Annotated in this window: 57 protein-coding genes, 2 pseudogenes and 1 riboswitch (2 of these 60 cut by a window edge); of the genes and pseudogenes, 15 read left to right on the top strand and 44 right to left on the bottom strand. The window is 55.9% G+C overall.

Annotated elements, in window-relative coordinates:
* Window positions 1-673 carry the 3' portion of a helical membrane plugin domain-containing protein gene (locus tag AC2VLR_RS02390; RefSeq protein ID WP_486880699.1) on the top strand. The gene continues 131 nt to the left of window position 1, outside the view, so 673 of the gene's 804 nt are visible here — the last part of the coding sequence; its start codon lies beyond the left edge, outside the window; its stop codon occupies window positions 671-673.
* A 166-nt stretch (window positions 674-839) separates the two neighbouring features.
* Window positions 840-2,174: a hypothetical protein gene (locus tag AC2VLR_RS02385; protein WP_486880698.1), complete on the top strand. Its 1,335-nt coding sequence runs from the start codon at window positions 840-842 to the stop codon at window positions 2,172-2,174.
* Between the two features lie 81 nt (window positions 2,175-2,255).
* Here the strand turns inward: AC2VLR_RS02385 and AC2VLR_RS02380 are convergent, their stop codons facing one another.
* The 12 genes and pseudogenes from AC2VLR_RS02380 to AC2VLR_RS02325 all read right to left on the bottom strand — a co-directional run bounded on the left by AC2VLR_RS02380 (window position 2,256) and on the right by AC2VLR_RS02325 (window position 12,545).
* Window positions 2,256-2,843 carry a GPR1/FUN34/YaaH family transporter gene (locus tag AC2VLR_RS02380; RefSeq protein ID WP_486880697.1) on the bottom strand — a complete coding sequence of 196 codons (588 nt, stop codon included), beginning with the start codon at window positions 2,841-2,843 and terminating at the stop codon, window positions 2,256-2,258.
* 325 nt (window positions 2,844-3,168) lie between these two features.
* A complete protein-coding gene (locus AC2VLR_RS02375) occupies window positions 3,169-3,459 on the bottom strand; it encodes an iron oxidase (RefSeq protein WP_215843125.1) in 291 nt (96 codons plus the stop codon).
* 156 nt (window positions 3,460-3,615) lie between these two features.
* Window positions 3,616-4,134, bottom strand: a complete 519-nt coding sequence (locus tag AC2VLR_RS02370; RefSeq protein ID WP_486880696.1) for a YiiX/YebB-like N1pC/P60 family cysteine hydrolase — start codon at window positions 4,132-4,134, stop codon at window positions 3,616-3,618.
* Window positions 4,113-4,586 carry a hypothetical protein gene (locus tag AC2VLR_RS02365; RefSeq protein ID WP_486880695.1) on the bottom strand — a complete coding sequence of 158 codons (474 nt, stop codon included), beginning with the start codon at window positions 4,584-4,586 and terminating at the stop codon, window positions 4,113-4,115. Before AC2VLR_RS02365 ends, AC2VLR_RS02370 begins: the two co-directional genes overlap by 22 nt.
* Window positions 4,587-4,640: 54 nt before the next feature.
* Window positions 4,641-5,174 carry an OmpA family protein gene (locus AC2VLR_RS02360; RefSeq protein ID WP_486880694.1) on the bottom strand — a complete coding sequence of 178 codons (534 nt, stop codon included), beginning with the start codon at window positions 5,172-5,174 and terminating at the stop codon, window positions 4,641-4,643.
* Between the two features lie 165 nt (window positions 5,175-5,339).
* Complete coding sequence (locus AC2VLR_RS02355; protein ID WP_486880693.1) at window positions 5,340-5,813, bottom strand: group I truncated hemoglobin; 474 nt, start codon at window positions 5,811-5,813, stop codon at window positions 5,340-5,342.
* A gap of 24 nt (window positions 5,814-5,837) precedes the next feature.
* A complete protein-coding gene (locus AC2VLR_RS02350; RefSeq protein WP_486880692.1) occupies window positions 5,838-6,929 on the bottom strand; it encodes a DUF3034 family protein in 1,092 nt (363 codons plus the stop codon).
* 326 nt (window positions 6,930-7,255) lie between these two features.
* The gene (locus tag AC2VLR_RS02345) at window positions 7,256-8,128 is read right to left on the bottom strand and encodes a phosphoribulokinase (RefSeq protein ID WP_486880691.1); all 873 of its coding nucleotides are present in this window, start codon (window positions 8,126-8,128) and stop codon (window positions 7,256-7,258) included.
* A 147-nt stretch (window positions 8,129-8,275) separates the two neighbouring features.
* Window positions 8,276-9,094: a methylenetetrahydrofolate reductase [NAD(P)H] gene (metF, locus tag AC2VLR_RS02340; RefSeq protein WP_486880690.1), complete on the bottom strand. Its 819-nt coding sequence runs from the start codon at window positions 9,092-9,094 to the stop codon at window positions 8,276-8,278.
* Window positions 9,094-10,500, bottom strand: a complete 1,407-nt coding sequence (gene ahcY / locus AC2VLR_RS02335) for an adenosylhomocysteinase (RefSeq protein ID WP_486880689.1) — start codon at window positions 10,498-10,500, stop codon at window positions 9,094-9,096. Before ahcY ends, metF begins: the two co-directional genes overlap by 1 nt.
* Window positions 10,501-10,521: 21 nt before the next feature.
* Window positions 10,522-10,606, bottom strand: a riboswitch (S-adenosyl-L-homocysteine riboswitch).
* Between the two features lie 38 nt (window positions 10,607-10,644).
* Window positions 10,645-11,813, bottom strand: a pseudogene (gene metK, locus AC2VLR_RS02330) (methionine adenosyltransferase).
* Between the two features lie 117 nt (window positions 11,814-11,930).
* A complete protein-coding gene (locus AC2VLR_RS02325; RefSeq protein WP_486880688.1) occupies window positions 11,931-12,545 on the bottom strand; it encodes an outer membrane beta-barrel protein in 615 nt (204 codons plus the stop codon).
* A gap of 122 nt (window positions 12,546-12,667) precedes the next feature.
* Here AC2VLR_RS02325 and AC2VLR_RS02320 point away from each other — a divergent pair, with 122 nt between their 5' ends.
* Window positions 12,668-13,609 carry a carbohydrate kinase family protein gene (locus AC2VLR_RS02320; RefSeq protein WP_486880687.1) on the top strand — a complete coding sequence of 314 codons (942 nt, stop codon included), beginning with the start codon at window positions 12,668-12,670 and terminating at the stop codon, window positions 13,607-13,609.
* A 10-nt stretch (window positions 13,610-13,619) separates the two neighbouring features.
* Here the strand turns inward: AC2VLR_RS02320 and AC2VLR_RS02315 are convergent, their stop codons facing one another.
* A complete protein-coding gene (locus AC2VLR_RS02315) occupies window positions 13,620-14,006 on the bottom strand; it encodes a rhodanese-like domain-containing protein (protein ID WP_215843136.1) in 387 nt (128 codons plus the stop codon).
* 223 nt (window positions 14,007-14,229) lie between these two features.
* On the opposite strand from AC2VLR_RS02315, the gene AC2VLR_RS02310 reads away from it, so the two are divergent.
* From AC2VLR_RS02310 to AC2VLR_RS02270, 9 genes are all read left to right on the top strand, one after another.
* Complete coding sequence (locus tag AC2VLR_RS02310; protein ID WP_486880686.1) at window positions 14,230-16,716, top strand: glycogen/starch/alpha-glucan phosphorylase; 2,487 nt, start codon at window positions 14,230-14,232, stop codon at window positions 16,714-16,716.
* Between the two features lie 64 nt (window positions 16,717-16,780).
* Window positions 16,781-18,310: a 2,3-bisphosphoglycerate-independent phosphoglycerate mutase gene (gene gpmI, locus AC2VLR_RS02305; RefSeq protein WP_486880685.1), complete on the top strand. Its 1,530-nt coding sequence runs from the start codon at window positions 16,781-16,783 to the stop codon at window positions 18,308-18,310.
* On the top strand, window positions 18,311-19,801 hold the full coding sequence (locus AC2VLR_RS02300) for a murein hydrolase activator EnvC family protein (protein WP_486880684.1): 1,491 nt from the start codon (window positions 18,311-18,313) through the stop codon (window positions 19,799-19,801). It abuts the gene before it with no gap.
* 58 nt (window positions 19,802-19,859) lie between these two features.
* Window positions 19,860-21,305, top strand: a complete 1,446-nt coding sequence (locus tag AC2VLR_RS02295; RefSeq protein WP_486880683.1) for a S41 family peptidase — start codon at window positions 19,860-19,862, stop codon at window positions 21,303-21,305.
* Between the two features lie 103 nt (window positions 21,306-21,408).
* Window positions 21,409-21,972 carry a DJ-1 family glyoxalase III gene (locus AC2VLR_RS02290; protein WP_486880682.1) on the top strand — a complete coding sequence of 188 codons (564 nt, stop codon included), beginning with the start codon at window positions 21,409-21,411 and terminating at the stop codon, window positions 21,970-21,972.
* A gap of 63 nt (window positions 21,973-22,035) precedes the next feature.
* Window positions 22,036-22,812: a peptidylprolyl isomerase gene (locus AC2VLR_RS02285; protein WP_486880681.1), complete on the top strand. Its 777-nt coding sequence runs from the start codon at window positions 22,036-22,038 to the stop codon at window positions 22,810-22,812.
* A gap of 167 nt (window positions 22,813-22,979) precedes the next feature.
* A complete protein-coding gene (clpS, locus tag AC2VLR_RS02280) occupies window positions 22,980-23,288 on the top strand; it encodes an ATP-dependent Clp protease adapter ClpS (RefSeq protein ID WP_486880680.1) in 309 nt (102 codons plus the stop codon).
* Window positions 23,289-23,293: 5 nt separating this feature from the next.
* On the top strand, window positions 23,294-25,552 hold the full coding sequence (gene clpA, locus AC2VLR_RS02275; protein ID WP_486880679.1) for an ATP-dependent Clp protease ATP-binding subunit ClpA: 2,259 nt from the start codon (window positions 23,294-23,296) through the stop codon (window positions 25,550-25,552).
* Between the two features lie 2 nt (window positions 25,553-25,554).
* The gene (locus AC2VLR_RS02270) at window positions 25,555-27,030 is read left to right on the top strand and encodes a protein adenylyltransferase SelO (RefSeq protein ID WP_486880678.1); all 1,476 of its coding nucleotides are present in this window, start codon (window positions 25,555-25,557) and stop codon (window positions 27,028-27,030) included.
* On the opposite strand, the gene AC2VLR_RS02265 is transcribed toward AC2VLR_RS02270, so the two are convergent.
* The 12 genes from AC2VLR_RS02265 to AC2VLR_RS02210 all read right to left on the bottom strand — a co-directional run bounded on the left by AC2VLR_RS02265 (window position 27,006) and on the right by AC2VLR_RS02210 (window position 36,761).
* Window positions 27,006-27,716: a type 1 glutamine amidotransferase gene (locus AC2VLR_RS02265; RefSeq protein WP_486880677.1), complete on the bottom strand. Its 711-nt coding sequence runs from the start codon at window positions 27,714-27,716 to the stop codon at window positions 27,006-27,008. The genes AC2VLR_RS02270 and AC2VLR_RS02265 overlap by 25 nt on opposite strands.
* Window positions 27,717-27,845: 129 nt before the next feature.
* Window positions 27,846-28,502 (bottom strand): peroxiredoxin, encoded by a 657-nt coding sequence (locus tag AC2VLR_RS02260; protein ID WP_215843147.1) that lies wholly within the window; start codon window positions 28,500-28,502, stop codon window positions 27,846-27,848.
* A 163-nt stretch (window positions 28,503-28,665) separates the two neighbouring features.
* On the bottom strand, window positions 28,666-29,049 hold the full coding sequence (locus AC2VLR_RS02255) for a hypothetical protein (RefSeq protein ID WP_486880676.1): 384 nt from the start codon (window positions 29,047-29,049) through the stop codon (window positions 28,666-28,668).
* 86 nt (window positions 29,050-29,135) lie between these two features.
* Window positions 29,136-29,657: an inorganic diphosphatase gene (gene ppa / locus AC2VLR_RS02250; protein ID WP_486880675.1), complete on the bottom strand. Its 522-nt coding sequence runs from the start codon at window positions 29,655-29,657 to the stop codon at window positions 29,136-29,138.
* An 18-nt stretch (window positions 29,658-29,675) separates the two neighbouring features.
* A complete protein-coding gene (kdsB, locus tag AC2VLR_RS02245; RefSeq protein ID WP_486880674.1) occupies window positions 29,676-30,434 on the bottom strand; it encodes a 3-deoxy-manno-octulosonate cytidylyltransferase in 759 nt (252 codons plus the stop codon).
* Window positions 30,431-30,613, bottom strand: coding sequence for a Trm112 family protein (locus AC2VLR_RS02240; protein WP_486880673.1), 183 nt, complete (start codon window positions 30,611-30,613; stop codon window positions 30,431-30,433). Before AC2VLR_RS02240 ends, kdsB begins: the two co-directional genes overlap by 4 nt.
* Window positions 30,603-31,613, bottom strand: coding sequence for a tetraacyldisaccharide 4'-kinase (gene lpxK, locus AC2VLR_RS02235; protein ID WP_486880672.1), 1,011 nt, complete (start codon window positions 31,611-31,613; stop codon window positions 30,603-30,605). Before lpxK ends, AC2VLR_RS02240 begins: the two co-directional genes overlap by 11 nt.
* On the bottom strand, window positions 31,610-32,755 hold the full coding sequence (locus tag AC2VLR_RS02230) for a hypothetical protein (RefSeq protein WP_486880671.1): 1,146 nt from the start codon (window positions 32,753-32,755) through the stop codon (window positions 31,610-31,612). The genes lpxK and AC2VLR_RS02230 overlap by 4 nt, the downstream gene beginning before the upstream one ends.
* Window positions 32,756-32,761: 6 nt before the next feature.
* Complete coding sequence (locus AC2VLR_RS02225) at window positions 32,762-33,433, bottom strand: lysophospholipid acyltransferase family protein (RefSeq protein ID WP_486880670.1); 672 nt, start codon at window positions 33,431-33,433, stop codon at window positions 32,762-32,764.
* 3 nt (window positions 33,434-33,436) lie between these two features.
* The gene (locus AC2VLR_RS02220; RefSeq protein WP_215843069.1) at window positions 33,437-33,841 is read right to left on the bottom strand and encodes an ExbD/TolR family protein; all 405 of its coding nucleotides are present in this window, start codon (window positions 33,839-33,841) and stop codon (window positions 33,437-33,439) included.
* Entirely contained in the window at window positions 33,838-34,458 is a 621-nt protein-coding gene (locus AC2VLR_RS02215) for a MotA/TolQ/ExbB proton channel family protein (protein WP_486880669.1), read from the bottom strand. The genes AC2VLR_RS02220 and AC2VLR_RS02215 overlap by 4 nt, the downstream gene beginning before the upstream one ends.
* 80 nt (window positions 34,459-34,538) lie before the next feature.
* A complete protein-coding gene (locus AC2VLR_RS02210) occupies window positions 34,539-36,761 on the bottom strand; it encodes a ComEC/Rec2 family competence protein (protein ID WP_486880668.1) in 2,223 nt (740 codons plus the stop codon).
* On the opposite strand from AC2VLR_RS02210, the gene AC2VLR_RS02205 reads away from it, so the two are divergent.
* Window positions 36,746-37,315 carry a DUF2062 domain-containing protein gene (locus AC2VLR_RS02205; RefSeq protein WP_486880667.1) on the top strand — a complete coding sequence of 190 codons (570 nt, stop codon included), beginning with the start codon at window positions 36,746-36,748 and terminating at the stop codon, window positions 37,313-37,315. The two genes, AC2VLR_RS02210 and AC2VLR_RS02205, sit on opposite strands and share 16 nt — an antisense overlap.
* 6 nt (window positions 37,316-37,321) lie before the next feature.
* Here AC2VLR_RS02205 and AC2VLR_RS02200 read toward each other — a convergent pair whose 3' ends face one another.
* The 12 genes and pseudogenes from AC2VLR_RS02200 to alaC form a co-directional block, all read right to left on the bottom strand.
* On the bottom strand, window positions 37,322-38,011 hold the full coding sequence (locus AC2VLR_RS02200; protein WP_486880666.1) for an ABC transporter ATP-binding protein: 690 nt from the start codon (window positions 38,009-38,011) through the stop codon (window positions 37,322-37,324).
* Window positions 38,004-39,248: a lipoprotein-releasing ABC transporter permease subunit gene (locus AC2VLR_RS02195; RefSeq protein ID WP_486880665.1), complete on the bottom strand. Its 1,245-nt coding sequence runs from the start codon at window positions 39,246-39,248 to the stop codon at window positions 38,004-38,006. The genes AC2VLR_RS02200 and AC2VLR_RS02195 overlap by 8 nt, the downstream gene beginning before the upstream one ends.
* Window positions 39,249-39,250: 2 nt before the next feature.
* Complete coding sequence (lysS, locus tag AC2VLR_RS02190) at window positions 39,251-40,732, bottom strand: lysine--tRNA ligase (protein WP_486880664.1); 1,482 nt, start codon at window positions 40,730-40,732, stop codon at window positions 39,251-39,253.
* Between the two features lie 36 nt (window positions 40,733-40,768).
* Window positions 40,769-41,867, bottom strand: a protein-coding gene (gene prfB, locus AC2VLR_RS02185) for a peptide chain release factor 2 (protein ID WP_486880663.1) whose coding sequence is annotated in 2 segments (ribosomal slippage) — window positions 40,769-41,791 and window positions 41,793-41,867 — 1,098 coding nt in all. Because the reading frame shifts where the segments join, the coding sequence is not laid out codon by codon here.
* Window positions 41,868-41,996: 129 nt separating this feature from the next.
* Window positions 41,997-42,110, bottom strand: a pseudogene (locus tag AC2VLR_RS02180) (VapC toxin family PIN domain ribonuclease); the annotation flags it as partial.
* Window positions 42,111-42,331: 221 nt separating this feature from the next.
* Window positions 42,332-42,622 (bottom strand): nucleotidyltransferase family protein, encoded by a 291-nt coding sequence (locus tag AC2VLR_RS02175; RefSeq protein WP_486880662.1) that lies wholly within the window; start codon window positions 42,620-42,622, stop codon window positions 42,332-42,334.
* A 260-nt stretch (window positions 42,623-42,882) separates the two neighbouring features.
* Window positions 42,883-44,022, bottom strand: a complete 1,140-nt coding sequence (locus AC2VLR_RS02170; RefSeq protein ID WP_486880661.1) for a DHHA1 domain-containing protein — start codon at window positions 44,020-44,022, stop codon at window positions 42,883-42,885.
* A complete protein-coding gene (locus AC2VLR_RS02165) occupies window positions 43,983-44,648 on the bottom strand; it encodes a DHH family phosphoesterase (RefSeq protein WP_486880660.1) in 666 nt (221 codons plus the stop codon). Before AC2VLR_RS02165 ends, AC2VLR_RS02170 begins: the two co-directional genes overlap by 40 nt.
* Complete coding sequence (locus AC2VLR_RS02160; protein ID WP_486880659.1) at window positions 44,649-45,608, bottom strand: hypothetical protein; 960 nt, start codon at window positions 45,606-45,608, stop codon at window positions 44,649-44,651.
* Window positions 45,608-46,738 (bottom strand): threonine synthase, encoded by a 1,131-nt coding sequence (gene thrC, locus AC2VLR_RS02155; protein WP_486880658.1) that lies wholly within the window; start codon window positions 46,736-46,738, stop codon window positions 45,608-45,610. The genes AC2VLR_RS02160 and thrC overlap by 1 nt, the downstream gene beginning before the upstream one ends.
* A 37-nt stretch (window positions 46,739-46,775) precedes the next feature.
* Window positions 46,776-48,098 carry a homoserine dehydrogenase gene (locus AC2VLR_RS02150; RefSeq protein WP_216360840.1) on the bottom strand — a complete coding sequence of 441 codons (1,323 nt, stop codon included), beginning with the start codon at window positions 48,096-48,098 and terminating at the stop codon, window positions 46,776-46,778.
* Window positions 48,098-49,279 carry an alanine transaminase gene (gene alaC, locus AC2VLR_RS02145; RefSeq protein ID WP_215842678.1) on the bottom strand — a complete coding sequence of 394 codons (1,182 nt, stop codon included), beginning with the start codon at window positions 49,277-49,279 and terminating at the stop codon, window positions 48,098-48,100. The genes AC2VLR_RS02150 and alaC overlap by 1 nt, the downstream gene beginning before the upstream one ends.
* A gap of 95 nt (window positions 49,280-49,374) precedes the next feature.
* Here alaC and AC2VLR_RS02140 point away from each other — a divergent pair, with 95 nt between their 5' ends.
* Complete coding sequence (locus tag AC2VLR_RS02140) at window positions 49,375-49,749, top strand: Mth938-like domain-containing protein (RefSeq protein WP_486880657.1); 375 nt, start codon at window positions 49,375-49,377, stop codon at window positions 49,747-49,749.
* A 22-nt stretch (window positions 49,750-49,771) separates the two neighbouring features.
* Here the strand turns inward: AC2VLR_RS02140 and rpoS are convergent, their stop codons facing one another.
* The 6 genes from rpoS to AC2VLR_RS02110 all read right to left on the bottom strand — a co-directional run bounded on the left by rpoS (window position 49,772) and on the right by AC2VLR_RS02110 (window position 55,713).
* On the bottom strand, window positions 49,772-50,704 hold the full coding sequence (gene rpoS / locus AC2VLR_RS02135) for an RNA polymerase sigma factor RpoS (protein ID WP_486880656.1): 933 nt from the start codon (window positions 50,702-50,704) through the stop codon (window positions 49,772-49,774).
* A 2-nt stretch (window positions 50,705-50,706) separates the two neighbouring features.
* Window positions 50,707-51,363, bottom strand: a complete 657-nt coding sequence (locus AC2VLR_RS02130; RefSeq protein ID WP_486880655.1) for a protein-L-isoaspartate(D-aspartate) O-methyltransferase — start codon at window positions 51,361-51,363, stop codon at window positions 50,707-50,709.
* Window positions 51,364-51,377: 14 nt separating this feature from the next.
* Window positions 51,378-52,136: a 5'/3'-nucleotidase SurE gene (gene surE, locus AC2VLR_RS02125; protein ID WP_215842674.1), complete on the bottom strand. Its 759-nt coding sequence runs from the start codon at window positions 52,134-52,136 to the stop codon at window positions 51,378-51,380.
* A gap of 120 nt (window positions 52,137-52,256) precedes the next feature.
* Complete coding sequence (locus AC2VLR_RS02120) at window positions 52,257-52,790, bottom strand: DUF4124 domain-containing protein (protein WP_486880654.1); 534 nt, start codon at window positions 52,788-52,790, stop codon at window positions 52,257-52,259.
* Window positions 52,791-52,954: 164 nt separating this feature from the next.
* Window positions 52,955-54,370, bottom strand: coding sequence for a glutamate--ammonia ligase (glnA, locus tag AC2VLR_RS02115; RefSeq protein WP_215842672.1), 1,416 nt, complete (start codon window positions 54,368-54,370; stop codon window positions 52,955-52,957).
* A gap of 182 nt (window positions 54,371-54,552) precedes the next feature.
* Complete coding sequence (locus tag AC2VLR_RS02110; RefSeq protein WP_486880653.1) at window positions 54,553-55,713, bottom strand: cation diffusion facilitator family transporter; 1,161 nt, start codon at window positions 55,711-55,713, stop codon at window positions 54,553-54,555.
* A gap of 270 nt (window positions 55,714-55,983) precedes the next feature.
* Between AC2VLR_RS02110 and AC2VLR_RS02105 the strand changes: the two genes are divergently transcribed.
* A complete protein-coding gene (locus AC2VLR_RS02105) occupies window positions 55,984-56,718 on the top strand; it encodes an SDR family NAD(P)-dependent oxidoreductase (RefSeq protein ID WP_486880652.1) in 735 nt (244 codons plus the stop codon).
* A gap of 1 nt (window position 56,719) precedes the next feature.
* Here AC2VLR_RS02105 and AC2VLR_RS02100 read toward each other — a convergent pair whose 3' ends face one another.
* Window positions 56,720-57,143: the 3' portion of an SDR family NAD(P)-dependent oxidoreductase gene (locus AC2VLR_RS02100; protein ID WP_486880651.1), read on the bottom strand. 338 nt of this gene lie beyond the right edge of the window; only the last 424 of its 762 coding nucleotides appear in the window; the start codon falls outside the window, past its right edge; it ends in the stop codon at window positions 56,720-56,722.

The following is a 57,143-nucleotide window of genomic DNA, read 5'->3' as shown; positions in this document are numbered from 1 at the left end:
CTCCATGAGTGATGAAATGGTAGGTCGTCTGGCCGGTCTGGCCAGCGATGGTTTGGATCTGGTGGATCAGGTGACCCGCAGTCAGGTAGCGCGGGCCCTACCGGCCATCAGCTCTCTGGTGGAAAACGGGGATCTGGAGCGGATTGTGCAATTGGCCCGTCTCAGTGGTGCCGCTGCCGATTCCATGAGTGATGAAATGGTTGGGCGTCTGGCGGGTCTGGCCAGTGATGGCATGGACTTGCTGGATCGGGTGAATCGCAGTCAGGTGGTCAATGCCCTGCCGGCCATCTCGGCACTGGTTGAGAACGGGGATCTGGAGCGCATAGTGCATCTGGCGCGTATGGCCGGAGCGGCCGGTGACTCCATGAGTGATGAAATGGTGTCCCGTCTCGCTTCTCTGGCCACTGATGCCATGTGTCTCCTGGACCGGGCAACACGAACCGGGGTCATGGACCGGCTGCTCGGCGTCGCTGAGAAAATGGACCAGGATCATATTCTCACCGATTTCCTGCACTGCCTCAGTGGTGCCACCGAAGAGGCCGCCAGCGCTCCCGCCCCCAAGGGCGGCATTGGCGGTCTGTGGGAGATGATGAAAAAGCCCGAAACCCAGCAAACCATCCAGTTCCTCATGCTGGTCGGCAAACATTTCCGTTCCTGCCGACTCAAACACTGATAAAGCAATCTTTTTAAAGCGTTCTACTCGCCCCGCTTGCAGCCCCTGATGTTGAGGGGCTTTTTTATACAAAGAAAAGAATTTCCTGAATCAACTATAATTCAGTGTATTTGTTTGTGTTCACCAGTAAAAACGTCTTACCAGAATACAATACCAGGAGCGTAAAATGATTCATCCTGAAGCCTCTGTCCATACTGGCATCATGACCATAGAGCACGAGCCCGTCGTTTTTCACTGCAATCATTACAACCGTTTCCTGCAGCTTGCCATTGAAGACTGTCATTACATTGATTACCGCCCTATTCTGATTGATGCTGCTATTGAGGTCAGTTTTCGGCAACTACAGCATGTTTTTCGAGAAAACCCTCAATGGACCATCAGAGAACGGCTAGCTTTCGCGGAAGCCAATTATCGATTCTGCGGATTTGGTGATCTTCCACTCAGCAATCTCCCGGATATTCTGGAGCCCGAGTTCACACTCGTCGAGACACACTCTCATTATGGGGCGGCCTTAAGACTCAATTATGGGAAAAGGCGCTGGCCAGGTGAGCATTTTGATCTCGGCTATGCCATCGGTGCATTGTCCGCTGCCTATGAATTACCAATCATGGGGCATATCGGCAAAACCGCACTATCGATGGGCGCAGAGACAACCCATTTGCACCTACGTATTCGAACCGATAGCATTCCATTTCCACTGAATGTATCCGATATTGCTTCAGCTTCCCTGCCGGCAGGAGCCGATCAAGTACCGGCCCGCCATATCGGCCTGCATATCGATGAAGCGGCCATCATGGCTGCCGTGGGCACCCTGCCACTGGTAGGCGATGCGGAGGGATTGATTCCCGCTTTCGGGGTCTACCTGACCCGGCACTATGCTGATTATTACAACCTGGTTTCCTTTCGTTTTGAACACGCCCTCAAAGAAGCCCTGAGTACCCATCGCTACCTGGGAGAGATGCTCTGGTACGAGTATCCCACCCTGTTTTACTACAAGGAAAAGTTCCAGGATTTGCAGGGGCAGGCCCTCGCCAGCACCTTGCTGATTGAAGCCGGTCACATTTGCGGCTTCAACACCATGGGCGGCATCATGCGTTCTGATCCCTGGTATCAGTTGATTGTGCCGCAATTACAATGCCGGGAAGACTGGTTGTCCGGTATTATCGCCTGTATCAATGCGCTGGGTTGGGGCGTATGGCGCATTCAGGAAATCGTGCCCAACGAACGTCTGGTATTGCGGGCCTGGTACCCTTATGAATCCCTCGGTCATTTGCGTGCCTATGGAATGGCCGATCACCCCATCGATTACCTGATGACCGGAATCGGAGCATCCTTGATGAATCTGCTGTATACGGCGGACATTACCAGTAAACCCGAACTGACCCTGGAGTTTTATTACCAGGTCAATCGTTCCAAGGCGGGGTTCTGGGCGCGGCAAACCCGTTGCCTGGCCATGGGCGATCCCTATTCCGAAGTGGTTGTGGAACGCAATATTTTGTAGCACGCCACCCAAGCAGAAAGGCGGGAGCTTAACACCCCCGCCTTTCTGCAAAGAAAATCCGGCAAGTTGCAAATTTGCCTGTCAGGCCTTTTTAGGAGCGAGACTTCCTACGGGCAAAACAGCCTTACCCATAACCGGGTTAATGACATGGACTGCGGCAAGATAAAACCCGATGACCGCCACAATCATAAACAATAAACCGGCAATGTGAGATATAGAAATAGCCATCAGTATAAATGCAGCACAGAGAATACCAAACAGCAAGACCAAGCCAATATTGGCACGCGAAGATGCTACGAAGATTATGAATGTAATCAGAGCCATCAACCAGAACCAAACTTCCAGAACCTGTGGAGCACTTTTCATACTTACGGCCAGACCACCGCTGATTGCAGCAATAGCAAATGCCAGAAAAAATGATCCATAGGTAAAGAAAACCGTAGCAATATAAGAATTAGGCATTTGATAAGTGAAACCACCCGCCACAAACATCTCAACAGCTCCAAATGCAAAGCTCAAAGCCAACAAAGTACCTAATCCAGCAAGCGGCACGATTCCATAAAATACAGCGCCCACGATAAACAAGGGAACAGCAAAGCCAAACAACCCAATAGCAATCGGATCTTTCATAATTATAACCTCCAAAGTGGTACACAGATCACCTGTCATTATTTACTCCAGGCATCTCAAAATTGGAGGCAATAATAGTGCCACTATTATTTTTTCACCTCACCACTATAATCAGATATCGCAACAAACTATTAAATTATAAATTAGTTAAATAAATCAATTATTAATTAACTGGTTTTAATGAATTTTTTATTGCCTAAACAGACAAAAATTATATTCACAGCATAATCGCTCTATGAAATGTCATACGAACGCCTGACTACCGTTAATTTCCGTTAGAAAATAACAACAACGCCATGACATGCCATGACGGCATGTCATGTGTTAGAGTTACCAACCATTGATTGAAGAGACTGATCTGGATTTACCCGGAAATGGGCGTGTAGGCAAAACAGTAACCATGGGGGCTGATCTTTCCAGCGACCACTTTGCAGGTACCATCGACTTTAGGGGATGCTCCGGGTACAAAATGCATACAGTTACTGCACATATCTTTCCCGCTGGGATGATCTTGATAACTCACGGAGCTTTTACTTTGCAAACTATCCGCAGTTCCCGCATGGGCCATTGAGGAAAACACCAAAGGCGCGACAGCAACAGTGGCGGCTATTTTTCCGGTGGATTTCAACCATTCACGACGATTCATGGATTTCATAAAGCATTCTCCTAGGTAATAAACATAGAGGCTTTGCAGGCCCATTAGGGTATACGGAAAATCTGTCCGGATAGATGCAAAAAATTGCTGCGAGAAACAACTGACAATGGGTGTTTAAACAAAAACAGCCCCGCTAAGCCGATATTTTAGATGAAATCACTCATTACCTAGGGCAGCAAGATGATGGAATACCGGTTTCATGCCAATCAAATCACGCGGAAAAATCACTTTTCTCTTGCCGACAAGGGGGATAGATAAACTGCAGAGTTCAGTCGAGAGCAGGTTGATGTGAATCTGCAAAAAAGCCTTGTAGACAAACTCCGTACAATACAATGTACGGTCATCCTCCAGGTCATAGAGATCATCAAAAGGAATCTGCGCTTTTACTTGTTGCTGACACCAGCGAAACAGGTTTTGACACTGAGGTTCCACGAGGGAGATTGGCACATATCCCACGCTCACTGCCCGTTCTGCTGCAGAAAATTCTGTCAATCTTCCCACCCGCACACCTCCATGGGTACGTTCCGTTGACGGCACACTTTCAAATAAAGTACCGCCGACCATGAGCCCCACATGCGTCCAGGGCCCACGGTCCTTGAGGCGCACCAGACGCGCCTCCACTCCCAGCCCCTCGCGAACCAGAAGGTAGGCGGTCAGTCCACACTCACGAACCATTTTCCATCCCGTCGCAGCATTTGCAGGGTCGTATCTCGTGGGGCCCCTTTTTTAGGAATCAACTGAATAACAATCGTCGCATGCTCTACGCCATTGACCAATGTATGCTCATTTTTGACTATCTTGGCTTCTTTCAATCCTCCATCAGCTTGCAGACGTTGATATGTAGCCATCACATAGCCATTGACCTTCGCTTCTTCAAGACGCAGCGCATAAGGCTGTGCGGGTTTATTGATTTCCGGTCCCCAATAAACCAGCTTGTCGACTTGCTGAATATCTCCTTTCGCCATGCCATGCACAAAATGCATGGCTACATTTTCCGGACCCGAACTGTTGAACAGTCCACAGGCAGCAATACCTGCCGTCATGCCTGCCAAGGTGATGAATTTCAGGATGCTCCGCACGCTATATTTCTCCTTCAGCCATATTTTCAACCCAAAAACAACAGGCAATACCTGAAGCCGTATTGCCTGTATCAGTCTCCTGAACTTTAATGGAACAGCATATTATTGTACGGTTTTGCGTACCTTGATACTGGAATTGATTTCTACGCGTTGATTCAGGAAACGGCCCTTGGCGGTGGCATTGCTGGCCACTGGATCCAGATAGGAATGTCCTTTGGTTACGATCCGCGCGGCATTTACCCCGTGGGCTTCCAGATAACCAGCAACACTTTGTGCCCGTTGCTCGGACAGTTTCTGATTATAGGCAAAACTACCGGTTTTACTGCAGTAACCATTCACATCCAGCACCGCATCCGCATGTTTGTGCGCAAAATCAGCTACCTGATCCAATACCGCAATATCGTGACTGATCAGTTGGGAAGAATTGGTCTGAAAATTGATTCCGGTGATGGTAATGGGTTTGCTTTCCAGAACCGTATGTTGAACGGGCGCAATCGGTGCCGGAGCAGGTTTGGCTGCGGGGGCCGCCGGGGCTGCCGGCGGCATGCCCGGTGCACAGGCAAAAGGATTGGTGCCACACCCGGCGGCAGCCAATACAACCGCTACAGCCAGGGTTTGTTGGTATATTTTTTTCATAATACGTCTCCTTAGTAGCTACTTTTTGGGCAGATGAACTGCATTTACAACAACGGATACCGGCTTTCATAAAATAGGCCCCATCCGGGATGGAGCCTGAAGTTCCCGATTTTGCTAGCGGGAGGAGGAGACTACAATTAACATTTTTATCGAGTCATCCGCTGGTCAACCCAAGGGGCCGTTGGCGGTCACAATTTGCGGTTCCATGGAAGCCAGGATGGCAATCAGGTAATTCTGGGCAGCCATGGGAATCTTGCGGGTTTGCATGGCATCCATCATGTCCTGGGCCAGATAGTTGAATGCAGCGGTGGTCACACCCATACCTTCATGGGCCTTACGCATGCTCAGTCCGGTGTACTTGCAGGGACCACCCACGGCCATACACACCTGTTGCACCAACTCATATTTGAGATGAGGAATATTCGTATGGGCAAAGTAGTAATTGATGTGCGGATCGGCAGCCACGTTACCGACAAAGGTATTGATGAGCGCCGTGATACCCGCTTTACCGCCATACTGGGCATAATAATCCTGCGCCGATGCCGTCGAAATCCCCATCAGGGAAACTGCCGTCAAACCTGCTGCCAGGGCAACACCCTTACTGATAGCCGACAGACGGGAAGAAGTACGTGCAAACATATTAAACTCCTCGTATAGGTAAGATCAGAAGCTGGTGGTCAGAGACAGATATAAACCGTTCTGGCTTTTCATGGTCGCGATAGTCCCCAAATCCACATAAGCGGCTGTCAGCGAAAGTTGCTTATAGGGGAACCAGGCTACATACACGTCTTTCCAGGCACTGGTTTTGGAAACCGCATCCGCCAAAGGGGCCAAAGAGGATGTCTTGGATGCAATCAACTGATTCTGCGGCATATCCCGATATTCCGCACCTAACACTACATGGCGATTCAGGAAAACCCCTACAGATGCCGCAGGCAGTACCTTATAGCCCATGCCTGTAGGACCGCCGAAGCCCAGCAAACCTTGCTGATTGGCGTTCGTCACATCAATATTGACGTCAGCCAGTGTCGTCAACCCAAACAAGCCGTTGATCCACACCTTGGTCGCAGACAAATAATAACTGACACCATTCCGCTTCACACCCAATGTAGCCGCCAGATTTGCGGGCATTTCATTGTGATGGAAATCTACGCCAACGGATACTTGTGGTTCCCACCAATTCTGATCATAAATGATATTACCAAACAGTCTGGCCTTAAGACCCACTATATCTTGGTTCAATTCATAACTGTTACCGAAGAACGCCGGGGTTCCTGATGTGGTAAGCCCTGCCTTATCCAGAATCACAGATGCCGGTGCTGCTCTCTCGGCCGCTGTTTCAGCGCCTTTATAAGCAAAGTCATTAATCTCACTATCCAGCGTTCCACCCGTATTCCCCAACCCGAAACTCTGCCGGGCAAAAGAAATCTCAATTCGATTGAATAGTCCGACCGAGGCGCCGTAGGCATCCATATTGTAGTTGTTCAGCAATACATGAGAATAAAAGGCCGTGGCGCCAATTTGCTGATTGGTACCGTATCCAGAAATCACTGCCCAGGGGTTGATACCACCACCGGCAGCACCGTCCACTGCCGTTACGGCACCCGTACCCAGAATGCGTCCCTGCCCGAACAGGCAGGAAGACCCAATAGCGGCACTGGCAGCCACAGGGACCAAAGCCCCCAGCGCACAAGCCATAGCCACGATAACTGCTTTAGTAGCGGGTGACTTCGCAGACTTACCCATCATTTTCATACCTCCTCCTAGCCGTTAAGCGGTTCTTGAATGTCAAAAGCACTCAAAACTGTTTAAGCAAGAAAGGGGCCAGCCCGGGGACTATCTGCAAAAATAACCACAACACAGTCTATCCAGTTGTTTTTAGGCTACATTACAAACCAAGGTGTTCACTACCCATCGGGGATTCTGGCAATGGTCACCCATGACACGTCATGACATCCGCTGTCACAAGTCATGACAGATTTTTCTGATCGGACATTTTTTACAGCGAAAATCAGACATAAAAAATCCGGTATCGGCCAGGCCGATACCGGATTCACAAACTTCTTACCTTCAGTGCTGGATCAGAGGGCTTCCTGTTTTTCTTCCAGCATCTGCTCTATGCGAGGTCCGAGGATGATTTCCATGGCAAAGCCCATTTTGGTGCCAGGAATTACCAGCGTATTAGAACGCGACATGAAACTACCGGGAATCATTTGCAGCAAGGTCGGAAAATGCTCAATTTTATGATCCCGGAAACGGATGACCACCATGCTTTCATCGGGGGTCGGAATATCCCGGGCAATAAACGGATTGGAAGTATCCACCAGCGGTACGCGCTGGAAGTTGATATGTGCCCGAGAAAACTGGGGAGTAATATGATTGATATAATCGGGCATACGGCGCAGGATGGTATCTACAATGGCTTCGGCAGAATAACCCCGCTGAGCGTTATCGCGATGGATTTTCTGGATCCATTCGAGATTCACGACCGGGACCACACCTACCAGTAAATCCACATAATTCGCCACATCTACATCTTCAGTTTTGACGCCGCCATGCAGGCCTTCGTAAAAAAGCAGGTCCGTACCAGTGGGCATATCCTGCCAGGGCGTGAAGGTACCGGGCGCGCTTCCCCGCAACTCGGCTTCGACATCATCATGCACATAATAACGCATCTGTCCGTGGCCGGTTTCACCATAGCTGCGGAAGAGCCGTTCCAGGGCCTCGAAATCATTACCTTCCGGTCCAAAATGACTGATGGTTTTTCCTTCAGCAGCCGCCTTGGCAATGGCTTCACGCATTTCCGCCCGGTTATAACGATGAAAACTATCCCCTTCAATAATGACCGGGTTCACTTTCAGACGCCGGAAAATGTCATGAAAGGCGTGCTTGACGGTGGTGGTGCCCGCTCCCGAAGAACCGGTGACCGCAACTACGGGATATTTTTTAGACATGCTGTGAACCTCATAGTGTGAAAAATACTGGCGCTGACCTACGTATTCCAAGGCCGCCTTTGGGTCAGTGTAACAAAGAAGGTAGGACGGTCAATATGAAACGCACAAAAAGCGTCCGTATTCCCCCAAAAAGCGCAGCAACTTCAATTAAAACCCGAGATTCTGCCAGATGGCAGCGGTCGCCTCATGCTGGTTCAGCGTATAAAAATGCAGGCTGGGAGCCCCCTGAGACAGTAGCGATTCACATTGTCTACTGAGCAGTTCAATACCGAACTCGGTCTGCGACTGCAGGTCATCACCACAAGCCTCCATACGCCGACGCAAATACTGGGGTAATTCGGCGCCACACATGGCCGAAAAGCGGGTAATCTGCTCAAAGTTGGTGATGGGCATGACTCCTACCACGATCGGCACATCCACGCCGCGTTTATGCAAATCTTCCTGGAGCTGCCAATAGGCGTCAGGATTATAAAAATACTGGGTGATGATGCTGTCGGCACCCGCCTGCACTTTTTCCACCAGATGTTGTAGATCATCCGGGGCAGAAACAGCGCGGGGATGGATTTCCGGATAGCCCGCCACATAAATCTCAAAACCGCCAAACTGATGAATAAAATTCACCAGATCAGCGGCATATTCAAAATGCCCGGGATTGGACATCCCTTCGGGGAGATCACCGCGCAGGGCTACAATCTTTTGAACACCCTGGGCACGGTAAGCTTCCAGGATTTCCCGAATGCCCTCTTCCGTAGAGCCAATACAGGACAGATGAGGAACCGCCTCCAGATCATATTCCTGACGAATCATGGCGACCGTGGCAAAGGTTCGCTCCCGAGTGGAACCTCCCGCGCCGTAAGTCACCGAAGCATATTCCGGCTTCAATGCTTTCAGGACGCGGATGGTTTCCCGCAGGCGTTCCTCACCTGCGGCATTTTTGGGCGGAAAAAACTCGACAGAGTGGGCCATCAGTAACGATATGCGTCGTTCTTGAAGGGACCCTGGACGTCTACGCCCAGATAATCCGCCTGAGCAGGAGTCAAGCGGGTCAGCACCCCGGCAAAACCTTCCACCATGTATCTGGCCACTTCTTCATCCAGGGTTTTCGGCAACACGGTAACCGTAATCCGGGAGGCCTTCTGATCGGCAGGCAGGTCGGCAAAACGCTCACCGTAAAGATGAATCTGGGCCAACACCTGGTCGGCAAAAGAACCATCCATGATGCGGCTGGGGTGCCCGGTGGCATTACCCAGATTGACCAGTCGCCCTTCGGACAGAAGAATCAGATAATCATCGCTGTCGGCGTTAAAGTCCTGGCCCGCCGCTGCATCGCGATAGACCTTGTGCACCTGAGCCTTGACCTCATCCCAGGCCCAGTTGGCACGCATGAAAGCCGTGTCAATTTCATTGTCAAAGTGGCCGATATTACACACCACCGCGCCCTTCTTGAGCGCCTTCAACATGCCCGCATCGCAGACATTGTAATTACCTGTGGCCGTCACCAGCAGATCGGTTTGCCCTAGCAGTTCCCGATCAATACAAGTATCGGTACCGTCATTGATGCCCTGCTTGTAGGGTGAAACCACTTCAAAACCATCCATACAGGCCTGCATGGCGCAAATAGGATCTACCTCGGTGACTCGCACAATCATCCCTTCCTGACGCAAGGAAGCGGCCGACCCCTTGCCCACATCTCCATAGCCCAGTACCAGGGCGCGTTTACCCGACAACAAGTGGTCGGTAGCGCGTTTGATGGCATCATTGAGGGAGTGACGACAGCCGTACTTATTGTCATTTTTACTTTTGGTCACCGAGTCATTGACGTTGATGGCCGGCACCTTGAGCTTGCCTTCCTTGGCCATTTCCCAGAGGCGGTGGACACCCGTGGTGGTCTCCTCGGAAACCCCGTGAATTTTTTCGAGCAGCTCGGGATATTTCTCGTGGAGCAAGCCGGTCAGGTCGCCACCGTCATCGAGAATCATGTTGGGCCGCCAGGCATCAGGGCCGGTAATGGTCTGTTCCACGCACCACCAGTATTCCTCCTCACTTTCGCCCTTCCAGGCAAAAACCGGAATGCCGGCGGCGGCTATCGCTGCAGCTGCCTGGTCCTGGGTGGAGAAAATATTGCAGGACGACCAGCGCACTTCGGCGCCCAATGCTACCAGGGTTTCGATGAGCACCGCCGTTTGTATGGTCATGTGGATGCATCCGGCAATACGCGCACCTTTGAGTGGCTGTTGCGCCTGATACTTGCGGCGAATGGCCATCAGGGCCGGCATTTCGGTTTCAGCAATGCGGACTTCCTTACGTCCCCAGGCGGCCAGGGACATATCCGCTACTTTGTAATCTTCAGCAGTTTTCAGCACAGCATTCATGCAGGTCATTTCCTTTTATCATGAAAGCGAGCGCGGTTTACGGACGGAGGGCGGGTCGAGCCTGACCGCCAGAAAGATATTGGCGACTGCAGCGCTCCTCGACCCGATCTTGCAGCGGAGACTCGCTCCACACAGCAATAACTTTTACCGCAATCCGGCAGCATCCCGCAAGGCCGCAGCCTTATCCGTACGCTCCCAGGTAAATTCCGGTTCTTCACGACCGAAATGTCCATAAGCAGCGGTTTTTCCATAAATCGGGCGCAGCAGATCGAGCATCTGAATAATACCCTTGGGGCGCAGGTCAAAATGTTCACGCACCAGAGCAGCTATGCGGTCATCATCAATTTTGCCGGTACCAAAGGTGTCCACCATCAGGCTGACGGGCTGGGACACACCGATGGCATAAGCTACCTGCACTTCACAACGGCGGGCCAGACCGGCAGCGACAATATTTTTGGCCACGTAACGGCCGGCATAGGAAGAGGAGCGATCGACCTTGGAAGGATCTTTCCCGGAAAAGGCACCGCCGCCATGACTTCCCTGACCACCGTAGGTATCGACAATGATTTTCCGACCGGTAAGACCACAATCGCCTACCGGGCCGCCAATCACAAAGCGGCCGGTGGGATTGATCAGGTACTTGGTATCCTTGTGCAGCATTTCCGGAGGCAATACCGGCTTGATGATGTCTTCCCGCACGGCTTCGACCAGATCGGCATGGGAAATGTCCGGGCTGTGCTGGGTGGAAAGCACGACCGCATCAATCGCTACCGGACGGCCATCTCGTAACGCACTGTAACCTGACTTTTGGCGTCGGGACGCAACCAGGGCAGGCGGCCATCCTTGCGCACCAGGGCCTGTCGCTCGGTAAGACGATGGGCAAAATAAATGGGGGTAGGCATCAGCACATCGGTTTCATCACAGGCGAAGCCGAACATCAAGCCCTGGTCGCCAGCCCCCTGATCCAGATCGAGGCCAGCGCCTTCATCCACGCCTTGGGCAATATCTGGAGACTGCTTATCGAGGGTCTGGACCACAGCACAGGAAGCCCAGTCAAAACCCATTTCCGATGAATCATAGCCGATGCGGCGGACAGTCTGCCGGGCCACGTCGGCATAATCGACGGTGGCACTTGTGGTAATTTCGCCAGCCAGCACGATCAATCCAGTGGTGATCAGGGTTTCTGCGGCAACCCGACCACGGGGATCCTGAGCGAGAATGGCATCAAGGATGGCATCGGAAATCTGGTCTGCGACCTTGTCGGGATGACCTTCGGAAACAGATTCAGAAGTAAAAAGATGGCTTTTGGACATGCGTTCAGGCTCCTTGCTGGCGTGGCCGATGAGTCGGGGACAGACCGCACTATAGCAAAGGATATGCTGACAAGCGAAGTGAAAGACACTCACTCCACAGACAAAAACGACTCAAGCTCAGGGTCGGGAGGGGCCTATGACCGGGAAAGGCGCTTTTTTGCTGCCACCCCAAAAATAGGAAATGCCGCCCGTGACCTGGATATTATTAAGATTGGCAGCGTTAGGCGTCGGGCTATCGAACAGAAGCTGATCCTGGACATCCAGACGCAGGCCAATGTGATCACTCAAAGAATATTGATACCCCAGACCGAAAACCCCCATCAGCGAGGTCCCGCGCCCCAGATCCTGATTGAACAGGTTGCTGGAAGCCCCGAGACCCAGAGAGAGATAGGGGGTGTTGGGGCTATTGAAAGCATAGACATTGCCCAGCAGCGCGCCACTGAACTGATTCGCGTCGGTAGTCCCGGAATGTGGAGCAATATTCTGTAAATGGGCAAAGGCGGCAGCCACTTGCGCCTCCACACCCAGATGTCCATCCAGACGCTGCCCCAGGCGCAAGCCCAGCACTGGACCGCTGTCATGCTGAGCAAGACCGCTGGCACTGCTGAAAAACGTATTCCCGCCAAACAGGTTCACATAGGTCTGGTCATGGGCAGCCGGTTCCGCAGCTCCTGCCGGAACGGCAAGAGCCAGCATCGCAAGCGCCAGCAAAGTACCCAGAACCCTGATCATGACCAGCCCCACCTCGGACAGAACAACACAATTCTCAAAAACCTGTTATGATAATAGTCTGTTTTCAGCAAAAATACCACATCTAACCCAGCAATTTGATAAAAATCCAACAAGGAGTTGTCATGTCCACATTGATCTGCGGATCACTGGCCTTTGATACCATCATGGTGTTTCAGGATCGTTTCAAGGCCCACATCCTCCCGGAACAGGTACACATGCTGAATGTGTCCTTTACGGTACCCGAGATGCGTCGAGACTTTGGCGGTTGCGCGGGGAACATTGCCTACAACCTCAAACTCCTGGGCGGCAATCCCATCATTGCGGGCACCGCCGGACAGGACTTCACGCCCTACCTGGAGCACCTTAAAAAACAAGGCCTGGACACCAGCCTGATTCGTATTCTCCCGGATCATTATACCGCCCAGGCCTTCATCACCACCGATCTGGATGACAACCAGATCACCGCCTTTCATCCCGGAGCCATGTTCATGGCCCAGGAAAATCATCTGGAAGGTCATATCCCCGCTGACACTCATTGGGCCATTGTCTCTCCCGATGGCTTGGGCGCCATGATCCAGCATCTGGAAGATCTCACCCGCGCCGGGATCCCTACCCTCTTTGATCCCGGTCAGGGCCTACCCCTTTTTGATGCCCAAACCCTGACCCGGCTGATCGACCTCGCCGATTACCTGACCGTCAACGACTACGAGTATCAGATGGTGCAGGCGCGCACCGGTCTCAAGCCGGATGAACTGAAACAGCGCCTGAAAGCCTTGATTGTGACCAAGGGTGATCAGGGTTCCGTGATTTACCATGATGGCCAGGAAATCCAGATTCCGGCCGCCAAACCCAAGGCGGTCATCGACCCGACGGGCTGTGGTGATGCCTATCGGGCCGGATTGCTGTATGGCCTGGAGCGCGGACGGGACTGGGAAACCTGCGGGAAAATTGCCTCCCTGATGGGCGCCTACAAAATCGAAACAGCCGGCACCCAGAATCATCGCTTTACCTGGACAGAATTTCAGGCGCGCTATCAGGAAAATTTCGGCAGCAAACTCGATTGATCAGGCGCTTTCAGGTCACGATGGGCTTGTCTTCCGCATCCCAGACGTTTATCCCTCCGCCTAGATTGTAAACCTCGTTAAAGCCCATTTCCTGCAGAGTGACAGCAGATAGCGCCGAGCGCGTTCCGCTGTCACAGTACAACACCACCACCTGATCCCGGGCCTGGGAAAGCACCGGATGACAATGACCGTAGTCCGGGTCCGCCAATGCCTCCAGATAACCCCGGGGGACATGAATAGCCTCGGGCAGATGTCCCTCGATAAAAGCGTGAGCCTCGCGCACATCCACAAGGACAATATCATCCCGGGTCCGTAACCAGTCTTCCAGAGTGTCCACGTCAATTTCGCGAATCTGACTCCGCGCATGACGTATAAAATCCGCCAGTGATTTCGCCATAACTCCTCCATCATGTTCCGTTCATGAGCACCCTCACAACCGTGCCGGTACCCGGGTTCCGAGTTTATCACCGCTCCTCGGCCGCTGACACGCACGACCCGGCAGTCATCCCAAAACACACCGTTTTTACTGAAAAAATCAAGAAATAATAATCTCTTTCCTTTGCCCATAATATTATTCTATGATGAAAGCACTCACCGTCGTCTTTAAGAGGAGCCTCACCATGCCTGCCAGACGTTCCCGCAAAAATGCCTGTGAATTACCCCCTCTCGGAATGGACGAAACCAGCCTGTGTTCTGATACCCGCCACTACCTTTTACACACCCTGGGCGCCGAAGAGGAACACGCCTCAAAAAACACTATCTACACAGCGCTTTCCATGAGTTTGCGTGACCGCTTGGTAGAGCGCTGGAAAAAAACACAAAAAAAAGTAACTGAAGAAAAAGGCAAGCGTACCTTTTACCTGTCCCTGGAATTTCTGCTCGGTCGTACCATGGGTAACACCCTGCTCAACCTTGGCCTGGAAGAAGCGGCCGAGAAGGCCATTGCACAGGAACATCGCACCCTCACGGACATCATTGAGGCGGAACCAGATGCCGGCCTCGGCAATGGCGGCCTCGGCCGACTGGCGGCCTGCTTTCTGGACAGTTGTGCTTCCCTCGGCCTGCCCGTCACCGGCTACGGCATTCGCTACAGTTACGGCATGTTCCGTCAGGAAGTCCGGGGCGGCGAACAGGTGGAAGAACCTGATCACTGGCTGAAAAATGGTTATCCCTGGGAACTGAAACGCCCGGAACGGGTGCGGCATATTCATTTTTTCGGGCGCAGCGATGTCTATACCGACGCCCGGGGCAAATTACAGCATCGCTGGGTCGATACCCACGATGTACTTGCCGTTCCCTATGACATTCCCATCCCCGGTTATCGCAATGAGGTCGTCAATACCCTGCGTCTGTGGCGCGCGGCTTCCACCGACATTTTCGATCTCGGCGAATTCAATGCAGGGGCCTATCCTGAAGCAGTCGCGGCCAAAAATAATGCCGAGCATATCAGCATGGTGCTTTACCCCAATGACAGCAGCGAGAACGGTAAGGAACTGCGCCTGCGTCAGCAGTACTTCCTGGCCTCTGCCAGTCTTCAGGATGTAGTTGCCGACTGGGTCGCCATCCACGGTGAGGATTTCCATCACTTCGCCAAACACCATTGCTTTCAGCTCAACGACACTCACCCGAGTTGTGCGGTACCGGAACTGATGCGCCTGCTGATGGACGAACATGGTCTGGACTGGGACAGCGCCTGGAACATCACCAGCCATACCATGGCCTATACCAACCATACCCTCCTTCCCGAAGCCCTGGAGCGCTGGCCGGTACGCCTGTTTCGATTGCTGCTGCCGCGCCTGCTGGAAATCATTTTTGAGATCAACGGCCGTTTCCTCCAGGAAGTCGCCCGCAAGGCACCCGGCGATACCGCCCTGCTGCAGCGCCTGTCCATCATTGAAGAAGGCGGCGAACAGATGGTACGCATGGCGCACCTGGCTGTGGTCGGCAGCTTCTCCATCAACGGCGTTGCTGCACTGCACACTGAGTTACTCTGTGAGGAATTGTTTGCCGATTTTCATCGCCTCTGGCCCAAAAAGTTCAACAACAAAACCAATGGCGTCACCCCGCGCCGCTGGTTGCAATGGGCCAATCCCGCCCTGCGGGAGCTGCTGACCGAGCACATTGGTCCCGAATGGAAAAACGATCTGGATCATCTGCAGAAGCTCGCTCCCTTTGCCGAAGACCCGGCATTCCGCAAACGCTGGGATAGCGTTCGCCAAATCAACAAGGAACGCCTGGCCCGCCTGGTGCAGGAACATACCGGTGTGCAATTCATTCCGGGCGCCATCGTCGACACCCAGGTCAAACGTATTCACGAATACAAGCGCCAACTCCTGAATGCCCTCCACGTCATCCATCTTTACGACCGCATCAAACGCGGAGAAAGCGCTGAGGTCACCCCCCGCAATGTGCTTTTTGCAGGCAAAGCCGCGCCGGGTTATTTCATGGCCAAGCGCATCATCAAGCTCATCAACAACATCGCCAACGTCGTCAATCATGATACGGATACGGCCGATCGTCTGCGGGTCTGCTTTCTGCCCGACTACCGGGTTTCCCTCATGGAAAAAATCTGTGCGGCCACGGATTTATCCGAGCAGATATCGACGGCGGGCAAGGAAGCCTCCGGAACCGGCAACATGAAGTTCATGATGAACGGTGCCCTGACCATCGGGACTCTGGATGGCGCCAACATCGAAATTCGCGAAGCAGTCGGCCCCGAACATTTTTTCCTCTTCGGCCTGAACGCTCAAGAAGTCAGCCAATTACGCCACCACTATCAGCCCGAAATTTATCTGCAGGCCGATCATGATCTGCAAAGAGTGATGGACCTTTTATATAGTGGCTTTTTCAATGCCTTTGAACCGGGCATTTTCGATCCCATCATTCATACTTTGAACAATCCCCATGATCCCTGGATGGTACTGGCCGATTTCACCAGTTATAAACTCAAGCAACAGGAAGCGGCGGCCCTGTGGCGGGATCAAAGCGAATGGCAGCGTCTGAGCATTCTGAATACGGCCGCCAGCGGTGTGTTTTCCAGTGATCGTACCATCCGGGAATACAATACCGAAATCTGGCACCTCCAGCCTCTGGTGATGGCCCCATGACAGAATCCGGCCAATCTGTTTTAATATACCTTGATAGTAATCATTTCCTGTACAGAGAACATTGATGGCTCATACACCGCGCCCCGTACTTCTGTTGATTCTGGATGGCTGGGGCTATCGCGAAGACCCGGAAAACAACGCCATTGCCCTGGCACATACCCCCAACTGGGATGGGTGGTGGCGTAGTCATCCCCATCAACTTCTCAATGCTTCCGGGGCCTCCGTAGGCCTGCCGGGTGGTCAGATGGGCAACAGCGAAGTCGGGCATATCAATATCGGTGCCGGGCGCGTGGTCTATCAGGAATATGAACGCATCAACCGGGGAATACTGGATGGCAGTTTTTACAAGAACAGCGCCCTCTGTGCCGCAGTAGATGCGGCCCAGGCTCAGGGTGGAGCCGTGCACATATTGGGGCTACTCTCGGCAGGTGGGGTACACTCCCATGAAGAACATCTGTTCGCTGCCCTGCGCCTGGCGCGGCAACGGGGCGCAGAGCGCGTCTATGTACACGCCTTTCTGGATGGACGGGACACCTTGCCACGCTGTGCCGCTGCCTCTCTGGAAAATCTCGATGCCCAGATCACTGCCCACGGTGGCCAACTGGCATCCCTGATCGGTCGTTTTTATGCCATGGACCGCGATCATCGCTGGGATCGGGTGCAGCAAGCCTATGATTTATTGACCATAGGGACCGGAACAGCCTACGCTACCAGTCAGGAGGCCCTGGCCGCCGCCTATGCGCGCGGTGAAAGTGATGAATTTGTCTCCCCCTCTTCGATCGGCAGCGCGCCTGCCTGCATTCAGGATCATGATGCGGTGCTGTTCATGAACTTTCGTTCGGACCGTGCCCGGCAGATAACCCGCCCCTTCATCGAGCCTGATTTTGATGGTTTTCCCCGCCAGGTCACGCCCAAACTGGCTGACTTCGTGACCCTCACCGAGTATAGCGAGCATTTTGATGTGCACGTCGCCTTCCCGCCGACCCGCCTCAAAAACACTCTGGGAGAATGGCTGGCCAAACATGGTTTACATCAGTTGCGCATTGCCGAAACGGAAAAATATGCCCATGTCACCTTCTTTATGAATGGGGGTGATGAAACTGTTTTTCCCGGCGAAGACCGCATCCTCATCCCTTCCCCCAAAGTCACCACCTATGACCTGCAACCGGAGATGAGTGTTCAGGCCCTCACCGATGCCTTGGTGGAGCAGGTGGAAAGTCGTCAATATGACGCCATCATCTGCAATATCGCCAACCCCGATATGGTGGGTCACAGTGGCAAGCTCAGCGCCGCCATTGCCGCTGTGGAAGCTGTCGATCAGAGCCTTGGCCGGATTGTCAGCGCTGTCCGTCATGTGGGAGGAGAAGTACTGATCACTGCCGATCACGGTAACGTCGAGCAGATGCTGGATACCGAAAGCGGCCAGGCGCATACCTCCCATACCTGCAACCCGGTGCCTCTCCTCTACATCGGCCGCCCCGCCGAAATCCGCCCGGGCGGTGCCCTGGAAGATCTTGCTCCCACCCTGCTGCAACTCATCGGCCTGCCTATCCCCCCGGAAATGGGTGGAAAAAATCTGGTGCAGACCCTCTAAATGACCTCGCGGCTTTTGCTTCACTCGGTGACCCTGCTGGTGATGACGGGATTACTCCCCGTGGCAGCTGAGGCCAGTTCACTTCAGGAAAAAATCCAGAATAACCGTGAAAAGCTGGAACACCTGCATGAAAATCTGGGCCAGGTTCAGGCCCATCTGAGCGCCGGACAGAAGACCCAGGCGGAGCTTCGTCAGGAAATCAAGGCGCTGGATCAAAAAATTGCCGCAACCCGCAAAAAAATGGCGGGTATTCAGGCTCAACAACAGCAGACCCAAGACAAGCTGAATACTTTGAAACAAAAAATCAGCGCGTTGCAACATGAGTTGATTCAGCAAAAAGCGATTTTGAGCAAGCAGTTGCAAGGGGCTTACATGCTTGGCGGCAGCACCCCCCTCGCCGTGTGGCTGCAAACCGAAAAACCCGGAGAACTGGGGCGAATGAGCGTTTTTTATGCCTCTCTGGCCAAGGCACGGGCTGCGCTCATTGTTAAAACTCAAAACACTGCGGCACAAATTGTTCAGACCCGCCATCAGGTAGAACAGCGCGAAGCGGGTCTGGTCAAACTCGCCGCACAAATCCAAGCCCAGGAAAACACCCTGAACCAGCAGCGCCAGCAACATGCCACTCTGGAAAATCAACTGACGGACCGGATCGCCAGGGATAAGGCTAAAATTGCCGAGTTACAGGCCAATGCCAACATACTTAATGGCCTGGTAAGTCGGCTGGTGGTCCAGTTCCGGCATCAGGAAGCGGTTGCCGAGGCCCAGCGCAAGGCAGCTGCTGAAGCGGCAGCACGGGCGGCTGCCGCCAGAGCCCGGGCAGCTGCCGCAGCACGCGCTGCTGAGCAGCGTCGACTGGCGGCTGAGCGCTTGGCAGAACAACGCGCGGCCGCACAAAAAGCCCAGGAAGAAAAGCGCGCCGAGCAGGTCCAGCGGGCGGCAGAAAATGCCGCCCCTCCGACCACGGTAGTGCATCCGCCCCAGATCAGTACCGTGCCACAAGCACCGGCTCCTGTCCCCACAGTGCCGCCAACTCCGCCGGTACCGAGCCCTGCACCAAGCCCCGCCCCCAGTGCGAGCCTGCGTCCGCCGAGCACCCCGATCATCGGTCATGGCCGCTATCCAGCCCCCGTCAACGGCCCCATTACCGCGCGCTACGGGAGCCCGCGCGTGACCGGGGGACTGGACTGGCAGGGCATTACTTTTCAGGCTGCACAAGGCACGCCGGTTCGTGCCATCGCCCCGGGCATGGTACTGTATGCCGGGCCGCTCAGAGGTTACGGACAGATTGTGATCGTCCAGATTGGTCATAGTTTGCTCAGTATTTATGGGCACCTGGGTTCTACCGATGCCCACGTCGGCGAACAAATTGCGGCGGGGCATCAGGTCGGTACGGTAGGCAGTGGCGGCGAGCTGGGCAATGACGGGCTGTACTTCGAGATCCGCAATGCCGGCCACCCCGTCAACCCCCTGGACTACATTCACAATTGATTCCGTCCTGGCCACGCCGTTTCGGAAATCGACAGCCTGCTTTCTGGAGACAATCATCATGATCCCGCTGCGCCGCATTTTATCCCGCCCCTCTGGTCACCGGCTCAGTTTCAGCGTCCTGTTGGTACTGGGTTGTACCTATGCGGGAAATGCTCTGGCTGCTACGGAACAGAGCCCGATCCCCCTGCAACAAATCCAGACCCTCAGTCAGGTATTTGAAATCGTCAAATCCAATTACGTGGACCCTACTTCCGACAAAAAACTGATGGACGGTGCCATCAGCGGTATGGTCAGTGCCCTGGATCCGCACTCAGCATACCTGACACCCAAGGAATTCAAGGAGATGCAGGTAGTCACTGATGGCAAATTCGGGGGCCTCGGGATTGAAGTCACGGGAGATCACGGGGTGCTCAAGGTCGTAGCCCCCATTGATGGTACTCCGGCTGCCAAGGCCGGCATAGAACCCGGCGATCTGATTATCAAAATCGATGGCAAGGCACTGCAAGGCATTGGCCTGCAGAAAACCGTCGATATGATGCGGGGCAAACCGGGCACCCAGGTGGCCCTGACCATTCTGCGCCCGCACCAGAACCAGCCTCTCCATCTGACTCTCACCCGGGCCGTCATCAAGGTGCAAAGTGTCCGTTCCGCCATGCTGGCACCGGGCTATGGCTATATTCGCATCAGTCAGTTCCAGGAAAATACCGGCCGGGAAACCCGCAAGGCCGTGGAAAAACTCGAGAAGGAAGCCCAGGGGCATCTGAAGGGTCTGATTCTGGATTTACGCAACAATCCGGGGGGCGTCTTGGGTGCCGGTGTCGAAACCGCCGATACCTTCCTGAACAAGGGCCTGATTGTCTACACCAAGGGCCGAACCCCCGACAGTGATATGCGCTTTAGCGCCCATGGTCCCGATTATCTGCACGGCGCGCCCATGATCGTGCTCATCAACGGCGGCTCGGCCTCTGCCGCCGAAATTGTGACCGGCGCGCTCAAGGACGATCATCGCGCCCTCATCATGGGTCAACGTAGTTTTGGCAAGGGTTCCGTGCAAACCGTCATTCCCCTGAGCAATGGCGGGGCACTGAAACTTACGACGGCCCTTTATTACACACCTGCAGGCTGCTCCATTCAGAGTCAGGGAATTGTACCCAATGTGGAAATTCAGCCGGCCAATCCGCAATTACGGGCGATGGATGAAGACCTCCTCAAGGAATCCGAATTAAAAGGGGTACTCACGGCTCCAGATGCCTGCAGCCAGGTAAAACCTCAATACATTATCAGCACAGCACCTGCCAAACCGGCTCTTGCCACGGCCCAGACCAGCAGCGCCGCAAGCCAAGAGGATGCCATGGCAGCGTCCAGCATTCTCAAACCGAATCTGGAAAAAGATACAGTATTGCGTGAGGCATTGCGCATTCTCGAAAACAAAGCGGTTCCGGTGGATGTGCGTGACCATAATGTCCAGGAAGTCATTCCCCTGGCCTTGGCAGCGGGTCAGTAGTGCCGGGGATAAATCTCGTGAAAAATGGGTCAAAGTTTTCGGAAATTTTGCAATGGAAACGGTGGCAGATGTTCTGCACAGACACTCACGGGGTAATCCGCTAATGTCTTCAGTCAAGCAGGTACTCATCCCCGTTGCTGCGGGTTTTGAAGACATGGAAGTGGTAATTTGTAGCGATATTCTGCGCCGCGCTGGCTGTCAGGTGGTGCTTGTCGGCCTCGCTCCTGGGCCGGTCACCGGCGGGCGGGGGCTGTCCCTGCTCCCGGATCAGATCTGGGAGCATATCCACGAAACAGATTACGATTTGATTCTCTTGCCCGGGGGCATGGGGGGTGTGGAAAATCTGGAAAAGCATGCACCCTTGTTAGCCTCACTGCAACAAAGAACCCGGCGGGGCGGTCTGATTGCTGCTCTTTGTGCTGCACCGGGCCTCCTGGCCCGCCAGCAGCTGCTGGACAACCGGCATGTGACGGCCTATCCCGGCGTGTTGGATCCGCTCAGCCGCCAGTATCACTACGAAACTTCCGCCGTAGTCGTCGATGGTCCCCTGATTACTTCTCGTGGACCCGGTACGGCTATGGATTTTGCTCTTACCCTGGTGGAGCTTCTTCTGGGCCCTGAAAAACGTCAGGAAACAGAAATTCCACTGCAACGCAGTTCCTCCTAAGACTTCCCCTTTGTCTGTGACTATGGATAATAGGGGAGCATCACTTAACCTGAAGGAATATTTATGAAACTTCGCGCGGTCATTCTTGCTGCCACTGTCAGCGCCTTTGCAATACCTGCTTTTGCTGCTCCTGTCGCTACGGTCAATGGTACCCCCATCGACAATAGTGAAGTCCAGGCCATCATGTCCATGAGTCCGGCCCTGGCCAAAGAGCCCAATGCCCGCGAGCAGGTCGTGCAGAATCTGGTCAACATGGAAGTGCTGTCCCAGTATGCCACCAAACACAATCTGAACCAGTCTGCCGATGTCAAGGAACGTCTGGCCATGGCCAAGCGCCAGATCCTCGCCGATGCGGCTGTGGACCAATATGTGCAGGAGCATCCGGTTCCTCAGTCTGACATCCAGGCGGCTTACAACAAATTTGTCGCGGCCATGGGTAAAAAAGAATATGAGGTTCGCCACATCCTGGTGAAAACCAAGCCCGAGGCCGAAAAAATTCTGGCCGAGCTCAAGTCCGGCAAGAAATTTTCCACGCTGGCGGAAAAAGATTCCATCGACAAGGCCAGCGCTGCCCATGGTGGCGAGCTCGGCTGGATTGTTCCCGGCATGGTGGTACCGCCCTTTGCCCAGGCCATTGAAACAGCCCCCATTGACAAGCCTGTAGGCCCTGTTCAGACCCAGTTCGGCTATCATATCATTGAGGTGCAGGCGACGCGTGCGCTGACACCGCCGCCTCTCAGTGCCATGCAAGACCGCATCAAGGCGCAGCTTTCCCAGCAGGAAGCCGCCAAGTTCGTGTCCAACTTGCGTAGCCAGGCTAAAATCGACATCACCAAGTAAGTCCATTCATCTCCATCCAGCGCCGGGCCCAGCCCGGCGCTTTTTTTGTCTGGATATGTCCCCATATGCTGAAGAGTCCGGGCGCTTTCATCAGCTGCTTGCGCCTTGCCAGCAGTCGGGGCAAACGCCACAATGGGAACAACACAGCAATCAGGGAGCCAGGAAAAATGAGTAAAACGCAGCACCGCCGCAGTACCATTCTGGAACGTGAACCGAAAACGGAAGAACCCAGAATGTACAAGGTGTTGCTGATGAACGACGATTTCACCCCCATGGATTATGTGGTTCATATTCTGGAAACCTATTTTCACAAGCCTCACGCCGAAGCGGTGGCAGTCATGATGTCTGTGCACCATCAAGGTAAGGGGCTCTGCGGGGTGTTTCCTTACGATCTGGCCGAAACCAAGGTCGCCCTGGTAACGGCAGATGCCCGACAGCACCAACATCCGCTCCGCTGTATCATGGAAAAGGAGTAATACCGATGATCGACAAGTCTCTGGAAAAATCCATCAATCAGGCATTTCAGATTGCCCGCCAGTATGGACATGAATACGCATCGGTAGAACATTTGCTCCTGGCCCTGCTCGATAATCCGGAGGGGCAGGAGGTTCTGCAGGCCTGTGGCGGCAACACCGACCATCTGTCCATGGAATTGCAGAACTTTCTCGAGCGCAAGGTGCCCGCCATGGGTCCCGCCGGGACCGTCAACACCCAACCCTCGGTTGGCTTTCAGCGCGTCATTCAGCGCGCGCTCTATCACGTCCAGTCTGCGGGCAAAGAAGCCGTATCCGGTGCCAATGTCATTGTCGCCATGTTTGCTGAACGTGAGTCTCATGCGGTGTACTTCCTGCAGAAAGAACATGTGACCCGATTGGACGTTGTCAACTATCTGGCGCACGGCCTGCGCAAGGATGAAGCCATGGACGAGGAAGAAGAGGAAATCGAAGGCAACACCGAAAAAAAGGGAAACAGCAAGGATCCCCTGCAAGCCTATGCCCGCAACCTGAATGCCATGGCCAGAGCCGGACGTCTTGACCCGCTGATCGGGCGCCAGGATGAAGTCATCCGGGCTTTGCAGGTGCTGGCGCGGCGCCGCAAAAATAATCCTTTGTTTGTCGGCGAACCCGGAGTCGGCAAAACCGCCATTGTCGAGGGTATCGCCCGCGCCATTGTCGCCGGAAAAGTTCCGGAGTTGCTGGAAGACGTGACCATTTACGCCCTTGATCTCGGCGCCCTGATAGCTGGTTCACGCTATCGTGGCGACTTTGAGGAGCGCCTCAAGGCCGTATTGAAAGCCCTGCGCAAGCAGCCGGGCAGCATTCTTTTCATCGACGAAATCCATACCCTGATTGGTGCCGGAGCTGCTTCCGGGGGAGCCATGGATGCCTCCAATCTGCTCAAACCGGCGCTGGCCTCTGGTGAGCTCAAATGTATCGGTGCTACCACTTACCAGGAGTTCCGCCAGCATTTCGAGAAAGACCGCGCCCTCACCCGGCGCTTTCAGAAAATTGATGTCCCAGAACCTTCCCAGGAAGAATCCTTACAGATTCTGCGCGGCCTGAAAAGCCAGTTTGAACAGCATCACCATTTGCGCTACACCGACACCGCCCTGCGCGCGGCCGTGGAACTTTCGGTTAAGCACATTCATGACCGCCACCTGCCGGACAAGGCCATTGATCTCATTGATGAAGTGGGCGCAGCCCAGGCCCTGCTACCGCCCTCCAAACGGAAAAAAAGTATCGGTATTCATGATATTGAAGAAATGGTAGCGCGGGTGGCGCGGATTCCCGGTAAAAATGTCTCCCTGGACGACCGGCAGGCTCTAAAAAACCTGGAAAGAGATCTGGGGCTGGTGATTTATGGTCAGGAAAAAGCCATTCAGGAACTGTCCTCCGCCATCAAAATGGCCCGGGCCGGACTCCGCCATCATGAAAAGCCGGTGGGTACTTTCCTGTTTTCCGGGCCCACCGGTGTCGGTAAAACCGAACTCAGCCGGCAATTGGCCAGCTTGCTGGGGATTCCCCTGCTCCGTTTTGACATGAGCGAATACATGGAACGCCACACCGTATCCCGCCTGATTGGCGCTCCTCCCGGCTATGTAGGACATGATCAGGCCGGGCAACTGACCGAGGCCGTCAGCCGTAATCCCCATTCGGTGCTGCTCCTCGATGAAATCGAAAAGGCCCATCCGGATATTTTCAATGTCCTGCTGCAGGTCATGGATCACGGCAAGCTCACCGATGCCGGGGGGCGTTCCGTGGATTTCCGCCACGTTGTCCTCATCATGACCACCAATGCCGGTGCGGAATCCCGGAACAAGGCCAGCATTGGCTTCATGAAGCCCGCCGAAAAGGAAGGCGGTCAGGAAATGGAAACCATCCGCCGGATGTTCTCACCGGAGTTCCGCAATCGTCTGGATGCCGTGGTGCCCTTCTGCGCCCTGTCCCGGGAAAACATCCTCCATGTGGTCGACAAGTTCATCATGGAACTGGATGAACAGTTACTCGGCAAGGGCTACAGCCTCGAAATCAGTCCGGAGCTCCGCCAGTGGCTGGCTGACAAGGGCTATGATCCGCAGATGGGCGCCCGGCCCATGGCCCGGGTCATTCAGGAACACCTGAAGAAACCCCTGGCGGAACATATTCTTTTCGGGGACCTGCCGAAAGGCACAAGGATCAGGGCGACCCTGGAAGAGGATGAAGTCAAACTGCAGCTCCCCGAAGCAGTGTCTGCAGAATAAGTATGGACAGTTGCGGGTTTCATTTTGATAACAGCTACGTCCGCGAGCTGGAGGGCTTTTTCGCCCCCTGGCAAGCGGCAACCGTGCCCTCCCCCCGCTTATTAAAGCTCAATCATCCCCTGGCCACAGCGCTGGGACTGGATATTGCTGCCTTGGAGACAGAGCGGGGTGCGGCCATTTTTTCCGGCAACACCCTTCCCGAAGGCGCTGAGCCCCTGGCCCAGGCCTATGCGGGCCATCAATTCGGTCACCTGTCTCCGCAACTGGGGGATGGTCGGGCCTTGCTGCTAGGCGAAATTCTGGCTCCCGACGGAAAGCGCTGGGACCTGCAGCTCAAGGGTTCGGGACGTACACCCTTCTCCCGGGGAGGAGATGGCAAGGCAGCCCTCGGGCCCGTGCTACGTGAATATCTGCTGGGAGAAGCCATGCATGCCCTCGGTATCCCCACCACCCGCGCCCTGGCTGCGGTCAGTACCGGGGAGACCATTCACCGCGACATGCCCCAGCCTGGGGCCATTTTGACCCGGGTAGCCGCCAGTCATATTCGTGTCGGTACTTTTCAGTTTTTTGCCCTGCGCGATGATCGGGACAAGGTCCGCAAACTGGCCGACTATACCCTTGCCCGTCACTACCCAGACGCTCAGCATGCCGCCAATCCCTATCTCGCACTTTTTCAGGCGGTAGCGGAGCGCCAGGCGGCACTACTGGCCCGCTGGATGCTGGCAGGTTTCATCCATGGCGTGATGAATACGGATAACATGAGCATTGCCGGGGAAACCATCGATTATGGTCCCTGCGCATTTATGGACCGTTATGATCCCGCCACCGTATTCAGTTCCATTGACAGTCAGGGACGTTACGCCTACGGCAATCAACCGCTGATTGCACAATGGAACCTGACTCGCTTTGCCGAAACCCTGGTGGAACTGGTGGATACTGACAGTGAAGCAGCCATTGCCCTGCTGACCGAAGCCATCAACCAGTTTCCCCGGCAATATACGACTTACTGGTTAGAGGGTATGCGCGCCAAACTGGGATTGGTTACTGAGGAAGATCAGGATCAGGAACTGGCCCAGCAATGGCTGACGACCCTGGAAGGAAACTCGGTGGATTTCACCCGGGCTTTCCGTAGTCTCTCGGCAGTCGTTCTGGGCAATCCTGCGGCCCTGCGCAGTCAGTTAGATGTACCCGCTGCGGCTGACCTCTGGCTGCAACGCTGGCAGGAAAGACTATCCAGGGAGCCCATGCCTGCCACCGAGCGCGCCACGCGCATGGATCAGGTGAATCCTGTATATATTCCACGCAATCATAAAGTCGAGGAGGCCCTGCAAGCCGCCACCCAGCAGGGCGACCTGGAACCCTTTCAACGGCTTCTGGACGTGCTTGCCGAGCCCTTCAATGAACGCCCGGGCCTCGAAAGCTATGCCCAGCCCGCTCCCGAAAGCTTCGGGGTTTACAAGACCTTCTGTGGTACCTGAGTACTGAGAAAATCCAGCACACGCTGCACCTGGGCATGGATATCTGCATAGGCGTCAGCCGCTGCCTCCAGCATCTCTGCCGGGCTTTGAATACCCGGTTGATCCGGGATGATTTCGTCGGCAGCATGCTGGATCAGGGCGGCAATGCTAGTGGCCGTACTTTCCAGATGAAATTGCAAGCCGATCACCTGACTACCGATCTGAAAGGCCTGATTTTCACAGGCAGCACTACGGGCCAACCGAGTTGCTCCGACAGGCAAGTCAAAAGTCTCCCCATGCCAATGAAAAGCCAGAAATTGTCCGGGAAACTGAAAATGATCTGCATCGGTCATTTCTGCCTGCACGGGAAACCAGCCGATTTCTTTCTGCCTGGCCGGATACACTTGCGCCCCGCAGACATGAGCAATCAGTTGGGCACCCAGACAAATGCCGAGAATTGACAGATCGGCCTGGATGGCTTCGGCAATGAAACGCTTTTCTGCAGACAACCAGGGATGTTCCGCTTCATCGTGGATGCTCATGGGACCGCCGAGAATAATGAGCAGATCAAAAGCTGAGGCTTCTTCTGGTAACCGCTCATCGGCATGAAAGCGCGTCCAGGTCACCAGAGCCTTGCGATCCTGTAACCAGGTTTCCATACTCCCCAATCCTTCAAAAGGCACATGCTGTAAAACATGAACACGCATGATGGAATCCTCCCTCTGCTGACAAATCCAAACTGAATGACATGACCCTGCTGTCAGAATACTCCCCAAAAAGCACGCCCGTCAGTCTTTGCAGATCTGACGGGCGTGGCTCAACGATCCATCAATTCCTTATTTTTTGGGGGCTTTGGCCATCCGCAAGTAAGGCAGTTTGATATCGATGTTGCCAAACTTTTCCTTGGCCTGATCATCATTCAGGGACAGAGCGACGATCACATCCTGACCGGGAACCCAGTTGGCGGGAGTAGCAATCGGCACGCCATCCGTCGCCTGAATGGCATCCAGAGCACGCAGAATTTCCGCGAAATTGCGGCCTACAGACATGGGGTACAACATGGTAAGACGCACTTTCTTGTCGGGACCGATAATGAACACGGAACGCACCGTCGCCGTATTGGCCGCAGTCCGGTTATCGGGAAGATAAGCATCGGCCGGCAACATGTCATACAGCTTGGAAACATGCAGGGAAGTATCGTCAATAATCGGGAAATCCGCCGGAGCACCCGCGAAGGCTTCAATATCCCGCTTCCATTTTTTGTGTTCTTCCACGGTATCCACAGAAACGCCCATCACCTTGGTGTTGCGCTTGGCAAATTCGGGAGCCAGCTGGGCTACCGCACCAAATTCCGTTGTGCAAACCGGGGTAAAATCGCGGGGGTGGGAGAAGAGAATGGCATAGCTATCTCCAATCCATTCATGGAGATTGAGCTTTCCGGCGGTGGAATCTACGGTAAAGTCTGGAGCAACATCATTAATACGAATGGTCATCTGAGTCATCCTCTATCTATTCAGGTTAAGGTCAGGCACTACGCATCTTCACTACAAAATGACTATACCAAAGCTGATTTAGAATATCAACAGATATTTTCTTTTTAAAAAATAGACTAATTTTAAATAGTAGCTCACAGGTGTTCGTTCTTATTGACCAGCTTCAGGGAGAGCGCCAGTAGGGCGCCAACAACAAGGCTTCGGGCACCAGGGTTTTGATGGCTGCAGGAATTTCCAGAGTCAGCCCGGGGCGCGGGCGAATACTCACCCAGAGCAGATTGGTACGCAGGTTCAGGTCAGCGAAAACCACCCAGCTGTCATAATGTTTGAGTACGGCATTGATAATACGCAAGGTATGCTGCTGACGCAGGCCGCTTTTATCCCGTAATCCGGGGAACAGCATGCGGAAGTCGGCGAGCAGGTGACCGTTTTCATCACGACTGGGAACCCGACGCCAGAGGGGTTCGTCGGGATGAAAAACAGCCTGAGAGGCTTTCTTCAGATGGGTGGGCTCAGAATGCTGCCGTATCGATGGTGCTGCAGACATGGGGATCTCCTGCATGTGCAAGTCACCCCCACAGTCTGCCTGCTCAGCTGCGGGGCGGCAAGCCCCGAATGCTGTCCAGATGCAGCCTAGCCGTGACGTTTGACGTCCGCTTCGATGATTTTGCGGGCTTCAGCGAGATTGGCCCAGTCTTTCATCTTCACCCACTTACCTGGCTCAAGATCCTTGTAATGCTCAAAAAAGTGGCGGATCTGCTGGCGGATGTGTTCCGGCAAATCCTCGACATCGCGAATCTCGGCATAGCCTGCTGCGACTTTGTCGTGGGGAACGGCGACGATTTTCGCATCAATTCCATGCTCATCTTCCATCATCAGGACACCGACGGGACGGGCACGAATGACCGTACCGGGAGCCACCGGCTGGGGAGACCAGACCAGACAATCGGTGGGATCACCATCATCGGAGAGGGTGTTGGGAATAAATCCGTAGTTGAGGGGATAATGCATGGCGGTGAACAGGAAACGGTCGACAAATACCGCACCGGCTTCCTTGTCCATCTCATATTTGACGGAAGAACCCTGGGGCACTTCGATCACCACATTGATATCGTCCGGTAAGGATTTACCTGCCGGTATTTTTTTCAGGTCCATAGATCACTCCTTGATGGTTCAGGGAAAAAGACGACGTATCCGCTCCAGATCGGCCAGCGTGTCCACGCCGGCCGGGGGCACTTCCGCAGCGCAATATACCGCAATTTGCACGCCCCGCTCCAATGCGCGCATTTGCTCCAGCGATTCGATCTGTTCCAGAGGACTGGCTGGCCAGCGGGCATAATCCTGCAGAAACTGGTGACGATAGGCATAAAGTCCGAGATGACGCCACCAGTGGCCGCCATCCGGCAAAGGGTCCTGCGGCTGCATGGGGAAATACTGGCGATGCCAGGGAATCGGAGCACGGGAAAAATACCGGGCATGACCCTGATCGTTACAGATCAGCTTTACGGCATGAGGGTCTGCCAGTTCCGCCCAATGATGGATGGGGACAGCGGCCGTCGCCATTTTCAAGGCCTCATTTTCCAGCAACAATTTTGCAGTAGCCTGCAAAAGGGCCGGGGGCATTCCGGGTTCATCTCCCTGCAGGTTGACGATCACCGCATCGGCAGGCAAGTCCAGTAACCGAGCGGCTTCGGCGAGTCTTTCCGTCCCGCAGACATGGTCTGGTGAGGTCAGCAAGACTTCTCCGCCATGATCCTCAATACAGGCGACAATCTCCGGATGGTCAGCGGCCACTACAACCCGGGATGCGCCGCTTTCCACGGCGCGGCGGCGTACCTGTTCAATCATGGGTAACCCGCCCACTTCCAGCAGCACCTTGCGGGGCAGACGGGTGGAGGCCAGGCGCGCCGGAATGAGCACACAAAAATTCATGCGGGCTTGTCCGCGTAGGGTTTGGCTTCATCCAGCAACAGCACCGGAATGTCATCGCGGATGGGATATTGCAGATGGCAGCGCGGACAACACAGTGCCTGCCGCTGCGCGCAGGGTTGCAAGCCACCTTTGCATTGGGGACAGGCCAACAAATCCAGCAAGCGACGATCAATGCTCATGGTCCCTCCAGGTTGAAAGCGCCCTTTCCAGCCAGGGCAAAAAATCGGTTGCCAATTGCGCTTCAATGCGCAATGCCCAGTCATCCGCATGGGCAAAGTCCCGACATTTTACGGCATCTTTTTCGGTCATGACGAGTGGCCGTGGCAAGTGCGCAATATCCTCCCGGCGGAAAACGTGATGGTCCGGAAAAAATCGGGCATCTACCTCAGCCCCCAGTGCCTGCAGAGTATCGACAAAGCGTTGCGGACGGGCAATACCGGTCACCGCAGTCCAGTGTTGGCCAGCCAGGCTCTCCAGACTGCGGGTGCGTTGAGGATCGGCCAACGCCTGCAAGTCCCGGGGCCGCACCTGAAATTGAAAATGCGGCGGTGATTCGCCCGGCGCCAGACTGGCCGCAGCCGCTGCATCCAGCAACAAGGCATCGGCCTCCGCGAGGGCGGCAGGAGATTCGCGCAACGGACCCGCCGGCAGGCAGTGGCCGTTTCCCAGGGGTTGAGCTCCGGACATGACCAGCAAACGCAAGGTCGGGCGCAGAGCAAGGTGCTGGAAACCATCATCCAGCAAGGCCAGATCAAAGCCCTCTGCGGCAGCTGCCGCAATGGCTTGGTGACGATCAGGACAGATGAATACGGCCTGATCTGCTTGCGTCTGGAACTGCGCCAGTAATAGCGGCTCATCTCCAGCCTGCTGCGCTGAGTCGCCCGCCTGCACCCGATAGGGCCAATGGGGGGGCTGCGCCCCATAGCCGCGACTGATGATGGCCACCCGCCAGCCCGCTGTATTCAACAGGCTGGCCAGCGCAGCGACCAGCGGGGTCTTACCACTACCGCCGACACTGAGATTACCGACCACAATACTCGGGATAACTGCAGGTCGCCCGCGAACATGCCGCCGCCGCCAGGCCGCTACGCTTCCAGTCAGAGCACCCAGGGGGCGTAAACTCGTGGCGAGCCAGCCGCCCTCCTGCCATTGCGCTTCGAGGGTCTGGCGCAGGCTCACCAGTCAAAAACCCGCTGCAAAAACTCGGGAAGACGCTCCCCGGCCAAACGCCTTTCCTGCCAGAAAACTCGCCGAGTCGCATCGCCGCGCTGCCGCGCTGTCATCACGTCGGCGGACAGCGCCTGCCAATGCGGCAACACTTGTGCCGGTTGATCCAGAACTTCCACTGCACCGGCGTCCAGATGGCTGGCGGCATTCACGATCACACCCGGATGCACACTCACCGGGCGTGAACCAGCATAAACCTGCCATTGCAAGGATGCGGATGCGGCCTGCAGATGGACGGCCTGAGCAGCTGCCGCCAGGGCGGGATACCAGCGTTCTTCATCGACGGCCAGCAGCGAACCTGCGGGCAGGGGTTGGCGCTGCCAACGCGATAGCAACGGCAGGTCTTGGGGTATTTCCTGCCCACCCAAAAACAAAATACCCTGGCGCGACAGGGGCGATGCCGACCAGGCTTGTCGCCAGGCCTGCCATTGCGTGCCGCTCAAGCCCTGGACCCACCAAAGTAATCCTGCTTCGGTACCACTGACCATGCTGCGAAAATTGGGATCCACCTGGGCGATGGTAAACAAGGTGGCAAAATCCACCGGCTCCTGCAGCAGCGGTGCGGCGATCTTACCCTGCCATAATTCCGCCTGTGCCGAATCGCGGGGATACACGGCCTCAAGTAGGGTTGGCCGGGAGCTTCCCGGATCGGCAGCCATCAGAATGCTGGGGATTTTCCGGTCTGCCAGTGCTGCTGACAAAACCTTACGCGGCACACGACCCAATGCCAGATATCGCAGGGGACTGAGTTTATCGAGGGTACGCTCCACCGCCTGGGGATGATCACAGGGACCAAAGCCATAACCCAGACGCTCGATGCCTTCGGTATGTTGTTGCAGCAACTGTGAATATTCCTGCTCGAAGGTCATAACCATGCGCAAATCACGACGCTTTTCGGCAATGGCCCTGGCCAGTTCCACACCCAGCCGCTGCTCGTCGGCCGTACTGAAACTCTGCATCCAGAGAATCGGTCCCCGGTCACCCGGAGCCTTGATCCATCCCCAGCGGGCGTTGGCCTGTCCCTGACGGCCTGCGCGTGCATCCTGCCAACTGGCCCAGCGTCCGCGCCACCATTGATTTTCGTAATAGCTCATAGAGGACTACTCATACTGGCGACCCACCAACTTGTCCGCCTTTTTGCGTAAATCTATCATGGTCCTTTCCAGTTGCTGCTGCAGTGTGGCCTGCATGACGGAGTCTGCATCCCGGGGAATCTGCAGGGCTTCCCCCCAGGTCAGCACTATGCGCGAACCTGGATAGGGCAACAAAAAACCATCCCAGCTTGAAAAGCGTTTGGCCCGCCGGGCCGAATAGCTCACCGGAATAATCGGCAGGCCGGAAATGCGAGCGAGATCAATCACCCCTTTTTGCAGAACCTCCCGGGGACCTCGGGGTCCATCCGGAGTAATGGCCAGGGTGCGCCCGCTCAGGGCCATCTTGAGCATCCCCCTGCCTCCCTTCACCGCACCACGCCGCGATGAGCCGCGCACGGCGGAATAGCCCCAGTAGGCGAGGGTCATGGCAATGAGTTCTCCATCCCGATGCTCACTGATGAGCACATGAATATCACGACCACCGACACGCCGATAGGCTTCGGTGATCATGACTCCGCGTCCATGCCAGAATGCGAGAATAAAGGGCTGTCCCGCTGCAATTTGTTGCCGAACCGGGGCGTCGCCCACATCTTCCCAGCGCAGGGTCAGCGCTATTCCCTTGATCAAGAAAGCCGCCAGACGGGCCGCCAGACGCAGGGAACGGCCTTCGAGTCGCACCGCTCAGCGATTACTCAAGGTGGCGAAACTGATCCGGGTCAGTCCAGCCTCCTGGGCGGCATCCAGCACATCAATCACATATTGCTGGGTAGTATTTTTGTCGGCACGCAACACGATCACCCGTTGCGGATCCTTGGCTGCCAGGGCTTTCAGGCGTCCCAGCAGAGCGGCCATGGGCACATGGACCTTATCCATCTGCACCTCTCCGCTGGCACTCAGATCAATGGTGATAGGGGTCTTGGGCAGGCCCGCAGCAGCCTGCTGGGCCTTGGGTAACTGCATGGAGAGATGGGATTGATGCTCAAAACTACTGGTCACCATAAAGAACAGGAGCAGCACCAGCACAATATCCACCATGGACACGACATTGATATCCGGCTCTTCGCTGACACGCGGACGCAGATTCATCTTCCCGATCCTCCGGAAAGCGTATTCACCACTTTCAGGGCTTCCTTTTCGATGGCCAGCACCAGACCATCCACCTGCCCCTTGAAATAACGATAAAACATCAGGCTGGGTATGGCGACAATCAGACCACTGGCGGTGGTAATCAGGGCTTCGGCAATACCACTGGCCAGCGCCTTAGGATCACCGGCCCCCACCATGCCGATGGCCGCAAAGGCGTGCATGATCCCGAATACCGTTCCCAGCAATCCCAGCAGAGGCGAGACTCCGACAATACTGCCGAGGAAGTTCAGAAAACGATCCAGATGCGCCACCTCATGACGGCCACTTTCTTCCACGGATTCCTTGATGACATCCCGGGGCTGACCGGCCTGCTGCAAGGCCACCAGCATCAGTCGCGCCAGGGGGGTATCATTTTCGTAAAGCAGCTTGACCGCCTGCTGGACTTTTCCGGCCTCGACCAGATCAGTGACCCGGGGAGCCAGATCCCGGGGCGCAATACGGGCCTTGCGCAGCACCCAGAAACGGTTGCCAATAATCGCCAGAGCGATGACGGCCAGGAGAATCAGAAGGGGGAGGACAAAACCACCCAGTTTAAATAACTGCAGCAACTCCTGCACATCGCCTCCAGCTTTCTATAAAATTGGACGAAGCAGGAATATAGCACAAGAGCCGAAAAACGGCAGCGCGATAAAATGAATCAAAAGGTTCCATCCCGAGCCTGCCAGTAGGCTGGCGGTGAAACAGCTGCAGAGCGAAAATGTCCGTTTTGCCATACCCAGACTCCAGCGGGATTCTTCCCTGCGTAATGAATGACCGCGTGGGGCATGCGGCTGGCCAGCAATTTCCGCTCTTCCTCAGCCAGGCTGTCAGGGGCCAATATCAGCTGTACCCGCTGCAAGGTGCTCGACAGGGTGCTGGCCAGCCGCTGTAGAGTATTGACATCTATATCGCCGAGAATCAATAAATCCGGCCCCTTCCCCCACAATAGTATGCAGGGCTGGACGGTCTTGCCGAGATCCACAAAAACGCTGCCAGCCGGTGCATTGCCGGCCCCACTGCGACAGACGCCCAGAGGGTCGGGACTTTGCGGATAATGACGGGCACCCACCGGTCCCCACTGCTGCCCTGCCGCCGGGATGGGTAAAGGCGTGGAAGTATCCGTTCGCACCCAGTCCGAAACTTTGTCGAGTCCCTTCTTCTGCAGCACGGCAGCCAGGGCCTGACCCGCTTCACGACGGACTCCGGCTTTCCAGAGGTTGGCCGTCCAGATTCCGCTGTGCTGCTTTTTTTGCCAGAAGAGGACCATACCGGACTGCGCCGATAAATCGTGCAGCTCAAAATCCGAGCCCCCCGCCGCCGGCACCAACAAAGGCAGCAGTCCGAGAAAGGCCAGGGATCGACCCGGCCAACCTGACGGCAGGAAGAAAATGCTCAGGCCAAGGGCGGCGGCCAGTACCGCCCAGATCCGCTCCGTACCTGTATATAGCTGCGCATAAGGGATCTCCAGCAAGACTTTGAGAAGCGCGGTAATCCCGTCCATTTGTAAGGCAACCACGCGAAACAGCAGGCGACTGAGCAACTCCAGATCGAGCAGGGCAAGCAGGGTACCCAGCAAGGCCAAAGGTACCGCCAGCATTTCCACCAGGGGGATGACCAGGATATTCGCGAGGGGGGAAACCAGGGAGATTTGCCCGAACAAAGCCGCGAGAAGCGGCAGGAGCGCAATAAATACCGCCCACTGACTCCGCAGCAAGGTCCGCCAACCGCCCGCGCCGTAACCGACCGCTATCAATGCCGCCACCGCTCCCAGTGATAGCCAAAACCCGACATCCACCATAGCCCCGGGGTTGAACAGCACAATCAGCAGTCCCGCCAGAGCCAGTCCCTGCCAGGCGCGGTGGGAGCGTCCCAGCAGCCAGGACACTGCGGCGGCAGTAATCATCCAGGCCGCCCGCTCTCCGGGAATCTGCATACCGGCAAAACTGGCGTAAAACCAGGCTGCCGGAATACTGGCCAGCACCCCGGCGGTTTGCGCTGGCCAGCGCATCACCAGCCAGGGCACTCGTCGCCAGAGCCATTGCAGCAACCAGCCGAACAGACCCGCCACGACGGCCACATGGGATCCGGAAATGACCAGTAGATGGGCGGTACCTGTATCCCGATAAACATTCCAGATTTCCGGAGAAAGCTGATTACCCACTCCCACACTGAGGGCCTGGACAAATCCGGCGGATTCCCGGTCCAGGGCCATATTGGTCGCCTGCAAAACCGCCTGCCGGGCCTTCGCAATGTGATCGCCGAGACTCCAGAATGATGGGGCCAGTAAACGTGCGTTTTCAATGCGTGCCACCCCGCCGATGCCTGCCCAGAAACGCTGCCGGGCAAGATCCGTAAAAGGGCTGCCGGGCAAGCTGCTCAATGCTTCACTGCGCAGTTGCAGATACCAGCGTTGCCCGACCACAGGCAGTTCAGGGAGGGATCCATGCACCTGCAAAATGGCCGGACGGGCTCCACCGGGAGCATGCATCAGCCAATGTTCGGGAGCCAACTGAAAGCGGTATTCCCGCCCGCCCAGCTGGGGAATGGAGACTATTCGTCCTTCCACCGTAAAATTCCGGGCTACTGGCCAATGGACGGCCAGACGCAGTTCCGCCTGCCAGATTCCCCAGGAAAAAGCCGCCGTCGTCAGCACCAGGAGCAGAGCTGGTCGCCATTTCCAGACCAGCGGTAAAAACAAGACGGTGAGCGAAAGCGAAATCCACAGGGGCGGTAACTGCCGGAAACAGTGAAACAGCCCCATTCCCAAACCCACCGCCAGGACGACCAGCGGCAGGGAGGGCCAGGATTTGGTTCCAGGCCAGAGCTTGGCTACACTAGGGCGAATATTGTTGTGGAAATATCCCATTGCGCCTACCCGCATTTGTCCGCCTTCCCACCCGCGAGGAAATCCTCAAAAAGCGTCCCCTGGGACGTTTTACCCATTATCTGGCGCGCCCGGTGCTCTGGCATCCGCACCGCCACAGCGTTGCCCGTGCGGCAGCTATCGGCACGTTTATCGGCAGTCTGCCATTTTTTGGGCATTTGCTCACCATCACCTTGCTCTGCCTCTGGCGGAGAGCCTACATTCCCATCGGGTTGATCATGCCCTGGGTGGTCACAAGCCCCCTGACCATCATACCGTTTTTCTTTGCCGCTTATGAATTGGGTTTCTGGCTACTCAGCCAGTTGGGCATCGCGCCTGCAATCACCATTCACTATGCCGATATTCATGAGATATTCCATGGGGATATGGGCATCATGGCGATGGGAGACCGGCTTTGGCATGCCTATCTGGTGACCTGGATAGGTAGCCTGATAATAGGCAGCTCTCTCGCCGTGGTGGTTTACCTGGGTATCATGCAGGGCTGGCGTATCTGGGTCATCTGGCGCCTGCACCGCCGTCGCCTGCGTCAGGCCAGGGCGCACCAGGCCTGAATCAACTCAGCCTTCCAATGGCTGCAACACCCCGTTCTGCAGGCGCAGTACCCGGCCCATGTGGGCTGCCAGCGCCGGTTCGTGGGTCACGATAACCAGTGCCGTGCCCAGTTCCCGGTTCAGACTGAGCATCAAATCGTGGACACTCTCGGCCGAGTCGCTATCCAGGTTTCCCGTGGGTTCATCAGCCAGCAGCAGAGCGGGCCGGGTAACCAGCGCCCGGGCCAGGGCCACGCGCTGCCTTTCTCCACCCGAGAGCATGCCCGGTTTGTGGTGCAGACGTTCGCCCAGCCCGACCCGTGCCAGGATTTCTTCGCCCCAGGCCTGCACAGAGTGACGGGGAACCCGGCGAATCAGCAATGGCAACAGGACATTTTCCAGGGCCGTAAACTCCGGCAACAGACGATGCAACTGATAGACAAAACCCACACTCTGGTTGCGCAGACGACTGCGGGCGGATTCTCTGAGCTTGTAAATTTCCTGGCCGAGAATACGCACCACCCCCCCCGTCGGTTTTTCCAGCCCGCCCATGAGGTGCATCAGGGTACTTTTACCCTGGCCGGAGGCGCCGACAATCGCCAGGCTCTCGCCCCGGTGAATTTGCAGGTTGACGTCACGAATCACATCCAGCTTGTCTCTGCCAATGGCAAAGCTCTGGCGCAAGTGTTCCACAGATAGAATCAGATCATCACTCATAGCGCAAAGCCTCCGCCGGAGCCACCCGGGATGCCCGCCAGGACGGGTACAAGGTCGCGACCCAGCTCATGATCAGAGCCGCCACCGCCACATGCACCACGTCCCATGGTTCCAGTTTGGAAGGAAGCTGGCTGATGGAATATACCTGCGGAGAAATGAACTGGGTATGCAGCAGTTGTTCGAGCGCGGGTACCAGCGTCGGGATATTCAGCGCCAGCAGAACGCCGAAAAGTACCCCTAGCAAGGTGCCAAACAGCCCGATCACCGCACCCTGCACCATGAAAATCAGCATGATACTGCGTGGGGTCACCCCCAGAGTGCGTAAAATCGCAATATCGGTTTCCTTGTCAGTCACCACCATGACCAGGGTCGCCACAATATTGAAGGCTGCCACAGCAATGATCAGGGAAAGAATCACAAACATGACCAGTTTTTCCATGCTCAGGGCCTTGAAAAAGTTTTCATGGGTTTGCGTCCAGTCCTGAATATAAAAGGCCGGTCCGAGCTGCTTCTGAAGATGGGCCGCAAAAGCCGGGGCATCAAAAGGATTTTTGATCTGCATGCGCAAACCCGTCACCCCTTGGTCCAGGCCATAGAGGCGCTGGGCGTCCCCCAGATTGATGTACGCCATGCCACTGTCATAGGCGTAAATACCGACGGAGAACAGTCCCACCACCGTAAACTGTCGCAAGGACGGACTCACGCCCAACGGTGTTACGCCCCCCTGGGGTGAAATCAGGGTGACCTTGTCGCCCACCGTCACCCCCAGCTGCCGGGCCAGGGCCGTGCCGAGGACAATACTCCAGGGCTGACTTTGTAGACTTTGCAACTTGCCGACTTTCATATCCTTGGCCAGCTTGTCCACTTTGCCTTCCAGAGCGGGATCAATACCCTGAATCATGGCGCCACTCACCAGACCATCGTGGGAAACCAGCGCCTGGGCCTGCACATAGGGGGCCACGCCAGTGACATCGGGTACCCGCGACAGGCGCCGGGTGGCGGTCTGCCAGTTGAGTACCGGCACTCCGTTACCCTGGACGATGACATCCGAAGTCACCGCCAGAATCCGTGCGCGCAGGGTGTGGTCAAAACCATTCATGACCGCCATGACGGCTATCAGCGCCGCCACCCCGATCACCATGCCGAGAATGGCCGTTCCGGTAATGAAGGAAATAAAATGATTATTGCGTTTTGCCCGGGTATAACGCAGCCCGATCCATAGTTCATAAGGGCGCATGTTTATTCCGGTCGCAGATGGGGAAAAAGAATGACTTCGCGAATACTGGCCTGATCCGCCAGCAACATCACCAGACGATCGATGCCGAGTCCCACCCCCGCTGTGGGGGGCATGCCATATTCCAGGGCGCGGATATAATCGGCATCATAAAACATGGCTTCTTCGTCACCGGCATCCTTGGCCTCGACCTGGGCGCGGAAGCGGGCTGCCTGATCTTCGGGATCATTGAGCTCCGAGAAGCCATTGGCCAGCTCCCGTCCGGCAATCATCAACTCGAAGCGATCCGTCACTTCTCCATCCAGGTCATTGCGGCGCGCCAGGGGACTGACCTCCAGAGGATACTCCGTGATGAAGGTCGGCTGCTGAAGATGGCCTTCCACGGTTTTTTCAAAAATCTCGATCAGCCGCTTGCCCCAACCCCAGGAAGCCTCGCAGGGCACCCGCAACTGCGCCAGCTTGTCTGCCAGCACTTGCGGGTCGCGCAAATCGGCATCCGCCAGATCTGGATTGTAGGCGCGCACTGACTCTGCTACGCTCATGCGCAGAAACGCCTTGCCCAAATCAATGGCCTGCCCTTGGTACTGAATCAGGGTCGTGCCCAGGGCTGCCTCGGCGGCAGCGCGAATCAGCGCCTCGGTCAAATCCATGGCGTCCCGATAATCGGCATAGGCCTGATACCATTCGAGCATGGTAAATTCGGGATTATGCCGGGTCGAAACGCCCTCGTTGCGGAAATTGCGGTTGATTTCGAAAACCTGTTCGATCCCGCCCACCACCAGCCGCTTCAAATACAGTTCCGGGGCAATACGCAAATACAGGGTCATATCCAGGGCATGATGATGGGTCATGAAGGGACGCGCCGTGGCACCACCGGGAATGACATGCATCATCGGCGTTTCGGCTTCAAAAAATCCGCGCTGGCGCAAGCCTTCGCGCAGGGCCGTCACGGTTTCCGCGCGGATCTGAAAAGTACGGCGGGCCGACTCGGTGACGATGAGATCCACGTAACGCTGACGAAAACGGGTTTCCGCGTCACTCAGTCCATGCCATTTTTCCGGCAGGGGACGCAGGGCCTTGCTCAATAATTGCAGGGTATGCACCTTCAGGGACAATTCACCGGTTTTGGTGCGAAAGAGGCTGCCTTCCACGCCGATGATGTCCCCGAAATCCAGAGCCTTGAAACGGGCATAGGCTTCTTCGCCGAGATTATCGCGGCTGACAAAAAGCTGAATGCGCCCGGACTGGTCCTGAATATCGGCAAAACTGGCCTTGCCCATGACCCGCCGGGTCATCAGACGCCCACCCAGACGCGCCAGAATGGGCTCCTGCTCCAGGGCCGGAGCATCCATATCGCCGTAGCGACTCTGTAGATCACCGGCCAGGGCATCGCGGCGAAAGTGGTTGGGGTAGGCCTGCCCCTCGTGCCGCCACTGGGTCAGCTTATCCTGGCGTACCTGCATCTGGTCATTCAGTTCCTGATCCACTTTCCTCTCCTCGTGCAGAATATGCGTGACTGCATCTTACAAGCCGGCTTTCAGTGCCGCTTCAATAAATCCATCCAGAGCGCCATCCAGCACCTTCTGGGTGTCCCCCACTTCGACCCCAGTACGCAGATCTTTGATCCGTGACTGATCGAGGACGTAAGAGCGAATCTGGTGTCCCCAACCAATATCACTTTTGCTGTCTTCCAGCGCCTGTTTTTCGGCATCGCGTTTTTGCATTTCCATCTCGAAGAGCTTGGAACGCAGCATGCGCATGGCTTCGGCGCGATTTTTATGCTGCGAACGGTCGGTCTGACAGGCGACAATGATGCCCGATGGCACATGGGTAATCCGAATGGCCGAGTCCGTCTTGTTGACGTGCTGCCCTCCGGCACCGCTGGCCCGATAGGTATCCACCTTGAGATCGGCCGGATTGATCTCGATTTCAAAACTGTCGTCAATTTCCGGGTAGATGAACACGCTGGCGAAACTGGTATGCCGCCGGTTACCGGAATCGAAGGGCGACTTGCGGACCAAACGATGTACCCCGGTTTCCGTACGCAGCCAGCCAAAGGCATGATCGCCCTTGACATGGATGCTGGCAGACTTGATACCCGCTACTTCCCCTTCCGAGACTTCCACCAGCTCGGCGGCAAAACCGTGCTGCTCGGCCCAGCGCAGGTACATGCGCAAGATCATTTCCGCCCAGTCCTGGGCTTCGGTACCCCCCGCCCCCGCCTGAATATCCACAAAGCAATCGGAAGCATCATGATCGCCGGAGAACATGCGCTGAAATTCGAGTTTTGCGACCATGGTCAGCGCCGTATCCAGATCCGCATCGACGGCGGCCAGCAGATCCTGGTCCTGCTCACTCAGGGCGAGTTCGAGCATTTCCTCCCCCTCTGCCAGACTGGCACTGAGCTTGTCCATGGGGATGATGATGGCTTCCAGGGCAGCGCGCTCGCGGCCCAATTCCTGGGCTTTTTCGGCATTGTTCCAGATGGCCGGGTCTTCCAGCTCGCGCTGGACTTCTTCTAGTCGGCCGCGTTTTTCTTCGAGGTCAAAGATACCCCCTCAGGCCGCTCACCCGGGCCTGGAGATCTTCGTGCAAGGCACGCATCTCATTCACTTCTCTCATGATTTATCCTTTTCCAGTGACCGTAGCCGGACCCGGTCCGTGTCGGCACGTTTATCCCGCACATAAAGCATGCAATTATGCGCAGTTTCGGCGTTGATCTCCAGTGTGGTTTTTCTTGACGCGAAAATCTCAGGCTTTTGCCCAGTTTTCCACCTGCAGGCCATCTACTCTCTGGAACTCTTGCTCATTATTGGTCACTACAACCCAGCCTTCAGTAAGCGCATGGGCGGCAATCCACAAATCGTTGTTGCCTAGCGAAGACCAGTTTCAGTTTATTTCGTATCACCCTGAAAGGCTGATCTTCTTTTCTTTACAAAACTGCTCGAACTGTCGCTGTGCCAGCGTCGTAGGTCAGTCCGTTGGCCACGAAACCGGCCTGGTCAAGCCCGTCAGTTTAGACGAGCACCTTTCCGGTGAAGTCGATCATGTCGTCGAGATAGAAGCGCCATTCGCGCTGGCTGGCATCAGACATTGACCCGCTCATGTTCGATATAGGGGCCCAGCTCCGGCCGGAGGGCCTTTTCGGTGACCAGATCGGCCGGACAGCCGAGCAGATCTTCCAAGTAGAACTGCACGTTGAAATAGCGCTTGGAGGTGGCGGGACCGTCGAAGGCCACCAGCACATCGACATCGCTGTCGCTACTCGCCGTATCACGGGCGGTAGAGCCGAACAGGGCCAGCCGGATCACGCCGAAACGGGCTTGCAGCTCCGGCTTGCTGCGGCTCAGAAGATCAAGGGCACTTTGTCTGTTCATCGCTCGGCCTCCCAAGGCGGATTCATCCTCCGGGCTTTCGTGTACTCGAAACCACCGGGCGCACAGCTAGCCATTCAAAACCACCCGACAATATAACATCTGCTATGCAGCGTACAACTCAAAATTCGAGAGAATTCAGACAGATTTGAAACCACTCCGGTATCTAATGCCCATGGGAGTAGACACGAAAAAATCCACCCGTAGTGAACAAAATACCGTCCAGAGCCTACAGCCATATATATAATATGTGCCAGAAAATTTTAAGTAACCACCGCATACTTTATTCTCAGTTGCAAGCTGGTCTTGTCCCGAAAGGTGTTGATTTCCAGTCCATAGACGAAAGTGACGTCATTGCCGACAGCCACCGGACTGAGGCCATTTTCTGCAGCACCGAACCAGATGGCATCGTAGTCCGCTCCAGCCATGCGCAATACCAGCTTCAGATGGGTGCCGTCACCCACCGGGCGAAGTTGGGCAATACGCCCCGCGCCTCGAAAAACAGGTGGATCCCACTGCCGACCATAGGGCTCCAGAGCACTCAGTTCCTCAACCACACCCTTGCTGGGACTATCCTCCAGCACGCCATCGGTCAGTATCTCCGGGCCAAGCTCCTGGCCGGACAGGGCTTCTGCGGCTATGGCTGCCCAGGCTTCGGCAAAGCGCGACAGCGCCTCATGCTTGAGGGTCACGCCACCCGCCCCGGCGTGCCCGCCCCAGCTCAGAAAATCATCGGGATAGCGTTCGACTATTTTTGCCAAGGCATTGCGGACGTGGAAACCCTGGACTGTACGCAAAGAGGCCGTAATGTAGTCCCCTTCGGCTTTGGGTGAAAAATAGGCGACCGGTCGTCCGCAAGACTCCACCAGACGGGCTGCGCAAATGCCGTGTACACCCGGATGACCTTGGGGATCAAATATGGTGATGGCGGAGGCACCATCCCGGACTTGCAGCAAGGCCTGACGGGTGCTGCGCTGCAGCATCTGCGCCTGGACGATTTTGCGTTCGTTGTTGTGCTCGACAAAATGCTGTGCCATTTCTTCGGCTTCTGGAAGATGCGCACTCATCAGCAAATCCACACTGCCCAGGGCGGAATCCAGGCGCCCCCGGGCATTGATCAGCGGCGCAAAGCTGAAGGCCAGGGTGGCCGCAGTAATGGGACCATGACTGCGGGTGGCCAGTTGCAGGGCCTGCCAGACCGGACGCCGCCCCGGGGCGTTCATAAGCGCCAGCCCCCGGGCAATAATCGCCTTGTTATTATTGGAACGCGCCAGATCCACACAATCAGCCATGGTACCCAGTGCCACAAAATCCAGCAATCCGCCGAGCTTTGGCGCTGAGGCAGGCAGGCAACCTGCCGCAATCAGCTCCTGGCGCACGGCACAGCAAAGCAACCAGGCCACCTGCACCCCTGCAATGTAGGGTCGGGAAAAGCGGAATCGGCACGCACCGGATTCACACAGGCCACCGCAGCCGGGGGTGGCCCGGAAGCGGGAACGCCGTGATGGTCAGTGACGATGACCGTAAACCCCCGGTCACGCAGGCGGGCGATCCGCTCATGATCGGTACTGCCCTGGTCTGCCGTAATGATCAGGGCAGGGCTCGGTGCTTCGGCAATAATCCGGTCGGTCAGGGTTTCGGTAACCCCATAGCCGTCGCGCAAACGATGACCGATATAACTGTGTATCTGCTGTTCGGGGATGCCGAAATAATCCCGGAAAGCGGTCTTCAGTAGCGCATGGGCTGATGCACCGTCGGCATCAAAATCAGAAATCAAAATAATCGGCCATTGTTGCTGGATGGCCGAAATCACTGTTGCAGCAGCAATGGCCAGATCAGGAAGCCGGTCGGGCGGGGTAAGGCCGCTCATTTGCAGATTCAGCAAGGCCGGCAATTTGCCGACATCGGCATCACTCAGTCGACCGGCGATGATGCGCGCCTGCAGGGGGGTATAACCGAGCGCCATAGCGGCTTCCTGGATTTTGATGGACAGCGGACGGTCAACGATGCGTATCTTTTCCACCGACATCTAGGCGCCTTTAGACTGTGCTTGGCCGGGCCGCAGCGCCCTGCGCCAGAAGCGCCAGCGATCACCCCGGCGCATGACCAGTCGCTCCACACCGCCGTTTGCCAGGATGCCGGTCCAGCATTGCAGCTGCCCACCGCTGCGCCATAGCGTCTGCAAGGCAGGCTCCAGTGCTGCAAAAGATTTGGCTGCATCGGGATAAAGCCAGGTTCCGGACCAGACCCAGAGCAGATTATCCGGAAGTTTTGCAGCCGCCTGCAAAGCTTTGGAATAAGATAATGGTAGTTGGAGCCAGGCGGCGGCGGCCTGCAGATAATCCACTTCTGCGGCCACCGTCTGCCATTTGCTTACGGGGCGCTGCTCCGGCAAACGCCCTTCACCCCAAGCCCAGAACAGGCACCAGGGCTCACTACCATCATGATCCTGATTGACCGGATGCGCTGCCAAGAACATCTGTAATTCATTGAGGAAGGCATTCCAGCGCCGGGCGTCGCTGCCGGTATTTTGCTGCGCCAAAGGTTCACGCCCCCAGACCTGATCGGGATCAGGACAGTGCAGGTCCGGCGTTGTCTGACTCAGCACATACCAGCGCCGGGCACCGCGCTGCAAAGTCCAGGGAGAATCGGCCAGAAACTCTACTGCAGCACTGAATAATGCGGCTGCTGCAGATTCTTCCAGGCCCGCCAGGGGTTGCACAACAGCCCGCCCCGCCTGCCCCAGAAAGGTAACCGGCTCCAGTGCAATCACCCAGTACCCGGTGGTCGCGATACCTTCTGACTCTGCCAACAAGGCCGCCGCTGGCAGCACACCTGGAAAGCCCAGCAAATGGCCCGCCACTGCCAGGGAAGACTGTGCCGCCAGATGTTCTCTTTGTCCCCGTCCCCAGTAGCGCGGCAATACCGTGCCCAGGTCCTCCTCCGGCAGGCCGTGCAAGCCCGACAGCCAGAGGCCTACATCCGCCATCAGCGCTCCAGAATAGCGCGTTGCACTGCATCCAGGGTGGCATTGACGGTCACCACCTCGCCGCCCTGGGAAATGGCCGTATCAGGATCCTTGAGACCGTGTCCGGTCAGGGTGCAGACCACTGTGGCTCCGGCCTCTATTTTGCCGGCACGGGCCGCCGCCACCACTCCCGCCACCGAGGTTGCCGAAGCCGGCTCGCAAAACACTCCCTCAAATTTGGCCAGCCAGCGCTGGGCTTCGAGAATGTCTGCATCACTATGGCTGCCGAACCAGCCACCACTTTCCTCCTGCACCCGATGGGCCTGATCCCAGGACATGGGGTGACCAATGCGGATAGCCGTGGCGATGGTTTCCGGATTTTTCACAAAATCACCCGCCATGAACGGGGCGCTGCCCGCCGCCTGAAAGCCCAGCATTTTCGGACGCTTACCAGCTTTTCCATGGCCATAAGTACAGACGCCATTACAGAATTTGCAGGCATTGGTCAGCACCTGAGAGGCTTCTTTCCGGCCATCGGTGGCTTCGCAGTAGCCCATCCAGTGGGCGGTGATATTGCCGGCATTTCCTACCGGCAGGGCATGATAATCCGGCGCCTCGCCCAAGGCCTCGATAATTTCAAAGGCCGCCGTTTTCTGACCCTGGAGACGATAGGGATTCACTGAATTGACCAGGGTAATCGGCGCGTTGGCAGCCACCTCCTGGACAATTTGCATGCCTTCATCAAAATTACCGCGAATCTGCAAGACCAGCGCCCCGTGCATCATCGCCTGGGAGAGTTTCCCCAGGGCAATTTTCCCTTCGGGAATCACCACAAAAGCCTGCATCCCGGCCCGCGCTGCATAGGCCGCCGCTGCCGCAGAAGTATTGCCGGTAGAAGCGCAGATAACCATCTCGCTGCCCTCTTCCTTGGCTTTGGTCACCGCCATGGTCATGCCCCGATCCTTGAACGATCCGGTAGGGTTCAAACCTTCGAATTTCAGGAACAGGCGCATATCCACCCCGAGCTGGCGGGGCAGGTTGACACATTCGATGAGGGGGGTATTCCCCTCACCCAGGCTGACCGCCTGGGTATCCGGGGCCAAAGGCAGAAAAGCACGGTAACGATCAATAATACCGGTATAACGAGTCATGGAAGGTTCCTGCAACAAAAGGGATTCGGAAAATAGTTTACTGTTCGGCCAGACTTTCAACGCGCAGCCGCAATACCGGCCGGGCTACCACCGGCAGGGCCTCGATGCGGCGGATGGCCTGCTCCAGGTCACCCTCGCGGCAGCGGTGCAGCAACAACACAATGGGCACCGTATCGGCTTCCGGGGTTTCCTTTTGCACCAGGGCCTCAATGGAAATTTCATGCTCGGCCAGCATGGTTGCCACTTGGGCCAGCACGCCGGCGCGATTATGGGCATGAATGCGCAGATAGTAGGCACTTTCCACCTCGGCCATGGGCAACAAGGGCAAAGCACTCAGGGCATCGGCCTGAAAAGCCAGATGGGGAACGCGATTACTGGGATCCGCCGTCATGGTCCGGGCCACATCCACCAGATCGGCGACCACGGCACTGGCGGTCGGATCACCGCCAGCACCCCGACCGTAATAGAGGCTCTGTCCGGCAGCATCGCTCTCCACCAGAATGGCATTAAAGGGCCCCTCGACATTGGCGAGCAGGTGACTCTCCGGAATCAGCGTGGGATGCACTCGCAACTCGACGCCATCCGCGCGGCGCCGCGCAATACCCAGCAACTTGATACGATAACCGAGCTCCGCTGCATAGACCACATCATCCCGCTCCAGAGCGCGAATACCCTCCACATGACAATGGGCGAAATCCACTGGAATACCGAAAGCAATGGAAGCCATCAGGGTGATTTTGTGTGCGGCATCGCCGCCATCCACATCCAGTCCCGGATCGGCTTCGGCATAACCGAGGCGCTGAGCTTCACCCAAAGCCTGCTGAAAATCCCAGCCCTCACGAAACATCTGGGTCAGAATGTAGTTACTCGTGCCGTTGATGATGCCCGCCAGCCAGTGAATGCGATTACCCGCCAGGCCCTCGCGAATCGCCTTGATGATGGGAATCGCTCCGGCCACCGCAGCCTCAAAGGCCACCATCACGCCCTGTTGCTGGGCTGCCGCAAATATCTCATTGCCATGCTCTGCCAGCAGGGCCTTGTTGGCCGTCACCACATGCTTGCCTGCCGCAATGGCCGCCAGAATCAGTTCCCGGGGAAGGCCGGTGCCGCCCATGACTTCCACCAGCACATCCACCTCCGGGTCACGCACCACCGCCCAGGGATCAGCACTGATCCGCGCATCCAGATGCAGCCCTTCCAGGCGGGCAGGATTGCGAACCGCAGCATGCACCACCCGCAAATCCCGTCCCACCCGACGGGTAATTTCTTCGGCATTGCGGGCCAGCACCCGCACCGTCCCCTGGCCGACGGTACCCATGCCGAGAATGCCAATGCGTACCGGATCCATACCCTCGCTCATCACAAATCCTCACGGAACATCTGTTTGATGCCACGAATCGCCTGCCGGGTCCGATGCTCATTTTCTACCAGACCGAAGCGGACATACTCATCACCCAGTTCGCCAAAGCCAATGCCCGGGCTTACGGCCACCTTGGCACGGTCCAGCACCAGCTTGGAAAACTCCAGAGATCCCATCTTGCGCAGGTTTTCCGGAATGCGGGCCCAGACAAACATGGTGGCCTTGGGTTTATCCACCGCCCAGCCAGCGGCTTCCAGGCCTTCGCAGAGTACGTCGCGGCGCTGCTCATACATCAGGCGGATGTCTTCCACACAATCCTGCGGCCCTTCGAGGGCGGTGATGGCCGCCACCTGGATAGGGGTAAAGGTGCCGTAATCCAGATAGCTTTTCATGCGTGCCAGCGCGCCCACCAGCTTGGGGTTACCTACCGCAAAACCGACCCGCCAGCCGGGCATGTTGTAGCTTTTGGAAAGGGTGAAAAATTCCACTCCCACATCCTTGGCCCCTGGCACCTGCAGAAAACTGGGCGCCTTGTAACCGTCAAAAACGATGTCGGCATAGGCCAGATCATGGACCACCCAGATGCGGTGCTCCTTGGCAAACTCGACGATTCTTTTGAAAAAATCCAGATCCACCACTGCCGCCGTGGGATTATGGGGAAAATTGATGACGAGCATCTTGGGTTTCGGCCAGGCAGCCTTTACCGCTTTTTCCAGCTCTTCAAAGAAATCCACTCCGGGAAGCATGGGCACATGGCGCACATCAGCTCCCGCAATCACAAAACCATAGGGATGAATGGGATAGGTTGGGCTGGGCACCAGCACCGTATCGCCGGGCCCCATGGTCGCCAGGGCCAGATGGGCGATGCCTTCCTTGGAACCAATGGTGACGATGGCTTCCGATTCAGGATCCAGGGCCACCCCGAAGCGTTGTTCATACCAGGTGGTAATGGCCCGGCGCAGGCGGGGAATACCCCGAGAGACGCTATAGCGATGGGTATCACCACGCTGGGCCGTTTCACAAAGTTTATCGACAATATATTGGGGCGTAGGCTGATCAGGATTTCCCATGCCAAAGTCGATAATATCCTCACCCCGCTTGCGGGCCTGATTTTTCAGGTCGGTCACAATGTTAAACACATAGGGGGGCAAACGGCGGATACGTTCAAAATCACTGTTCATGGGGCACAGGCCTTCAAGGGTTGTCGTGAATACCGAAACCGAAGAACAATAGAGAGGCAACGCGGAGCTGTCAATCCGCATCATGGAGGAACATCATGAAATTACACCGGCAACTGGACGCTCAAGCCAACCTCATCAACGGCTATGGACCGGAGGGAATTGTGGTACGCGGCCAGTATTATACGGAAGGCTTACTGGTGACTGCTGATTGGCTGCAGAGTCCCTGGGGCCCAGAAAGCAGCGCTGCTCTGGGTCTGGAGCACTTTACCGAAGTGCTCCAACGCAAACCGGATGTGCTGCTGCTGGGTACGGGCAAAAAACAGGTTTTTCCCTTGAAGCTGATGGTGGCCTTGCGCGAGGCTGGCGTTCCGGTGGAAGTCATGGACACCAGCGCGGCCTGTCGTACCTACAATATTCTGATGGCAGAAGATCGCGCCGTACTCGCCGCCCTCCTGCACCCCGAACTTTGAGGGAGCTGAAGGATACGGACTTTCAGCCGAACAGGGATTCTGTGGTCAGACCTTCTTCTTCGATGCGCTGCCGCAGAGCCAGCAAAGCCTCTACCTGGATTTGCCGCACGCGCTCCCGGGTTATCCCGAGACGCTGACCCACATCTTCGAGAGTGGCACCATCCGTGCCGTCCAGACCAAAACGCCAGAACAGCACCTGCCGGTGTTTTTCGGACATATTGCCAATCCACTGATGGATCTGCCGGGATAAATCCCGATCCGCGAAGGCGGTTTCGACGCCCGGCATGGCGGCATCGGCAATGACATCGGAAAGAGGACGGTCTGACTCACGGCCGTGGGGAACATCGAGACTGCTGACCCTGCCGTCATTTTCCAGACATCCGCGAATTTCTTCTACCGGTCGATCCAGAGCGGCAGCCACTTCTTCGGGGGTGGGATCACGCTGCAAAGTCTGGCCCAGACAACGCGCGGCGCGCAGGACCGTACTCAGTTCTTTCATCACATGAATGGGCAGGCGGATGGTGCGGGTCTGATTCATCAGGGCGCGCTCGATATTCTGGCGTATCCACCAGGTAGCGTATGTCGAGAAGCGGAAGCCCTTTTCCGGATCAAATTTTTCCACGGCGCGAATCAGGCCCAGGTTCCCTTCTTCGATCAGGTCCAGCAGTGGTAGTCCGCGATGAATGTAGCGCCGCGCCAGCTTGACCACCAGACGCAAATTGCACTCGATCATGGTACTGCGTGCCGCCGGATCACCTGCCTGCACCAGCCGCCCCAGTGAAATTTCCTGTTCAGCCGTCAGCAGCGGATTATGGCCAATTTCTTTGAGATAACAGCGGGTGGCATCCCAGTCAGGTGCCTCGCCATAATCTTCCTCCGGACTTTCCAGGACTTCTTCACTCTCCTCAGACTCCAGGGATACGTCCTCTTCTTCGACTCTGATCGCGTCGTTCATGATTAACACTCTCCAGAGACCAACGAAACGGTGCCCGTCAGCAAGGGCACAAAAAAACAATCGCCCAGTGGGCTAATCCGGGCTTCCTGGCCATCCCAATGACTGACCTGCAAATGCTGCCTACCCTCTTCTTCCACCGGCATCACCAGGCGGCCACCGGGTCGCAGCTGACGATATAAAGGCGCCAGGGCACAGGGAACCGCAGCTGTAATGACAATGGCATCATAGGGAGCCTGCTCCGCCCAGCCGCCGCTGCCGTCACCATGCAATAGATGGACCTGGGTGTATCCCATTCGTGTCAGCAGTTTCTCGGCATGGTGATGTAGTGGACCTATCCGCTCCACACTGAACACTTCCGCGCCCAGTTCGGCTAAAAGCGCCGTCTGGTAAGCCGATCCGGTGCCGATTTCCAGAATCCGCCGGGGAACCGCGTTGTTTTCAAGGATAGCTTCCATCATTCGCGCCACGGTCCAGGGCTGGGAGATGGTCTGGCCATAGCCGATAGGCAGGGAAACCAGTTCGTAAGCCCTGCCCGCCAGAGCCTGGGCAACAAACTGATGGCGCGGCACCTGATTCATCACGTCCAGCACCCGCTCATCGCGAATGCCCGCCGCCCGCAAGCGCAGCACCATTCTCCCCCGGGTGCGAGGGGAAATCATTCCTACTTCAGGGCTCAGGACTGGCAGGTGCGCAGCCACTGACTCAAACCATCAAGAAAATTGTAGCGGGTCATATCCAGATCCAGCGGGGTAATGGAGACATAGCCTCTGCGAACCGCATCAAAATCCGTACCCGGTCCGGCATCGGCTTCCCGACCTGAGGGGCCGATCCAATAGACCGGATCGCCACGTGGATCTGCAGCCGGTATCACCATGTCGCTTTTATGCCGCCGCCCCAGACGGGTGACCTCAAAGCCCCGTAATTGCTCATAGGGCAGATCGGGCACATTCACATTGAGGATGGTATCGGCAGGCAAGGCATGACTGAGCACACCGGTCACCAGACGCGCTGCAACCCGGGCAGCCGTTTCAAAATGGCTGCAATCCCGCCCGGCCAAAGAAACCGCAATGGCAGGCAAGCCCAGAAAACGCCCTTCAGTCGCCGCCGCAACGGTCCCCGAATACAATACATCATCCCCCATGTTGGCACCCCGGTTGATACCGGACACCACCATGTCAGGCGATTCGGCAAAAAGCCCGGTTACTGCCAGATGTACACAATCCGTGGGCGTCCCCCCCACCAGATAGTGGAAACCATTGAGGCCGGTACGCATCCGCAGGGGACGGTCGAGGGTCAGGGAATTACTGGCACCGCTGCGATCCTGCTCGGGAGCCAGGACTTCCACCTCACCCAGAGGAGTGATTGCTTGAGCCAGTGCTGCCAGTCCCGGTGCCAGATATCCGTCATCGTTACTGAGCAAGAAACGTGGCATCTGATCTCCCTGAAGGTCTTTATCCAGTTTGCTATCTTAAGCCACGAAGACGTGGCCGGTCTATCCCGATTTTTTTCCAATGTTACGGAATCGCTCCCGGAACAACCGTATCAGCTGGAATCAGTGCGCCTGATTAGCTGGCGTAGCGCTGGCCGCAGGACTTTCCGATAGCTGCTCCAGTTGATGCTGCAACAATAAAACCCGCAACTGGGCGCTATCCATGACTTGCTTCAAGCCATTCACCCGTTGCAGATAGCGGGCATAATTACGTTCATTGCCCGTGCGGATTGCCTTGCCCTGCTGATAATTATGGGTAGCCTGCAGCAACTGCAAACGGGCTGCAGCCAGTTCGGCTTCCAGCTGTTGATGGGCAGGGTTAGCCCGATTCATGACCGGCTTTGCGGGTGCGGGCTGCACCGGCGCAGTCATGGCTGGCGGACGCTGCGCGGCGGCCGCTGCCGGGGTGCTTACCGACTGCTGGGGAGCGCCGGCAATCTGCTCGACGCCCCGTGCTCCGGCAGGAGGATTTTCTCCATAACTCACCACCCCATTACTGCCCACCCAGCGATAAATGGTTTCTGCCGTTGCCTGCACCGTGAGAATCCCGGTCAGCAACAAACCGAGCATGACGCTGCGGCCTACAAAATTAGGCATTCCACTCCTGATTCCTGCATTTTTCATCCCGCCACCTCTCCACATCATTCAGCCGAACTTATATGGTCGCCCCCCGGGCCCTTGTCAAGGCATCAAGAAAAAAGCCCCGCAAATTGCGAGGCTTTTACTGGTACACAACAGCGGGCAGAATCGCCCGCTTCTGCTCAGAGGCTGTAGTACATCTGGAATTCCACCGGATGGGTGGTGACGCGCAGGGCCTGCACCTCCGCCCATTTCACATCCAGATAACCTTCCAGCCAGCTTTGGGAGAACACATTGCCCTTCATCAGGAACTCGTGGTCCGCTTCCAGAGCCCGCAAGGCTTCTTCCAGAGAAGCAGCGACACCCGGAATGTTGGCCTGTTCTTCGGCGGGCAGATCATAGAGATTCTTGTCCATGGCATCGCCGGGATGAATCTTGTTCTGGATACCGTCGAGTCCGGCCATCATCATGGCCGCAAAAGCCAGATAGGGGTTGGCGGTGGAATCCGGGAAACGGACTTCGATACGCCGGGCTTTGGGACTGTTGACGAAGGGAATGCGGATGGAAGCAGAACGGTTCTTGGCCGAATAGGCCAGCAACACCGGGGCTTCGTAGTGGGGAACCAGACGCTTGTAGCTGTTGGTGCTGGGATTGGTCAGGGCATTGATGGCCTTGGCATGCTTGATGATACCGCCAATGTAGTACAGCGCCAGCTCTGACAGACCGCCGTAGAGGTCGCCTGCAAACAGATTCTTGCCGTCCTTGGCCAGAGACTGGTGGACATGCATACCGCTGCCGTTATCTCCAACAATGGGCTTGGGCATGAAAGTGGCCGTCTGACCATAAGCTGCCGCCACATTGTGGACGACATATTTCAGAATCTGTACTTCATCCGCCTTGCGGGTCAGGGTGCTGAAGCCCACGCCGATTTCGTGCTGACCGGCGGTCGCCACTTCGTGGTGATGCACTTCCACCTTCAAACCCATTTCTTCCAGGGCCAGACACATGGCAGAACGCAGATCCTGAGCAGAGTCCACCGGGGGGACCGGGAAATATCCGCCCTTGACGCCGGGACGGTGCCCCATGTTGCCGGACTCATATTCCTTGCCGGAATTCCAGGCGGCCTCCTCGGCATCCACCTTGTATCCGCAGCCACTCATGTCGATGTTCCAGGTTACGGAATCAAAGACGAAAAATTCGTTTTCCGGACCAAAATAGGCAGTATCGGCAATGCCCGTGCTTTTCAGGTAGGCTTCAGCGCGCTTGGCCACCGAACGGGGATCGCGCTCGTAACCCTGGCCGGTGGCGGGTTCGATCACATCACACCGGATATTCAGAGTCGCTTCATCGGTGAAGGGATCCAGCACCGCTGAATCAGGATCGGGAAGCAGAATCATGTCGGATTCATTGATGCCTTTCCAGCCGGTGATAGAGGAACCATCAAAGGCCTTGCCTTCCACGAAGGTATCTTCTTCCATGGTGTGGGAAGGGACGGACACATGCTGTTCCTTGCCCTTGGTATCGGTAAAGCGGAAATCAATGAACTTGACATCTTTTTCTTTGATCAACTTCAGTACATCTTTCGGGCTATGACCCATCTGCATTTCCTCCAATCAAGAAATATCTACGACCTGAATACCAGTAACTCAGCAAAATCTAGCAAAACTGATACCAACCTCAAAGCCAGCGCTCACCAAATTCCGATGGATTATTGCACCAAACTAGCACCCCATAACAGTGCAATCAAACACCTTGCACCAAATTTGTGCATAGCTCCTCATCACCCTGGCTGAACCGGTGTCTGCCAGGCCACATCCACCCGCTGCAAGCCAGCTATCTTACCCTGCAAGGCGTCCTTAATCTGCTTTTCCTCAGCCTCCAATGTTTGCAGAGTTGCCCCTGCCGGAAAAGGATAGCGCAGGCAAACTACCACGCCTTCTTTCAGATAATGCAGGGTCATCTGTTGTGGATGACGCAAGTTTCGGGCCAACAATCCGGATTCCACCGCTTTTTCAATTTCACTCCGTGGCGGCAATACCGCACCACCCTCTTCATCATTTTCGCTGTCAATATGGATGGTAGCATCCACCAGATCATCCACCGCCCGCAGCAGGGACATCCGCACCCGTTCGGCAATCTGGTGCCCTTCGGAAACGCTGAGCAGCGGATTGGTTACCTGTAGATGCACCTCGACCAGGGCCTGATGTCCTACTTTGCGGGTCTTGAGCAGATGCAGGTCGCGCACCCCTTCGCAACCCATTATGATTTCGCGGATTTGCGTCAGAGTGGCATCGTCCAGACCCCGGTCAGCCAGCTCCTGCAACGCCTCCCAGGCGGTCACAACACCAATACGCAGCACCATCAGCGCAACAATAAGGGCAACCACCGAATCCAGATAAGGAGCGCCGAGGAGACTTCCGCCGATACCAATCAACACGATCACGCTGGAAATCGCGTCGGTACGATGATCCCAGGCATTCGCCCGGAGTGCGGCAGAGCGGGTTTTACGGGCCACCCGAATGGTGATCTGGTACAGGGATTCCTTGGCCACGATGGCAAATGCGGCAATATACAGGGTCCAGACAGCGGGCATGCCATAATGCCCGATAACCAACCGTTGTACCGCCTCATAGCCAATGCCCGCACCATTGACCGCCAACAGCGTGCCCGTACCCAACGCTGCCAGGGTTTCGAAACGCTCGTGCCCGTAAGGATGCTCATGGTCCGGCGGCTGGCTGCTGAAGTGCATGGCCAGAATCAGGCCCAGATCCGAGAGCAGATCCGACAAAGAATGGACCGCATCGGCCACCAAGGCGTCCGAGTGGCCGAAAATTCCGCCCGCCAGCTTGGTGAAAAACAGCACCAGATTGGTGCCCGCCCCCATCAGGGTCACCCGCATGTTCTTTTTTCCGCGATCACTGCGGCTGATGGTTTCTGTCACGCCCTGGCGTCCTCTATGTGTTCTGGAGTGTTGTTGGATTCAGTTGGCCCTTATGATAACGGTAAAATGCTCGGGGATATAAGTGATCATTGCCACCGCCCCCTCTCAGCATGCTCCTATCATTGAAAGATAAGGTGCTCCAAGAATTTCCCGGCAGCATGTCCAACATCATCTTACTTCATTACCGAATTCCCTATATCCTATAGGGACAGAGCATAACTACATGACTTTTCCACCAGAAATAATGACCACTTTTTTTGGGAGAAGTCGATGAAACCCTGGATGATCGTGACGGGTGCTTCCGGCGCCTTGGCTGATGTATTCATACCATTAGCGGCAAAACATGAATGGCAAATATTGGCGGTGAGCCGCAAGGAAGATTTTACCCTGCCAGAAACAGCAGATATCACCCGAATCCAAGCTGATGTTTCAAGCGTGGCCGGGGTGGATATGGTGACGCAGTTTTTCAGGGAGCGTAACGAAACGCCGGAGTATCTTGTGCATCTGGCAGGTTCATTTTTACTTGCAGGCCTCGCCCAGACTTCTGAAACTCAATATCGGCAATGCCTGGCAGCAAATCTGGATTCCGCATTTTTCATGCTCAAGGCTTTTGTGGCTCTCCTGCGTAAAAATCATACTGAAGGTAATGCTGTTTTTGTGTCTTCCGTAGTAGCTGACATCGGCGTCGCTTTTCATGAGGCCGTCGCTGCTGCCAAAGGTGGTCTTGAGTCCCTGGTCATGGCAGCCGCAGCCACCCATGCTCGCGACGGTATCTGCATTAATGCAGTTCGTTCCGGACTGATGGATAGCTCAGCAGCAAGCCATATTTTAAGGAATCCCCAAAGTCGGGAAATGGCGCAACGACAATACCCACTAGGAGCATTAATTGATCCGATGCAACTATCTGAAGCCATTATCTTTTTACTGCGGCAGCGACAAATTACCGGCCAGATACTATCGGTCGATGGTGGGTTCACCGCCATTCGGCCATTGGTGACAAGCTGAGTTATAAACCCGTGGAACGATGGATCAGAGAAAAATACCAGCGATAGGGCAGACACCTCAGCAATTTGAGTTTTCGCGTGAAAGCGCGGGGAAAATGTATTTCAAAATGCTTGCCTTGCATCCCCGCCAAAATTTCTCCGGCCGCCTGCTCGGGGCTGATCAGATTGGGCATGGGAAAATCATTATGGGCCGTTAGCGGAGTGGCAACAAAACCAGGATGAATCACCTGAACCTTAATGCCTTTACCTTCCAGATCGAGGTGAAGCACTTCGGCAAAATGGGTTAATGCGGCCTTGCTTGGTCCGTAGTAAAGAGATTGTGGCAATCCTCGCAGTCCGGCAACACTCGAAGTCAAAACAATCTGCCCCTGTCCTGCTATCAGTAAATCCCCCAGTACAGCATGTACCGCGTCCACGGCCCCCAGG

This window comes from Acidithiobacillus sp. TH-A117, from assembly GCF_057473465.1.
The sequence above is the reverse complement of the archived record's forward strand: the minus strand, read 5'-3'. Positions and strand labels throughout refer to the sequence as shown.

Coding starts and splice junctions, on each gene's coding strand:
- AC2VLR_RS02385 (WP_486880698.1), top strand. CDS start 840: ATGATTCATCCTGAAGCCTCTGTCCATACTGGCATCATGACCATAGAG.
- AC2VLR_RS02380 (WP_486880697.1), bottom strand. CDS start 2,843: ATGACAGGTGATCTGTGTACCACTTTGGAGGTTATAATTATGAAAGAT.
- AC2VLR_RS02375 (WP_215843125.1), bottom strand. CDS start 3,459: ATGAAATCCATGAATCGTCGTGAATGGTTGAAATCCACCGGAAAAATA.
- AC2VLR_RS02370 (WP_486880696.1), bottom strand. CDS start 4,134: ATGGTTCGTGAGTGTGGACTGACCGCCTACCTTCTGGTTCGCGAGGGG.
- AC2VLR_RS02360 (WP_486880694.1), bottom strand. CDS start 5,174: ATGAAAAAAATATACCAACAAACCCTGGCTGTAGCGGTTGTATTGGCT.
- AC2VLR_RS02355 (WP_486880693.1), bottom strand. CDS start 5,813: ATGTTTGCACGTACTTCTTCCCGTCTGTCGGCTATCAGTAAGGGTGTT.
- AC2VLR_RS02350 (WP_486880692.1), bottom strand. CDS start 6,929: ATGAAAATGATGGGTAAGTCTGCGAAGTCACCCGCTACTAAAGCAGTT.
- AC2VLR_RS02345 (WP_486880691.1), bottom strand. CDS start 8,128: ATGTCTAAAAAATATCCCGTAGTTGCGGTCACCGGTTCTTCGGGAGCG.
- metF (WP_486880690.1), bottom strand. CDS start 9,094: ATGGCCCACTCTGTCGAGTTTTTTCCGCCCAAAAATGCCGCAGGTGAG.
- ahcY (WP_486880689.1), bottom strand. CDS start 10,500: ATGAATGCTGTGCTGAAAACTGCTGAAGATTACAAAGTAGCGGATATG.
- AC2VLR_RS02325 (WP_486880688.1), bottom strand. CDS start 12,545: ATGATCAGGGTTCTGGGTACTTTGCTGGCGCTTGCGATGCTGGCTCTT.
- AC2VLR_RS02320 (WP_486880687.1), top strand. CDS start 12,668: ATGTCCACATTGATCTGCGGATCACTGGCCTTTGATACCATCATGGTG.
- AC2VLR_RS02315 (WP_215843136.1), bottom strand. CDS start 14,006: ATGGCGAAATCACTGGCGGATTTTATACGTCATGCGCGGAGTCAGATT.
- AC2VLR_RS02310 (WP_486880686.1), top strand. CDS start 14,230: ATGCCTGCCAGACGTTCCCGCAAAAATGCCTGTGAATTACCCCCTCTC.
- gpmI (WP_486880685.1), top strand. CDS start 16,781: ATGGCTCATACACCGCGCCCCGTACTTCTGTTGATTCTGGATGGCTGG.
- AC2VLR_RS02300 (WP_486880684.1), top strand. CDS start 18,311: ATGACCTCGCGGCTTTTGCTTCACTCGGTGACCCTGCTGGTGATGACG.
- AC2VLR_RS02295 (WP_486880683.1), top strand. CDS start 19,860: ATGATCCCGCTGCGCCGCATTTTATCCCGCCCCTCTGGTCACCGGCTC.
- AC2VLR_RS02290 (WP_486880682.1), top strand. CDS start 21,409: ATGTCTTCAGTCAAGCAGGTACTCATCCCCGTTGCTGCGGGTTTTGAA.
- AC2VLR_RS02285 (WP_486880681.1), top strand. CDS start 22,036: ATGAAACTTCGCGCGGTCATTCTTGCTGCCACTGTCAGCGCCTTTGCA.
- clpS (WP_486880680.1), top strand. CDS start 22,980: ATGAGTAAAACGCAGCACCGCCGCAGTACCATTCTGGAACGTGAACCG.
- clpA (WP_486880679.1), top strand. CDS start 23,294: ATGATCGACAAGTCTCTGGAAAAATCCATCAATCAGGCATTTCAGATT.
- AC2VLR_RS02270 (WP_486880678.1), top strand. CDS start 25,555: ATGGACAGTTGCGGGTTTCATTTTGATAACAGCTACGTCCGCGAGCTG.
- AC2VLR_RS02265 (WP_486880677.1), bottom strand. CDS start 27,716: ATGCGTGTTCATGTTTTACAGCATGTGCCTTTTGAAGGATTGGGGAGT.
- AC2VLR_RS02260 (WP_215843147.1), bottom strand. CDS start 28,502: ATGACCATTCGTATTAATGATGTTGCTCCAGACTTTACCGTAGATTCC.
- AC2VLR_RS02255 (WP_486880676.1), bottom strand. CDS start 29,049: ATGTCTGCAGCACCATCGATACGGCAGCATTCTGAGCCCACCCATCTG.
- ppa (WP_486880675.1), bottom strand. CDS start 29,657: ATGGACCTGAAAAAAATACCGGCAGGTAAATCCTTACCGGACGATATC.
- kdsB (WP_486880674.1), bottom strand. CDS start 30,434: ATGAATTTTTGTGTGCTCATTCCGGCGCGCCTGGCCTCCACCCGTCTG.
- AC2VLR_RS02240 (WP_486880673.1), bottom strand. CDS start 30,613: ATGAGCATTGATCGTCGCTTGCTGGATTTGTTGGCCTGTCCCCAATGC.
- AC2VLR_RS02230 (WP_486880671.1), bottom strand. CDS start 32,755: ATGAGCTATTACGAAAATCAATGGTGGCGCGGACGCTGGGCCAGTTGG.
- AC2VLR_RS02220 (WP_215843069.1), bottom strand. CDS start 33,841: ATGAATCTGCGTCCGCGTGTCAGCGAAGAGCCGGATATCAATGTCGTG.
- AC2VLR_RS02210 (WP_486880668.1), bottom strand. CDS start 36,761: ATGCGGGTAGGCGCAATGGGATATTTCCACAACAATATTCGCCCTAGT.
- AC2VLR_RS02200 (WP_486880666.1), bottom strand. CDS start 38,011: ATGAGTGATGATCTGATTCTATCTGTGGAACACTTGCGCCAGAGCTTT.
- AC2VLR_RS02195 (WP_486880665.1), bottom strand. CDS start 39,248: ATGCGCCCTTATGAACTATGGATCGGGCTGCGTTATACCCGGGCAAAA.
- AC2VLR_RS02175 (WP_486880662.1), bottom strand. CDS start 42,622: ATGAACAGACAAAGTGCCCTTGATCTTCTGAGCCGCAGCAAGCCGGAG.
- AC2VLR_RS02165 (WP_486880660.1), bottom strand. CDS start 44,648: ATGTCGGTGGAAAAGATACGCATCGTTGACCGTCCGCTGTCCATCAAA.
- AC2VLR_RS02160 (WP_486880659.1), bottom strand. CDS start 45,608: ATGGCGGATGTAGGCCTCTGGCTGTCGGGCTTGCACGGCCTGCCGGAG.
- thrC (WP_486880658.1), bottom strand. CDS start 46,738: ATGACTCGTTATACCGGTATTATTGATCGTTACCGTGCTTTTCTGCCT.
- AC2VLR_RS02150 (WP_216360840.1), bottom strand. CDS start 48,098: ATGAGCGAGGGTATGGATCCGGTACGCATTGGCATTCTCGGCATGGGT.
- alaC (WP_215842678.1), bottom strand. CDS start 49,279: ATGAACAGTGATTTTGAACGTATCCGCCGTTTGCCCCCCTATGTGTTT.
- AC2VLR_RS02140 (WP_486880657.1), top strand. CDS start 49,375: ATGAAATTACACCGGCAACTGGACGCTCAAGCCAACCTCATCAACGGC.
- rpoS (WP_486880656.1), bottom strand. CDS start 50,704: ATGAACGACGCGATCAGAGTCGAAGAAGAGGACGTATCCCTGGAGTCT.
- AC2VLR_RS02130 (WP_486880655.1), bottom strand. CDS start 51,363: ATGATTTCCCCTCGCACCCGGGGGAGAATGGTGCTGCGCTTGCGGGCG.
- surE (WP_215842674.1), bottom strand. CDS start 52,136: ATGCCACGTTTCTTGCTCAGTAACGATGACGGATATCTGGCACCGGGA.
- AC2VLR_RS02120 (WP_486880654.1), bottom strand. CDS start 52,790: ATGCCTAATTTTGTAGGCCGCAGCGTCATGCTCGGTTTGTTGCTGACC.
- glnA (WP_215842672.1), bottom strand. CDS start 54,370: ATGGGTCATAGCCCGAAAGATGTACTGAAGTTGATCAAAGAAAAAGAT.
- AC2VLR_RS02105 (WP_486880652.1), top strand. CDS start 55,984: ATGAAACCCTGGATGATCGTGACGGGTGCTTCCGGCGCCTTGGCTGAT.